Below are 47,493 nucleotides of genomic sequence, written 5' to 3'. Positions count from 1 at the left end.
GCGTTTCACTCGAATGTCGGTGAGAGGCAAAGAAAAAGTAGAAAATGAACTAGGATTTGCATTCATGGTGGTAAACTTGAGAAAGTATACCGCCTCCAAACATCATGGCCCCCTGAATAATAATCAAAAAAGATTCCGATTATCAAAAAACGATAATCGGAATCTTTTTTACTATTTCGGGCTAGTTATGTCCCAGCCCCTATTTGATATTGAAATGGGAAGAAAGGTAGAGATCGATGAATACAAACAATCTTTATGATGTAATTGGAGTTGGAATTGGTCCCTTTAATTTGGGATTAGCCGCTTTACTAGATAGGGTTGAGAATATAAACGGTCTATTTTTTGAACAAAATAGTACGTTTGAATGGCATCCTGGAATGCTGCTTGAGGGTACCGTGCTAAATTCGCCTTTCCTTGCTGATCTTGTCACTTTTGCAGATCCCACCAGCCCCTACACAATAATAAATTACCTACATAAACATAATCGATTATACCAATTTTATTTTAACAAAGATTTAAAAATTCCGAGAAAAGAATATAATTCATATGCAAAATGGGTTGCTAATAAGCTCACCGCCTGTCATTTCGGATATCGGGTAACCGATGTAGAAGAAATTCCGGAAAAAGAATGTTATAAAATTCAAGTAATACATGTTAACAACGGAGAAAAGCATACCTATTTCACCCGCCACGTGGTAGTGGGTACTGGGAGCACTCCGCTTTTCCCTCCAGGATTAGATGACAAAATTGATGAAGACATCTATCACAGCAGTTTATATGGACTCAAAAAAGAACGAATAAAAAATGGAGATAAGATTATGATTGTCGGATCAGGACAAAGTGCAGCTGAAATATTTTATGATCTGCTCGTGGACCAAAAACACTATGATTATGACCTTACTTGGTTTACTCGCTCAGCAGGTTTCTATCAATCAGAAGCAGCAAAGCTGGCTAGGGAAGTGTTTTCACCAGATTTTATTAATTATTTTCGTTCGTTAGGGTTTGACGCTAGATTGGAAGCATTGCCTGAACTGGATAAAGGTAGAAAAGGAATCGAACAAGAAACGCTGATGAAAATTTATGAACTGCTCTATCACCGTTCTATTGAAAGAAAAGATCCTTCTGTTACCTTACAGCCTATGACAGAAATAAAAGATATTAAACGAAAGAATAAAGAATATAACATATACTGCGAACAGTGGCAAAAGGGCGAAAGGTTTAAAAAAACAGCAGATAAAGTAATTTTAGCGACGGGATACAAACCAAATATTCCTAAGTGGATAACAAAAATGGCTGAGTTAGTTTGGGAAGATAATAAAAGATATAAAGTCGATGATTACTACCGTCTTGTTTTTAATGATAAGAGATCTCATAATATTTATACGTTAACTAATTTAGATCATTCACATGGGACAGCTGCAACAAATCTAGCTTTATCGGTATTAAGAAACCAAACGATTATAAACGATATGTGTGGTTTTGAAATCTATCCACTTCAATATGACACAATTTTTCAGCAATTTTCGCTTAAAAAATAAAAATGCATATTTTTTGGTAAAAAGGCACAAACTTTTATCACTAACTTATTTTTCCTATTGTGCTTAGTTGAAAAGATGTAATAATGTGTAAAATCCACTTCGCACGTTTGGGAAATGTTTGTGATGGAAATCAAAATACCGTCAGTAAAAACAACAGAAGGAGGAATTTTAATGAATAAGAAGTTACTTTATGCTGCATTGTCCGGTGTGTTAGCTGTTGGTGTAATGGCTGCTTGCGGGGGAGTAGAAGAAGAAGATCCAGCAATGGAAGGTGACAATGGTGGAGGAGAAGAGGATGTAGAAATTGAAGATGACGCAGAAAATGGCGGCGGCATGGAAGACGAAGACAATGAAGATGGTGCTATGGAAGAAGAAGAGGAAGAATAATAATAGCTATCTTATAAAAAGAGCCCTTAAATTAAAGAGGGGCTCTTTTTTGTGTGAAAAAAATTTACTTTGCTAATAGGTATGTTTTCTTTTGTTATACTTTAGGAAAGTTGAACTTTTTTTAAGGATTAAAGTATAAGAAAAACTAAGGCTTTAGCCATTAAGGACTTGGAGAACCCAAGTTTTTCTAATTAGGTAAGAAAGTATAAATTTTGGCGTTTTTGATGTCTAGCTTTAGCGCCCAGCCGCTCGGGGTTTCTTCCCTTTCGACTCCGGGTCGCAGGCGACCCTGCGCGAAAGCTCCAGAACCTGTCGCGGCTGACCAGGGCGCTTGCGCTTTTCTTAAAATTTAAGATTGAAGATAAGTAATGCAGCAGCAATATAAATAATAAGAAATAGTTTATCATTGAAGGGGGAAAACAGAATGTCAGTGAAAGAATTGATATTTATCATCATTCTGCCTTCTACTGCAGCTATTATAACAATGTTCGTAACTCTTGCGATGCAATGGATGCTTGAAAAAGAAGTAAATCATAAACAACCCTTTTTTCTGTTTCATATTGTGAATATAATATTTATTGTGATGATGTGCGCAACGAGTTCTATTGTATTTCATGGTTTAATACTGAAAGGATTGGAGATAAAAGGGTGGTTGATTACATTTTTATATGCTTACGTGTATCCTCTCCCTTTGATAATTCTCCTTTATGTTTTAACGGTACCGTTTTTCCGTTCTTACATGCAGCCTTATCGCATAAAAAGAGACACTAATATTGTCCACTTAAAAAAACAACGGTAATTAATGAAAACTTTTACAGGAGTGTTTAATAATGGCAAAAAAGAAATTCTATGTTGTTTGGAAAGGAAGAAAACCAGGTATATATAGCAGCTGGCCGGAATGTGAAAAACAAGTTAAAGGATTTTCAGGGGCGTCCTTTCGTTCTTTCTTATCAAAAGAGGAAGCAGAACGTGCATTTAATGATGAAAATAAGGATGTTACTCACGTTAATAAGGAAAGCAATCAACCATACATAGAAGAAAGCATTTCAGTGGACGCAGGTTCTCATGGCAACCCTGGTTTTGTAGAATATAAAGGCGTTTGTACAAAAACTGGAGAAGAAATATTTTCTCATCCTGGAGTAGATATGGGAACTAATAATATGGGCGAATTTTTAGCAATCGTCCATGCCCTTTCATATTGCCAAAAGAATAGTAGTAAAAAACCAATATATACAGATTCGGGCACAGCAATGAACTGGGTGAAAAAAAAGAAAGCAAATTCAAGCTTAAAACGTTCGAAAGAAACAGAGGAAATTTGGAGCTTAGTTGAACGAGCGGAAAACTGGCTGAAACATAATGAGTGGGACAACCCTATTTTAAAGTGGAACACAAAGGAATGGGGAGAAATAAAAGCAGACTATGGAAGAAAATGATGTTTAAAGGAAAATGTGAAGGGTATAAATACCAACGTGGCTATGAGAGAAACACGAAGGAGTGATAAATGATGAGTAAAAAAATCGCAGCAGTCATGACCAATATGTTTGAAGACTCCGAGTACACGAGCCCAAAAGAAGCTTTTGAAAAAGAAGGTCACCAATTAACTGTCATTGAGAAAGAGAAAGGTAAGACAGTGGAAGGGAAAAATGGAGAAGCGAAAGCCACAGTTGATGCTGCAATAGATGATGTGAATCCTGCTGATTTTGATGCTTTATTTATTCCAGGTGGTTTTTCACCGGATATGCTGCGTGCAGATGAACGATTTGTGAAATTTGCTAAGCATTTTGTAGATGAAAATAAACCTGTTTTTGCTATTTGTCACGGACCACAGCTTCTAATAACAGCAAAAGCATTAGAGGGACGAAAAGTGACCGGCTTTACTTCTATACTTGTAGATCTTGAATATGCAAAAGCAGATGTGCATGATGAAGAAGTGGTTGTTTGTCATAATCTTGTAACAAGCCGAACCCCTGATGATTTACCAGCATTTAACCGAGAATCTATAAAACAGCTTCAATAAACCATCAAGAAAAGGGCAGCCGTCTGGAGGCTGTCCTTTTCTTATACTTTAATAAAATTAACTTTGCTAAAGTTTAAAAAAACTAGGGCTTCCGTCATCAGGACTTGGCGGTATGTTTTTCTAAAGCAGATTTTCAGTATATAAATGAACTTAATGATATAATTTAAGATAAGGTAAAAGCAGGAAGGAGGAGGAGCGTGGCTGATAAAACGAAATTAGCTACATTTGCTGGAGGTTGTTTCTGGTGCATGGTCGGCCCTTTTGAGCAATTTGAGGGAGTTTTATCCATTACCTCAGGATATACTGGCGGTTCCACTGAAAATCCAACTTACGAAGAAGTGTGCTCGAATAAAACAGGGCATGTAGAAGCAGTTCAAATAGAATATAATTCGGAAAAAGTATCTTATAGAGAGCTATTAAATACGTTTTGGAAGCAAATTGATCCTACAGACCACGGCGGTCAATTTAATGACAGAGGAGAATCCTACCAAACTGCTATATTTTACCATGATGAGCCGCAAAAATTGGAGGCCGAACAATCGAGAAAAGAGCTTGATAAAGAAGGCCCATTTAATAAACCTATTGTGACACCGATAATACCTGCCAAGACTTTTTATCCAGCTGAGGAATATCACCAGGATTATCACAAAAAAAACCAATTCCATTATTTAATGTATCGTAAAGGTTCAGGAAGAGAAGGGTTTATAAAAGAATATTGGGGTGAATGAAAATGGCACATAATAAAGAAGAACTGAAAAAAAAGCTTACACCTATTCAATTTGAAGTCACTCAAAACAACGGAACTGAACGTCCGTTTGATAATGAATACTGGAATTTGATGGATGAAGGGTTATACGTCGATATTATTTCTGGAGAACCTTTATTTAGTTCAGACCATAAATTTGAATCGAATTGCGGCTGGCCTAGTTTCACAAAACCCCTTTACCCGGAGAGCGTTGTGGAAAAATTAGATACTTCGTTTGGTATGAGAAGAACAGAAGTAAGAACGAAACAATCCAATTCGCATCTTGGTCATGTTTTCCCTGATGGCCCGCCGCCTGATGGATTAAGATATTGCATTAACTCTGCAGCATTAAAATTTATTCCTAAAGATAATTTAGAAGAAGAGGGGTATGGAGAATATCGAAAACTGTTTCAAAAATAGAGTTTAGTTACATTCATGTCATATCCCAATACGCAAAATGCTAGAGAAGATATTCTGCTAAAAGTATGGACCTCTGAACATTTTCGGAAATCCTAAACCTTTGAGGTGAATGTGGAATTTTCCATTTTCCATAAATGAGATGTTTGTCTTTTTAAAAAAGGTAAGTAAGTAAATTTTTGGCGATTTACATGTCTAGCGCAAGCGCCTACTCGCTCGAGATTCCTTCGGTTCGTCAATGGAAAGCCAAGATCAGCTTTCCATATGCCGACCCTCCAGGACTTGTCGCTCGTGAGCAAGGCGCTTTTGCTTTTCTTATGTTTAACCGTTTCTGTAAAAGGGTACTATTTATAATGGAAAACATGTTTTTGACAGAATAAAGAATAGCACAGCAAATATCTAAAATCTTTGTAGTTATTGAAGGAGGAGTCTTAAATGGATGCAAAAATGAAAGAACTAATCGATGGCTTAAATGAAGACTTAGCAAATGAATATGCAGCCGTAATTATGTACAATAACAATGCTGCGGTAGTTTCTGGATTATACCGCCAGGTTTTAAAGCCTTTCTTTGAAGGAGAAATAGCTGATGAGCAGGGACATGCTCTTTATTTAGCGGAAAAAATTAAGACACTTGGCGGAACTCCTACGACCCGGCCAGCTGACGTAAAACAAACGGAAGATGTTAAAGAAATGCTTCAAAATGCTCTTCAATCAGAAAAAGATACCATTGAACGATACAAAACACGGGCAAAGCAAGCTGATGAATTAGGTTTAATTGAACTTCAAATTAAATTAGAAGATTTAATCGCTGATGAAACGGGTCACATGGAAGAAATGGAACGTTTATTGGCGGATCCTCGTATGCAATAAAAAGGTAGTAAAAAGACTGTTCTCTCCTAAAAGATGAGAGAACAGTTTTTTATTTTCACTTTTAGTATATGGCATTAAACATAAGGAATTGTCGACAAACTGAGTTTTTTCTAACGTTATATAATAAGCTGATAAATAACATAAGATATAAAGATATAATACTTGCTAAAAAGACTCGGGTTATTAAAAAGAAGGGAATAAAGCGGGATGAATACGGAATCTAAAACAATTAAAAAATACGTGGACAAATACAATTTGCCTCATGAAAATGTGAAATATGAATGGGTGAAATATGACGACAGCTCATTATTTTTTCAATTGTTTTCACCTACTCATCCTTTGGAGAGAAAAAAAACTGTTCTGTTTCTCCATGGTTTTTTCGACCATACGGGAACAAATGCCGCGTTAATTTGGCATCTCCTTAACCAAGGATATAGTGTGGCGGCTTTTGATTTGCCTGGTCACGGCCTCTCAGGAGGGGAGCGCTTTAAAGTAGATTCTTTTCAGCAGTATCAAAATGCGCTGGAATCCATATTAAAAACATTAAGGAAGCGCGGTATTACAGAACTACATGGTGTGGGACACAGCACAGGGGGGGCTATATTAGCAGATTATCTGTTAACGAGCGGTCCTGCTCCATTTAAAAAAGTTTGTTTAATTTCACCACTGATTCGTTCAAACCAATGGTGGGTGAGCAAACTTTCTACCCCATTGGTGTCTCTTTTTCGGGACGAATTGCCGAGAAGGTTTCGTATGAACTCAGGAAACACTGCATTTATGAAAAAGTTAAAAGCTGATCCACTTCAAGGAAAAATTATTTCGTTAAAATGGGTTGATGCTATGTTTGAATGGGAAAAGCAATTGAAAGCAAAAGCTCCCATCAATCATAATATTCTTATTCTTCAAGGGACAGAAGATCAGACGGTAGACTGGAAACATAATTTGGAGGCTTATCTTAAGTTGTTTCCAAGAGCAAAAAGGATGTTAGTAGATGAGGGAAGCCATCATTTAATAAACGAAAGAAAAGAACAAAGAACGGTGGTTTACGATTTGATTATAAAGTATTTGACCGATTAAAAGTTATCTTGATAAAGCTTATTAAGATGTGGAGGGAAAATGAGTAAAACCCCACTATTGCTTATCAGACTACCTCGGTTTATGAAAAAAAGAGCCATCCCCACTATGACCAGGGGACGGCCTTTTTATCATTTTGCGTACTTCATTTCTTTTTCTTTATATTCTTCTAATTCTTCAACATAAACCTCTTTAGCTTTTCGTTCATCCAGCTTTTTCTCTATTTTGTTTATTGCTGCTGGATCCCTTAAAAGCTCTTCTTTGTTTTCGTTGATTAGTTCTTCTAAGGTGGAGCGCATTGGTTTTCTCATTATCCAAACCTTCCTTTATAATATTTTCTCGTCCATCCATTACCCATTATAACGTTTTAAATAACATAATAGACAAGAAAAATGTTAATATTTTTTAAAAAATTGCAATATAAAAACAAAATCAACTTCATAAAAATTCGTTTTTGTTTTGTAAGCGTTTACTAAAAAGAACGGTTATTTACAAATTATCAAACAAGTGTTAGAATATTTATAAATTTATTTCAATTTAAATACGGTACTCTTGTATTAACTTAATGTTACACTAGTCAGAATATTCAATTTAAAGGGGAGGGTGGGAAATGACTGTATCTCAAAAAAAGTCAATTGTTAGTATAGAAAAACAAATTGAGGAGTTAAATACAAAGTTAAATAATCTTAAGCATAATAGTGAGGAGAGGTTTGAACAGCTTGAAACAGATGATTTCATTTTAGAAGTTTATAACTAATTACTATTTTAGTGAATGTTTAGCTAAAGAGAGGTTAAACATTCTTTTTTTCACTGTTAACCATGTGAAATTTAAATGACACAGTTTAGCAGTATAGAAAGGAGGTAACACATGTCACCAACGTTCCTAAAAACCCATCACATTCATCAAATCACCTTGCCAACCCCCTTTTTGGTGGGACCAGTCCATGTTTATTTAATTGAAGGGGATGCTTTAACTCTGGTTGATACAGGTCCTAATACGACAGAAGCATGGGAAGTATTGACGAAATCATTAAAAGTTCGAGGATATCAGCCTGAAGATATTGATCAAATTATATTAACTCATCATCACCCTGATCATGCCGGGTTAACATACTGTTTTGCTGAAACAGCAGAAATAAAAGGGAATTGGAAAAATAATTATTGGCTCGAGGCTGACTCAGAATTTTTTTCTAACATAATTGCTTTTTTTAGTACCTTATATGACCGGTTAAATGTACCCTTGCGTTTGAAGAACAAAATATTAAAAGAGAATAAAAACTATATGCGAATGATGAAAACAACAACACTTAGTTCATCTCTTAAAAATGAAGATTTGATAGATGGATTAAGTGGATGGAAAATAATTGAAACACCAGGTCACGCACAAACCCACGTATCTATGCTGAGAGAAGAAGATGGATGTTTTATTGGAGGAGATCACATTCTGGGTCACATTTCTTCTAACGCTATTATTGAGGCCCCGTACCCTGGAGAAAAGAATAGGAGCAGATCATTACTTCAATACCGTAAAGCTTTAGAAAAATGTGCGCATTTACCGATTGATAAAGTGCATCCCGGTCACGGTGAGACGGTAATAAATGTTAATGATTTAATAAATACTCGTTTAAAGGATCAGGAAGCGCGAGCGGAACAACTATTGAATTTATTGAAAAAACACGGTTCGAAGGATTGCTATCAAATATGTGCTTTGTTTTTTAAGGAAGTAGTCGATATACAGCCGGATTTAACGATGTCTGAAATATTAGGTCACTTAGATTTATTAGAAGAGAAAAATTTACTATCTGTCACAGTACAAAAAAATAAGCTTTATTATTCTGCTTACAAAGGATGAAATGTTTACGTTAAACTGTATAAAATAAACTAGCTTTTTGTTATTAAGACTTGTTTTTAAAACAAGTTTTTATATCATTTAATTTAATGAATGATCATTCACTCAAATTAAGATTGTAAATAAAAGAATAATCTTGCTTCATTGGTGGTATGAAAATACTATATAATGAATGTAGAAGATAAAAAAGAAGGAAGGTGGATGGAAGGAATGGAAAATAAAGAAGAGAAACAATCACGATCACAACTAGGGCTGAAAATTGGTTTAGCGGTAGGAAGCGCTTCTGCTGTTGTATTATTTGGGAATCGTCGTACGAGAGAAAAAATAATAAACGGAACAAAACAAACAGCTGCTGCGATCAATGAAGCAAGTAAATTCTTGTCTGAAAATAGAGAAGAAATCATTTCACAGGTTAAAACAGCTTCTAATGAATTATCGGACTTATTAAAATCAGCGAATGAAGACATTCAACAAATTTCCCAAAGGGCTAGCCATTTAAAAGATACTACTTTAAATGTAAAAGAAAGAACCCAAAAAACGGCTGAAGAACTAAAAGAATTAAAAGAGAAGGAATCAGAAGAACAAGTGAAACAAATAGATCAAGCTGACAATGTAGAAAGACTTCCCACCGGCCATAATGTTTCAAAAGAAATGTAAGTAAAAAGAGTTGTCTAAAATGGCAGCTCTTATTTTTAGGATAATCAAATGCCGCCTTTAATACTAAACAAGCGAACTTTTTCTAAATATTAAGTTTATGTTCATTTTTAAAAGGAAATAAGAAAAATGTAGTGTTGTTAAGTTCGTAAAAGGAGGCATTGGTTATGGGATTATTAGAAGAGCTCAAGAATTACTCTCAACAGCAAGATGAAACGGGCATATTGACTATTTATTTAAATACAGATTTTGGTGATGGCAGCCAGCATAGTGGAGAATGGAAAATACGATTAAAAAATGGATTGAAAAAATTAAAAGAGTATGTGGACACAAGCGGCACGGCTGATGAAAAAAAGGCATTTAAAAAGGTAGCGGACCAAGCAGATCAACACATATACGATCGGCAGATGAACTTGCAAAAAAGTTACGTTTTTATAGCTTCTGCTGACGGTAATATTCTCATGGAAAAAATTCTTCAGGTTCCAGTTGAGACTGCTTTTCATTGGGAAAAAAAACCAGAGCTTGGCCAATTAGAAGAATTGCAGTCAAATTATCCGGCTGCTGGAATAGTTATGGTACAAAAAAGCGATGTTCATTTTATAGATACTGCACTTGGAGAGATTCGAGAGGAAAAGCATTTTAGCTGGGAAGTTGAATCAGAGGATTGGAAGCAATATGAAGGAAATTCAGCAACAGAAAGAATTTCTTCTGGTTCCACTCAAGTAGATGAAGTACAGCAGCGCTTTGAGGAAAATCGGCAGCGCTGGTATAAAAACCTTGCTCCGGTTATAGATAAAGAAGTGAAAAATAGAAACCAGCAAGGTGTTTACCTTGTTGGAAATAAAGAATCCATTCGTGATCTTGAAAAGCACCTTGGTGCAAAAGTTATTGATAGCATCCCTAAAAATTTAACTTCAAAGGCTTCTCATGAAGTATTAAACAAAGTATACGGCGAAAAAGTGAGATAAAATTAAAACCGGGCCATGGCCGCCCGGTTTTATTTTATACTTTAAGAAAGTTTAACTTTGTTAAAGGAACAAAGTATAACTAAAACTACGACTTCCGCCATAAGGACTCGGCGGTAAGCCGATTATTTCTAATGATGTTAGTTACATAAGGATATTGCTGATTTTTAAATAAACGATCTAAAGCATAATGCAATGAAAACTACGATGATTCTGTTAATATATATAAAGAATCCTTGAAATTTTCATAGTCCCTTGACGTATCTGATTTATTTTTTTAAAAATAAGGGGAGTTATTATAAACAGAGGAGAGAAAACATACATGGAATTTTGGATGCAAGAAAACAGTTTTACTACAGAAACAGAGTTTGGAGACTTACAAATTTCTGGCAATGCAGACCATGGCTTTAGACCGTATCAATTGCTTGTTTCTTCGGTTGCTGTTTGCAGCGGCGGGGTACTAAGAAAAATTATGGAAAAACGCAGGCAGACTATTAAAGATATTTATATAAAAGCGGACGTTAAAAGAAGTGAGCAAGGAGCAAATGAAGTACAAGAAATTCATTTGCATTTTATCGTTTATGCTGAGAATGTAACAGAAACACAAATGAAGAAAAATTTGGAATGGACACGAAAAAATTGTTCGATGGTGCAGTCTGTTAAGGATAGTATTCATATTACGGAAACGTTTGAATTAAAAAAATGATAGCTGACCTGAAAGGTTGTTAGAGAAACATACCAATAGAAACGATCGAGCTAGAACAGGAGAGAAAAAGATGGGTATCGAAAATAAACAAATGGATTTTACAGAAGGCAGCATCATGAAAAAAATGATTTTTTTTGCTACTCCCATCTTTTTAGGAAACCTTCTTCAAAGTTCCTATCAAATTATTGACAGTTTATGGGTAGGTAACTTGATTGGAGCAGATGCTCTAGGAGCTGTATCTATTTCCGCGACTATTATATTCACTATATTATCATTTATTATTGGTATCAATAGTGCGACATTGACTGTGCTTTCACAAAGAACAGGGGCAAAAGACAATGAAGGGCTGCGTGTTTCATTAAATGCTTTTGTATTTGTATTAGGAACACTATCGATTTTTTTAGGCGCGGCAGGTTATTTTTTATCTCCGTTTATTCTTAAATGGATGGGAACACCAGAAAGTATCATGCCCATGGCTTTAAATTACTTACGTATTAATTTCATTGGGATCATATTTTTGTTTGGCTATAATTTTATTGGAACGGTGCTGCGTGCGGTTGGGGATAGTAAAACACCTTTGCGTTTTATTTTTTTAGCAGTAATTTTAAATACGGTATTAGATCCCGTATTCATATCTGTGCTTAATTATGGAATGGAAGGAGCCGCTTATGCCACAGTCCTTTCCCAAGGCAGCGCATTTCTTTTCGGAATTGTTTATTCTATAAAGAAAAGAGGTCTGCCGTTTACTATTCCATCACCTCCGCCGTGGCCGGAATTTAAGAGAATTTTTAAACTAGGACTTCCATCTGGTTTTTCAATGATGGCCATTTCAGGTGGTGTGCTTGCTATTATGACTGTTGTAACGTCTTTTGGGGAAACAGTCATAGCAGGTTATGGTGCAGCACAACGTATAGACAGTGTTATTATGCTTCCTGCTATAACGCTGGGTTCTGCTATTACGAGTATGGCTGGGCAAAATATAGGGGCTGATAAATGGCACCGAGTTAATGACATAGCAAAGAGTGGTTTGCTTTTAATTGTTAGTGTTTCTTTAACGATCAGCTTGTTTGTATTTCTATCTGCCGGGCTATTGATGGGGATGTTTGTGGAAGATCAAGCAACCATTGATTTTGGTGCGTCTTACCTTAAAATTATAGCCTTCTTTTATCCGTTTTTAGGCATTAATTTTGTATTAAATGGAATTGTTCGGTCTTCAGGGGCCATGTTTCAAGTGCTCGTTCTTAACATTATTTCTTTCTGGGTGCTGCGTTTTCCGCTTGCTTGGGCCTTCTCCTCTATCTTTTCTGAAATCGGCATTGCTATAGGTATTGGATTGAGTTTTGTTGTTAGTAGTGTGATAGCTGCTTCCTATTATCGATTTGGGAAATGGAGAAATATTAATATTTTTCACGAAGAACAAAAAGATAACTAAAAGAGAAGAGGGGGAAGTTATGAGCAGCCCAGTTCATAATAAAAAGCGTCAATTAAAGTATTTGAGGCAGCGAGTGATATTGATACAGGAAATGGTAGAACAGATGGAAGAAACAGACGACGTCAAGTCATCTGATTTAGAACGACTTGATCATATGTTTGATCAAATAAAAGTTAAAATAAAACAATTTAAACAAGATTGGGATTGAGAGGACAGGGTAGGATGGAGATTTATTTAATAAGGCATGGTGAATCAGAAGGCAATCGCGAAGCTAAATTGCAAGGCTGTGAAGATTTTGACTTAACTACGAAAGGAAAAAAACAAGCGGTTAAGCTGGGGAAATATTTTTCAACAGTTAAACTTGACTACCTTTACAGCAGTGATCTGGCTAGAGCATATGAAACAGCAAAAGCTTTAGAAAAGTATCAATCTGTTCAAACCATCGCTTCAAAAGAGTTTCGAGAAATACATTTAGGACCGCTCGAAGGCAAAACAAGAGAACAAATATATGAGGAATACCCTGAAGTGAAAAATAAAAATTTACTTCAGTCAGGACTTGCTGGAACGGAGACAGATGAACAAATAACAGCAAGATGCCGTCATTTTTATAAAACGTTAATGAACATAAAAGAAAATGAAAAAGCTGCTGTCGTTTCTCACGGCGGCTTCCTCACTATTTTCCTAATGTATCTGCTCGCTGGAGAACAATGGAATACACTGCACCGTCCATTTCAGATAAACAATACAGGAGTGACCAAACTAAGCTGGAGAGGCGATAAACTTTCTATTCATTATATAAATCAGTATCATCATTTAGAATCAATCGAGTAAAACTCCGGTATTAAAAAAGACGCTGCAGTTCAGGTGCTGATGCAGCGTCTTTCTCTAAGATTAACCGTTATATTCAATAGGGGCGCCTGGTCCAAGATCAATCCCGAAAGCCATCCAGACAATTAACATAATGGTCCATGTAATCATGAATATAATAGAGTAAGGCAGCATGACAGAGATTAAGGATCCAATCCCCATTTTTTTGTCATATTTTTGAGCAAACGCAATAATGATTGCAAAATAAGTCATTAATGGAGTAATAATGTTGGTAGTAGAATCAGCTACACGATAAGCCATTTGGGTAAGCTCAGGTGAATAACCTTGCAGCATCATTATTGGAACAAAAACTGGTGCCATAATTGCCCACTTAGCAGACGCACTTCCGATAAATAAGTTAATAAAACCTGTTATAATAACAAAGGCGATAATTAAAGGAATCCCGCTTAAATTAATAGTGTCTAAAAATTCAGCTCCGTATACTCCTAACAAAAGCCCCATATTCGTTTCATTGAAATAAGCGACAAATTGACCGGCTGTAAACGCAAGGACGATAAACATTCCCATCGATGCCATTGTTTCTGAAAGCTGATTTGCAACGTCTTTGTCGTTTTTTATGGATCTTGTCACTATTCCATATACTAAGCCAGGTACAAAGAAAATGATGAGTATGACAACAACTAATGAACTCATAAATGGAGATTGGACAATAGCCCCGTCTTCTCCACGTAATGGAGCGCCAGGAGGGACAATTAACAATGCGAGTAAAAAGGCGGTAACAAGAGTGGAAATTCCTGCCCAAAGCATACCTTTTTTCTCTTGAGAAGTAATGTCCTGCAGTTCTTCGGTATTCACTTCTTTATAAGTTCCCAAACGCGGTTCTACGATTTTTTCACTTACCAACGTACCAACAATAGTTAAAAAGAACGTAGATGCTATGATAAAGTAATAGTTCATTGCATTGTTCATACCCTCTGCGTATGCAGCATCAATAGTAGCTGCTGCTTGTATTGTTAATTCCCCGAGCATCGGATCTGTAGCAGAAAGTAATAAATTAGCACTAAAGCCGGCTGACACTCCGGCGAATGCTGCAGCCAGCCCAGCGAGAGGGTGTCTCCCTAAAGCGGCAAAAAGCATGGCACCAAGAGGCGGAAGAACGACATAGCCTGCATCGGAAGCTACGCTTGACATGATACCTGCAAAAACTAATCCTCCTGTAAGAAGAAATTTAGGTACAGATAAAACAAAACTGCGCAAAAGGACACCAATAAGTCCAGTCCGCTCGGCAATCCCGATGCCGATCATTGTTGCAAGAACAACACCGAGCGGTGCGAAATTAATAAAATTCTCAACCATGCTTGTGAACATGTATTCAATGCCATCACTAGAAAGAAGATTGGTGATAGTAATGATCTCTCCTTCTTCTGCCGGATCTTCAATCTGTAATCCAGCGTTAGAAAGAACAGCGGATGCAATAACGACAAATATAGCTAAAATAGCAAATAAAGTAATCGGGTGCGGCAGTTTGTTGCCTACCTTTTCTATAACGTCCAGTGAACGCTGGACAATCCCTTGTTTTTTGGCATCCTCCGCCATAATGTATTTCCCCCTTTTAAATATATAAACAATAATATAGTATTCTAAAATAATATACAAAAACATTACAAATAAAATACAATTCGTTTACATTTTAAGCTTATAAGTTACTATTTAGTAACAATTACTTGTTATGAACATAAACATACCACCCTTCAAAAAATGAAAACGCTTACTTATTATTATTTATATCATTTTTCTTAGATGGATAAAACCCTTTTTATAATGAAAATTATTTTATTCATATAAAGTATTAAAGTGCCTCATATGAACTAAGTGCTCTTTTGAATAAAGAACGAGGAAAAGTAGAACCTATAAAGTAAAAATCGGAGGAATGCCAAATGAAATATATTATTGTTACTTTTTTATTCCTCTTCCTAAGTCTTTCTTCTTCAATTGACACTGCACTTGGTGAAGAAATATATAGATGGAATTTTAAGCCTGCTAAAAATAATGAGCCATCTGATACGGAAGAAATGTATAAAGATTTACTCGACAAATACGGTGGTTTTTTTATAGGGGACCCCAATCACAAAACATTATATTTGACCTTTGACAATGGGTACGAAAATGGCTATACAGCTGATATTTTGGACGTATTGAAAGAAAAGGATGTTCCAGCCGCTTTTTTTGTAACCGGTCATTATTTGAAATCGGCTCCCGATCTGGTTAAAAGAATGAAGGAAGAAGGCCACATTGTTGGCAATCATTCATGGCATCACCCAAGTTTGCCTGAAATAAGCGAAAAGCGGATGAAAAAAGAATTGTCAAAAGTGAAGGAAGAATACGAACAAATTACTGGTGAAAAAGATATGATTTACTTAAGACCTCCGCAAGGAACCTTTAATGAAAGGTCGCTTGCTCAAACTCAAAAAATGGGGTATATCAATGTTTTTTGGTCGTTTGCTTACGTAGATTGGGAAACAAATGGTCAGAAAGGACCAGATCATGCTTATAAAAGTATTATGAGAAGAGTTCACCCGGGAGCAGTAATGCTTTTACACTCTGTTTCAGAAGATAACGCGGAAGCTTTAGAAAAAGTAATTGATGAATGTGAAAAACAAGGATATACCTTTAAAAGTTTGGATGACTTATTGTTTAAAACCCCTTAAACAATTGGAAAAGGACGGAAGTTCATGGGAGCTTCCGTCCTAAGTGTGTAAATATGTATTTATGTACAAAGATCACCTAATTCAGAAGCTACCGTTTCAAGAGTAGAAACATCTGTTACATCAAATACAATCCATTGTTTGCTTTTTACTACTAATACACCAATTTCTTTGTTACGGTTTTTAATTGGAAAAGCTAGTTGACTTTGCATGTTTTCTCCGTCGTCAGCAAAAGCATGAAGGCGGGTTTCTTCATTTTCATGCAAGTATATCCCTGCCCAATTAATATAATCCACTTTTTCACACAATGTATTAACAGTTTTTGAGAAAGTTTCAGAAATGTTGTTAGATTGATAGACTGAAGACAAAATATGGATAGAAGCTAGGTCTGTAGATATAGTCAATGATATCCTCCTTTTTTTGTTGGAATTGCTTCTATTTTACCAAATAATAAAGTCTTCACGGGCTAGTAAGTTTAGGAAATGAAGGAGGACATGGTATAATACAGAAAAAAGATTTTTGAAGCAAGGGGGGAGTCATGTGTGGAAAATAGAAAAGGAACTGACGAATTTGTATAATTACAAACTGCTTCTCAAACGAATGAAAGCAGATCCATTATTAAGCATTAATAAATCATTGCATTCTATTCGAATACCTGTGGAAGATGGAGGTATAAAAGAAGGTGTATTGCTGCAATTTAGTGATACTTCTTCTGGAGTAAAAGCTGAACTATTTGGAGAAAGGGTCAGTAAAGAAGCAGCTTTTTATCAAGTGAATAGAATATTTTTATGGGAACGTCCCTTGTCCAAAATATATGATCATTTTTTAACAACAGATTTAGCTCCCCTTTTCAAGTGTTTTGCAGGCGTCCCGCTTGCTCTTGATTTTGAGTTATATGGCTGTTTAATGAAAACTATTATTCACCAACAGCTGAATATGAAATTTGCTTATACGCTAACTACCCGTTTTGTTCAAACATATGGGGAACAAGTAGATGGTGCTTGGTTTTATCCTGCCCCTGAAAAAATTGCTGGCCTTTCACCATTTGATTTACAACAACTCCAATTTAGTAAAAGAAAAGCAGAATACGTTATCGATACATCAAAGCTAATTGAAAAAAACAGCCTTAATCTAAAGAATTTGACCTACAAAAGAGATGAAGAAATAATTCAAGATTTAACATCGATTCGTGGTATTGGCCCTTGGACAGCTCAATGCTTTTTATTGTTTGGATTAGGAAGAGAGAATCTTTTGCCAGCAGGTGATATTGGAATTCAAAATGGTTTAAAGAAACTTTGGGGAAAAGATCACAAACCTTCTGTAGAAGAGATAAAAGAACGTGGGAAGCAGTGGTCCCCTTATGCAAGTTATGCCGCTTTATATATATGGTTGAGTACAGAATTCCCAGATTATTGTTTATTTTAGTACATATTGGGGGAGTCAAGATGGTCGAACAGTTTTTGAGAAAATTTCAACGTCGGTTTTATTCATTAGAAGAATTTGCTGATTATATTAGTGAACTTCTTGACGGTCCGGTGACTATTGAGGATTCCAATCACAGGCTGCTTGCATATAGTACCCATAAAGAACACACGGATTCCGCCAGGGTTTCTACTATAATTGGAAGACGAGTACCTGAAAAAGTGATAAATACACTTTGGAAAGAAAGGATTATTCCTGCTCTTCACCACCAAAATGAGGCAATGTATATTCGTGAAATAAAAGAAATTGGTTTAGGTAATCGCATGGCCGTTTCAATAAAAAAAAGTAACGAGATATTAGGATATATATGGGTCCTAGAAGTAAACCGCTCTTTTGGGGAGCGGGAGGCATCGTTGCTGCAAGCAGCTGCAGCAAAAGCAGTTACTCAATTACAACAAGTTCATTATCTGAAAAAAGAACAAGAGAAAAACAGTCAAGAATTATTCTGGAGATTACTAACAGGCGAGGTTATGGAAGAGGAAGGTATTCAAAATGATCTTCAAAATTGGTTTTCTAAAATGCCGCAGCATTTTTCTGTTGTTGTGTTTGAAACAAATGAAGAAATGGTTGAGCACGTTCACAAAAATATTGTGTATATAACAAACACATCTCAAAAGATAAAAAAATTATTTTATACAACTGATAGAAATATGTTAATTATGCTTGTGGAACCAGTGCACAATAGAGAAGAAAAAAGTCTTCGTCTGTTTATAAAACAGTGTATACAGTTGTTAAAAGAGAGGATTGGTGTGAACCAGGTACTTGCTGGAAGCGGTGAGTTGTGTTCACATTTTTCAGAAGTGAAAGATAGCTATGAGAAAGCTCTAGATGTCATTACAATAAATAAACAGCTGCTACCAGATAAAGAAAAATTTGTGTTTTATCACGAATTAGGATTTTACAGATATGCGAAGGTTTTATTGGAGCAAAAGAAACGAGAAAGTTATACAGAACCTGTATTAGAATTACTAAAAGAATATGATCATAAAAATAATACGGATTTATGCAAAAGTTTGGCCGTTTATCTTCAGCATGATGCAAATATGAAAGAAGCTTCTAAAAAATTGCATATTCATGTGAATACATTGGCTTATAGAATGAAACGAGTGGAGGAGCTGACCAATATAGATATAGGGAATGCCCATCAAAAATCATCTTTGCTTTTAGAAATTAGTTTAACCGAATTAAGTGATTAAGAGCAGTCATTTGTGAATTTTCACAAACGGCTGCTCTCATTTTTTGGAATATTAACGATGAAGCAGCATATTACCTTCCTCTATAATGTCAGTAAGACAAAAACATAGGGGGACGAACAATGATTATCGGAGTTCCAAAAGAATTAAAAAATAATGAAAACCGTGTAGCATTAACACCGGCAGGCGTAGTATCTCTAATAAAAGCAGGACATGATGTTTTCATAGAGGCAGCAGCAGGAGAGGGGAGCGGTTTTTCGAATGAAGAGTATAAAACAGCAGGTGCGATAATTAAATCAAATCCGGAAGATGTTTGGAAACAAGCGGATATGGTCATGAAAGTTAAAGAACCACTAGAGAAAGAATTTATATATTTCAGAGAAGATCTTATTTTATTTACCTATCTTCATTTAGCAGCAGAACCCAAACTTGTTAAAGCTTTAACGGAATCAGGTATGACGGCAGTTGCTTATGAAACCGTAGAAAAGGATGGAGTTTTGCCATTATTGACTCCAATGAGTGAAGTGGCTGGCAGGATGGCTGCTCAAATTGGCGCCCAGTTTCTTGAAAAACCAAAAGAAGGAAAAGGGATTTTACTTTCTGGTGTTCCGGGAGTTAAGCGTGGAAAAGTTACTATCATTGGGGGAGGAGTTGTTGGAACCAATGCAGCGATCATTGCTTCTGGTTTAGGGGCTGAGGTAACGATTATCGACTTAAATCCACAAAGACTCCGTGAAATAGATAATACGTATAACGGTAAAATACAAACTCTAATGTCTAATCCTATGAATCTCTATGAAGAAGTTAAACAATCAGATCTTGTAATTGGTGCAGTGTTAATACCTGGAGCAAGGGCACCGAAACTCGTAACAGAAGAAATGATTGCTTCTATGTCTGCTGGTTCCGTAGTTGTTGATGTGGCCATTGATCAAGGCGGGATTATAGAAACAGCTGACCGGATTACAACGCATGATAATCCTACGTATATAAAGCATGATGTGGTGCATTATGCAGTGGCTAATATGCCTGGTGCCGTCCCTAGGACTTCTACGATTGCATTAACAAATGTTACAGTGCCTTATGCTCTTGAGATTGCGAACAAAGGAATCGTTCAATCCGCTAAAGAGAACGAAGCTCTTAGAAAAGGGATAAATGTAGCGAATGGTAATATAACATATGAAGCAATAGCAAAAGATTTGGGTTATACTTCACAAACGCCACTAGCCGTTTTATCATGAAACTTAAAGTAACCAGGGGGGCTTTCCTAAGGGATAAGCTCCTTTTTTGCGTTATAAAGAATATGGAATTCATAATTTTGAGTAAGACTAAGACCTCCGTAATTAATTTGACGACAAGTCAAGGTTTCTAATCTTTCATTATAAGTGTTTTATTTTAAAATACTTGAAAAATACTTAAAAAAACTTATAATGGAAGATAGGGGAGAAGAGAGGTATGTTTCATGTATCAAGAAGAACGAATGGCAGCTATCATTGATTATTTAAAACGTCACCAACGCATGAGCATTCAAGATATGTGCCAGGAATTTCACGTCTCACGAGACACTGCGAGGAGAGATGTCGTAAAGCTAAAGGAACAGGGACTTGTTATTAGAACCCATGGCGGTGTAATGCTTCCTCGAGTAAAAGAATCACTAAAAGACTACGCAGAACGCTTAGAACGATCTGCAGAAGAGAAAAATAAAATTGCAAAACATGCCTCGCAGTTAATTGAATCAGAAGAAGTGATCATGCTAGATGCATCTACTACCGTGCAGTTCACAGCTGAAAAGATTCACAGCAGCAGGTTAACTGTTATAACTAATTCAATTGTTAATGCCGAAAGTGTTTCTACTAAGAACGATACAGAAATATATTTACTAGGGGGCCGCTTAAATCCAGAGCACCGTTTTTTATTCGGACCAAATACTCTTAGTAAATTAGACCAGTACTATGCTGATAAAGCGTTTATGGGTGTAGTAGGAATAAGCGAAGATGGTTTTTATTACGCTCATGAAGAAGATGCTGCTGTGAAAAAGAAAATGTCTGAAAGGGCGGACAAAGTATATGTACTAGCCGATCATTCTAAATTTCATAAAAAGCATTTTTATAAAGGAATGGATTTGAGCTTAGCTGATGTTATTATTACAGATCGTCTTCCATCAGACGACTTCATTACTTTATTCAATGATAACGGCATTGATATGATCATTGCCGAATCATAAAAAGCGTATATCGGCGTTATCTTCTTTAAGAAGAGCGTAACGATAGAATAAAAAAGGTCTGCACCCAAGTTTTTTGGGTACAGGCCTTTTTTCTTTGTACACTACTTAGAAATATTATAGGTTAGCAGTTTCAGGACTACGTACAGGAACTGAGTTTTTCTACCCAGAATCGATGAAGCCCCGCGTTAGCCTTGCCGTTCTAAAGACTGCAGCAATATGATAAAGTAGCTGACTTGGAATAAAAAACCCTTCATTTGGATTTTATCCTTTGAAGCAGGAGGGTAAAACGCATGGCTTACTATGTATATAAAGGGAAAGTGAACCATCCGGCTTATGAACTTCCATTTATAATATATTTTGATCCATATGAAGAGTCCGTTTGTATAACAACTTCATATATGAGTGCACAAAAACCATCCATTTGCAACTATCAATACCCTGCCAGGTCGTTAAATGATGTCCGCACACTCATAAATAAGATGGGAGCTAATGGTGATAATGTAATATTTAAATATTATTATTTACACTAATGAATGTTAATTGTTCCTAATAATTAAATAAACAATTAAACCAATTACTGGAAAAAAGAGAGTGCCTATCAAAACAATTAATGCAAATTCTTTACTGTTGCCTTTTCGGATAGAATCACGGTAGGCCCAAACACTTGTAAAAATATTTAATAAAAAAAGACCTAAAATAAACATGAGAATGAATCCAAAGAAACCCAATACTTCCAATTATTAACACCCTTTCCTTTCAAAATTGCTCTATACCATAATCATACGGAAGTGCTAAAAAAATGTTTCATTTCTTCTTTAAAAGGTAAGAAAAAGGTAAGAAATTATAAATATTTGGCGTTTTACATGTCTAGCTCCAGCGCCTACTCACTCGTGAGCAAGGCGCTTGCGCTTTTCTTATTTAATATAAAAAAGCAAATAAAAAACCTCCAGCTGTTATAAGCAGCTGAAGGAATGTTTTTAGTCAACGTCTGCAGGATAAACACCGTTTTCGTCGTGTACTTCACGACCACTGACCGGTGGGTTAAATACACACACCATACGCATATCTGTTTTTGCGCGGAGCATATGTTCATCATGCTCATCAAGTGCATAAAGTGTATCAGCTTTAATTGGATGTACTTTATTGTCGCTAAGTGTTTCTACTTCTCCTTCACCTTCAATGCAATATACAGATTCAAGATGGTTTTGATACCAAATATGTGTTTCTGTGCCGGCTCTTATGATTGTGTCATGGACCGAATACCCCATGTTGTCCTTTTTTAAAATTAAACGTCTGCTGACCCAGTTGCCGTCATCCACTTCTTGTTCAGTCCCTAAAACATCTTCTAGTTTAACTACTTTCATGTTGTTTCCTCCTAATTTTTTTGAATAGAGTTTGTCATAAAAGAAAAGCCTGATCAAAAGGTTGTTCTAATAGACCAGGCCTTTCTTATGATTAACAAAATTGTATGGTTTCATTATGATGTAACGAGATCTTTTTCTTCTGCAACGACATCTTCAATAGCTTTTTGAAGAATAGCAAGTCCTTTTTCTAATCCTTCATCATCAATGGTAATTGGAGGGAAAAGCTTGAATACTTCATCGTCTGGACCAGCTGTTTCCATAATTAATCCGTGTTCAAAACATTTACCTGCAACTTTATCTGCCAGACCGTCCACTTCACTGGCAATTCCTTGCATAAATCCTCTGCCGCGGTGAGTCCCTTTTAATTGAGGATATTTTTCAATCATGTCATTTAGGAATTGTTGAATTCGTTGTGATTTCTTTTGCACACTCTTTTCTAATTGGTCATCCTTCCAATAGTTAAGTGCTTCTGTTGCTGTTACAAACGCCATATTGTTCCCACGGAATGTTCCATTATGTTCACCTGGGGCAAATTTATCGTAATCCGGGTGAATAAGAGTAAGAGCAAGCGGAGAACCATAACCGCCAATTGATTTAGAAAGACAAACGATATCCGGTTTTATACCTGCAGGTTCGAAACTGAAAAAGGTTCCTGTACGGCCCACACCAGCTTGCACATCATCAATAATTAGCAGGATGTCGCGCTCACGGCAAATTTTTTCAACAGCTTGAAGCCATTCCATACGAGCTGCATTTAGACCGCCTTCACCTTGAACAGTTTCCAGAATAATAGCTGCTGGAGTATCAACACCGCTGCCATTATCATCTAATAAACGTTCCATATATTCAATTTCCTGATTTGTATTTTGAATATAATTGTCAAATGGCATGGTTACAGCATTTTGAAGCGGAATGCCGGCACCCTTTCGTTTGAAAGCGTTTCCTGTTACAGATAGAGCACCGATTGTCATTCCGTGAAATCCATTTGTAAAACTAATAACATTTGTGCGTCCTGTTACTTTACGAGCAAGTTTCAAAGCACTTTCTACTGTATTTGTACCGGTAGGCCCAGGAAACATCACTTTATAATTTAGATCACGGGGTTTTAAAATAACTTCGTGAAACTTTTCAAGAAATTCACCTTTTGCTTTAGATGCCATATCAAGAGAATGAGTAATACCATCTTCCTGAATATATTCAATTAATTTCTTTTTCATGTTGTCATCGTTATGACCGTAATTCAAGGCACCTGCTCCAGAAAAGAAATCAATGTATTCTTTTTTATCTAAATCCCATAATTTGTAGCCTTTTGCTTCATGAAATACAGTTGGAAATCCACGCACATAGCTGCGGACCTCAGATTCATGCTCGTTGAAAATGCTCAAGTCATTTTGATTCATGCTATTTGTAGATCCTCCTTAGTGGTCTATCAGCGATTATTGTAATTTTTTAGGGTTCAAAGTTATTTATCAAATGGACCGATACGGAATGTTAATTCAGCTTCATGTCCTTCTCCTGGAAAAAGTTCTTCTGCGAAACATTCGGAAACCTCACAATTAGTGTTATGGGTACGGGCCAGTTTTTTAAACAGAGCCTGTGACGCCTCATTGGAAGGTGTGACAGTAGCTTCCAAATATTTCACATCATCGCAACCTGTACGTTCTACGAGTTCATTTAATAGCCGGGATGCCAGTCCTTTTCCACGCTGGGAAGTGTCTACACCGACTTGCCACACAAAAACTGTGTCTTGTTTTTCCGGAGGGATGAATGCTGTGACAAAGCCGACTAATTCACCTTTTTCTTTTGCCACTACGCAAGTTTCTGCAAAAAACTCACACATCATAATGTATTTGTAGGAAGAATTCAAATCTAATGTTGAATTTTTTACAAGTTCCCACATGTCAGCTCCGTCTTCAACTGTTGGCTTTTCAAATGTTAGTGAATCAACAGTGCTTACAGTACCAGTCATCTTCGTTTCCATCCTATTATCACCTTCGTTTTGATTAATAAGGACCTTAATAACCTATTCCTCCTGACTATGAAACTTAAACACTCTATACTTCTCCTTTGTGGAGAAGCAATGTGTTTCTCAATTGTTCATGAATTAATAATAGGATGGACAGAATAAAAGTTCAAATGCTCTTGATAAGGATTAATAGTGCTTAGTTAGGTTTAATGGTGATGGCTGCCAGTAATACTTGCCGCGCTTACATAATGCTAGCGTATAGTTGGTTATACACCGTTTTTGTCGAAGTTATTGATTTTTGGTTATGGTAAAAGATTGACAAAAGCACTGATGTATCAGCTTTCATTGGGGTTTCAGATTTTTTAAGAAAAAATCTGAAATTTTTGGATGAACAGTTTTATCAATGCATTACATATTTTTTGTTTTTAAAGGGTAAGAAATTATAAATAGTTGGCGTTTTTGATGTCTTCCGCACCTACTAGATCGAGATTCCTTCGGTTCGTCAATGGAAAGCAAAGATCAGCTTTCCATATGCCGACTCTCCAGGACTTGTCGTTCGTGAGCAAGGCGCTTGCGCTTTTCTTATTTTCTACTTTTAGGAAAGTTTGTATTGGCTGGCTCAAGATACAAGAAAAAGAACTGTACTTTTCAACGCATGGACGTAGTGATGCCGCCCTTGTTACAGTACGTGGCGCTTTTATATCATGAGATGAATAGATATTTGGGAGATAGAATAAGGGCACTGTTTCATCTGTTATCGCATTATAATAGTAAAATTTTTGCCGGCAGCTTCTTTTAATTTATGGCAAGCCGAGCTTTTCTAAAGTAAAAAGGATTTAGGAAAGATTTATTGAAGCTAACAAGGGTTTCAAAAAATGATGATTAGGTAATGAGGGGAGTATGCCTGCAATAAGTCAAAAGGAGGAGAAATAATGGAAAGATCCCAAACAAAAAAATTAATCGAAGAAGTGGTTGCCGAATTAAAAGATCAGGATTTTTTAAAAATGGATATAACGGACAAAAAGGAACGTGAAACGGTTTTGAATTCCGCTGGAGAAATTTTAAAAACAACAGATAAAATAATAAAAAGCTACATACGGGTTTCTAGAGAAGGAGGAATGATTGAACGTATTCCTGCTTATCGAGTTCAGCATAATAATATTAGTGGTTTTTATAAAGGCGGTATACGCTTTAGCGAAGAAGTTAGTGAGTCAGAAGTTGAAAACTTAGCTATTTTAATGACATTAAAAAATGCTTTGCATGGTCTTCCCTTTGGGGGAGCAAAAGGTGGAGTACATGTAAACCCTCGAAACTATACGGAAAGAGAGCTTAATTTAATAAGTAAAAAATATGTTCAGCGTTTTGCATTAAATTTAGGACCCACTCAAGATATCCCTGCTCCCGACTTAGGAACGAATGATAAGATCATTGATTGGATGGTTGGTGAATATAAGACAATCAATCCAGGCCAAGCTTATACCGGATCATTCACAGGAAAAAGTGTAGAAAATAACGGTGCAACAGGACGGAGAGAATCTACTGGTATCGGGACGTTTTTAAGTTATATTTATTTGTTAAATGCTTGGTTTTTGGATAAAAAAGAAAATACAAGCATGGAATATAAAGAAAGAAGCAAACAATGGAATACACTTGAAAAACTTTATAATAAATTCAAAGAAGCAGATCCAATAGAAGTGGCTGTCCAAGGTTTTGGTAACGTAGGAAGCATAGCTGCACTTGAAGCGTATAACTGTTCAGAAGTCAAACATCGAGTTACCGCTGTATCAGACCAATTTGTGACTTTAATTAATAAAGAAGGTTTAAATATTGAAAAATTAGTTGTATATACCGACAAACATAAAAGACTGCCACAAACATCTCAGCAATTAAAAGAAGCAAATCTGGAAGCAGAAATTAATAAACCGCAAGACATATTAACACTTCACACAGATGTATTAATATTTGCAGCTATTGAAGATCAAGTGACAAAAGAAAACATGAAAGATATAAAGGCTGATGTTCTTGTAGAAGGTGCAAATGCTCCTGTTTCGGTTGAAGCAGATTTATTTTTGCAAGAAAAAGGCAAAATCATTGTGCCTGATATTCTGGCTAATGCTGGCGGGGTGCATGTATCCTATTTAGAGTGGAAACAAAGCCGAGTAACCGAAAGCTATTCGAAAGATGAAATATTACAGGAAATGAGCAGTCAAATGAAGGAAACTTTTAAAAAAGTTTATGATGAATACTTTACAACTAGAGAACATACGATGAGATTTACTTGTTATTCGATTGCATTAAGACGATTAATCACCTTGTTACATCGGCATGGAAAGTTGTTTTAACAGAAGCCATCTAATATTAGCATGTTAACACCTGTTTTATACGAAAAAAGAAGCCGCTCTCAATTTATTTGGGCGGCTTTTATCATCAAATGTTTATCTTGTCGGACTGCATTACGTATCTAAATAGATCTTTATGTTAGCAAATCTTCAAGAGCATCTTCTAAATACGGAAATGAAAAAGAATATCCCCAAGTTAATGGTTGTTCAGGAATCACTTTTTGTCCTTCCAGTATGAGGATGCTCATCTCACCGAGCAAACTTTTTACAGCAAAGGATGGAGCGGGGAGCCAATGAGGTCTATTCATCCTTTTTGCTAATTTTTGACCAAAATGTTTCATCTGTTCTGGGTGTGGAGATGTAACGTTTATTGGTCCGCTTGCTTTGTTATGTTCTATAGCGAAGACAATCATTTCGACCACATCTTTTAAATGGACCCACGAATACCATTGATTTCCTGAACCAACTGGTCCGCCGGTAAAAAATGAGTATGGAAGCATCATTTTTGGAAGTGCTCCTGCTTTATCGTCTAGTATAAGTCCAAACCTTGCGTAAACCGTTCTTATCCCAAATTCCTCTGCTTTTGAAGCCTCGTACTCCCATTTTTCACAAACATCCTGCAGAAAATTAAGGCCTTCTGGACCGCTTTCTTCTGTAAATACTTCTGTTTTAGAAATACCATAGTATCCGACAGCCGAGGCATTAATTAGAACGTTTGGCTTTATTTTTAGTGCTTGTATGATGCGTATAACTTCTCGAGTTGCATCTATGCGGCTGTCACGAATTAGTTTTTTCTGGGCTTTTGTCCAGCGGCTGCTTATAGGTGCTCCAGCTAAATTAACAATGGCGTCTAAAGGAGGTAGATGATTTTCAGGAGCGCTTTTTTCATGAAGCCATTCAACAAACGTAATATTTTCTTTGTTTTGTTTGTTCTTACTGTTTCTTGTTAAGATGTAAACATGATGACCATTTTTCGTAAGATATCCAGTTAAAGCGGAACCGACCATTCCAGTACCGCCTGTCACAGCAATATTCAATACGCTTCGCTCCTTTTTTGCACTGTTAAAAAGTATAGTTTTTATTGGTAAGCGGTACAAGTGAATTATGGCATTCAACGACAGGATGTACTAATGCAGCTGAAGTTTCCTTAGACCTGTCACCGAATCCCGTGGGGCGATGGTACTTAGTAGCAACTCCTTTGTTTGTAGGCGGTTTCCTTTTGTTTGGCGAAAAGCAGAGTTTTTCTTATTTTCTATGCTACCTTTACCCGATATAAATAAAGTATAATCTCATATATTCCAGCTGAGTAATAAAGGGGAAACCAATGAAAATATCGAAGATAACTACTCAAAAAAATAGAAAAGATCGTTTTAATATTTTTACCGATGAAAATGGTTATGAAGAATACGCGTTTAGTGTTGATGAAAATGTACTTGTGAAGTTTCAATTGAAAAAGGGAAGTACTATAACGAAAGCTGAAAAAGTTGAGATTTTGCAAGCAGATCAGCAAAGAAAAGCCTTTAACGATGCGATTTATTATCTCACTCATTCAATGAGAACAGAATACCAAATAAAACAGTACCTTATAAAAAAAGAATATAACGAAGGTGTCATAGAAGAGGCAATTAGAAAAATGAAAGAGTATCAATATATTGATGACAAAGAATTTGCCATGGCTTTTGTCCGGACAAAAATAAAAACAACTGATAAAGGTCCAGCCATAATAAAGGAAGAACTTTTTCAAAAAGGCATTTCTTCTGAAACAGCCGAGAAAGCGCTTCTTCAATTTACTTTAAAAGCTCAACTTGAAGCTGCTCAAACATTTCTTCAAAAGAAAGGGAAACAAAAACAAAATGAATCGGCTTCAAGTATGAAAAAACGTCTTCTTGATCGTTTACTTCAAAAAGGGTTTTCCTTAGAAATAGCGTTGCAAGCATGGGAAAACGAACACTTAGAAGTTTCTCAAGAAGAGGAGCTTAAAGCTTTACGGCTGCAAGGAGAAAAAGCAAAGAAAAAGTTTAAAAACAAGTATTCCGGCAAAAATTTGGAGATGAAAATCAAGGAATTTTTGTACCGTAAAGGTTTTCCGATACCTTTAATTGATAACTACTTACAAGGAACAGAATTATTGGAGGATGAAGATGATGGAAAAAAGATATAGTCAAATGAACGAAAAAGAATTAAGAGATGAAATAGCACATTTAAACGAAAAAGCAAAAAAAGCAGAGCAAATGGGGATGGTAAATGAATTTGCTGTCTTGGAGAGAAAACGAGTGATGGCAGAAGCTTATTTAATAGACCCGGACGATTTTATGACCGGGCAGCGTTATGCAATAAAGCAGGAGGGCGGCACTTTTTTCATCAAGTATTTTAATGGAGTATTTGCCTGGGGATTTCGGAATGGATCTGAAGAGCTTGAAGCATTACCTATTTCTTTATTAGAAGATTAAACAAGGGGGGGGGGAACTAAAGTGGAAGACGTGTTTCAACGGCTAACAAAAAAGTTATTAGATAACAATTCAAATTTATCAGCGGGACAAGCCAGAACATGGATTGAACATCTTTGGGAAGATTTTGAAGTGACAAGAGCAAGATCTGGCAGAGAGTACAAGGGAAGTAATGTAACAGAAACAATTGTTACCAAATGGATTGAACAATACGGAGCTCATCTGCACAAGTATGAAGCGACAAATATGAAATTTGACAAACTAAATAAAGAAGATCATTTCAAGCATTAAAAAAGGGAAAATACTATTTTACTTAAATAGCTTTTCCCCCTGCTTTAATTTCTTTTCTAACGTTTCATCACTGTAAATCCAGCCCGTATAGGAGGTATATATACTTAAATCCTTATTCAGCCTAACAACAGCAACAAAAGGATAATAGCCTTTACTTCGATAACGCAGGTCAATAAATTTGACTTCCCAGCCATTATCTATTTGGGATACTATCCAACGGTAAGTAGGTGAAAAGGATAGGAAAGCCTCCAGGTTCCGATCGTTTCGAGCTGCGTTAATAATCCTATCGTTAGGAATGGGTTCAAATGGATAACTTTCAAAGTATTGAAGTTTTCCGTTTCGAGATTCCGTTACATGGAGCCGTTCTTTTGTTCGAATGACCAAGTGCCATTTATTCCAGTTAAAAGTTGGGGAAATAAAAAAATGAGTAGCCCCTGGATGGAACTGAGCTGCACGTTTAAGCACTTTATTACGTGCCTTAAATCTCCACACATAATAAAGAAACAGGCAAAAGTAGAGCAATAGAAACGTCATTCCTGGCGGCGCCCCGTAACGCCAAAGGATAAAACCAAAAATATGGACAAGAAAGATTAACGGATCGAAAATATTAATAACGCCTAATGCAATCCAGCGTCTGGTAAACGGTGATAATGCCTGAGTTCCATAGGCATTAAAAATATCGACAAATACATGTAGAAAAACGGCAATAAAAGTCCATATCCACAAATGAAATAAGGAGATTTCAGGAGATACGGCATAAACACTTCCGGAAACAATTAGCGGCCACAGGAGGACGGCTGGAACCGAATGAGTGGGACCGCGATGATATTTAATGTAAACTGCGTTGTTTCTTAGTTTAAGTATCGTGTCAAAGTCGGGGGCTTGCGATCCGATAATGGTTGCAGCCATTACCGTCTGCAAGGCTGCAGGATTTTCAGCAACTATGGGGTCGAGAACAGCTAGACCTCCAAGTCCAATACCCATCACTGCATGTGTTGCGGTATCCATTGCCATAGTCCTCCTTTCTCTTATGTAGAAACCGTTCTTTAGGATGACCTTATTTTAGTTATACCCTATTATAAAGGTTGTAAAAAGGGGTTGAGATGAATGGATGAAAAACTTCATATTTTTATGGAATATAAAATAATACCGGAACAAGAACAGAATTACACTAGAATCATGAAAGAGATAGCTCAAGTACTTCCAAATTATGAAGTTGAAAAATTCCAGTGGTTTTCCGCTGCTGACCAACAATGTTTATTTGTCGAAATATTTGAAGTGCCGACACTGTCTCACTATCATACCTTAAGAAAGTGGCGCTGTTCAAAGTCTCATCATATATTTGGAAAATTAGATGATTGTATAGAAGGCGGAGTCCAGAAAATACATTGCTGGGCCTTTCAAGCGAAAACAGACGAGCTTAAATTACGTTAATGGAGGGACATCATGGAACAGCATCTTCAGAAAATAGATATAAATGAATTTCAACACAACTTAATAGACTGGTATAACCACCACAAGCGAGAGCTTCCGTGGAGAAAAAATCAGGATCCCTATCGTGTTTGGGTCTCAGAGATTATGTTACAGCAGACAAAAGTAGATACAGTCATTCCGTATTTTAATCGGTTTATGGAATGGTTCCCTACACCAGAAGCGTTAGCAGAGGCCAAAGAAGAGAAGGTGATGAAAGCTTGGGAAGGGTTAGGATATTATTCTAGAGTGCGTAATTTGCAAACAGCCGTAAAAGAAGTAGTCCAAGAATACGGAGGTGATGTTCCATCTTCTAAAAAAGAATTTTCGTCTTTAAAAGGTGTAGGTCCTTATACGGCTGGAGCTGTCTTAAGTATTGCTTATGAAAAGCCAGAGCCAGCAGTAGACGGGAACGTCATGAGAGTTTTTTCGAGAATTCTTCTTATAAAAGAAGACATCGGCAAAGCAAAAACAAGAAGGGTGTTTGAATCCTTTATTCCTGAATTCCTAAAAGGTGTTAAACCATCAGAATTTAACCAAGCACTCATGGAGCTAGGAGCTTTAGTTTGCACACCCAAGTCACCTGGATGTTTACTATGTCCAGTACAAAAGCACTGTGCTGCACGGGCAGAAGGAATGCAAGATGAACTGCCTGTCAAAGAAAAAAAGAAAGCACCAGCAGCAAAAGAAATGGCAGCGGTTGTATTGAAAAATAAAAAAGGCCAGACCTTATTTCATCAACGTGGAGAAAAAGGTTTATTAGCTCGATTATGGGAATATCCAAATGTAGAGATCCCTGCTGGTGTTTCTCCAGAGGAAACAGTACAGACATATTTAAAAGATAGCTTTAGTATAGAAGCTGACATAGGACCGAAAGTACAAAAAGTTCAGCATGTATTTTCACACTTGGTTTGGAACATTACTGTATATGAAGCTGAAGTTCTAGAATTTCCTGAGAACATACAAGATTGTAAGTGGCTTGATCCATTAGAGACAGAAGGGCTTGCCTTTCCGGTTTCTCATCAAAAAATATTAAAAGCACAAAAAGAAAGAGGGAATCAATAATGGAGCTAGGTTTAAAAAATAAGAAAGTTCTAGTTACTGGCGGATCAAAAGGCATTGGTAAAGGTATTGCTGCTTCTTTTATTCAAGAAGGAGCAGCAGTAGGTATTGTGGCCCGTTCGGAAGAAGGGTTAAAGGAGGCAAAGGATAATTTAAAGGATGTTTATACAATAAAAGCTGATTTACTGTATGAAGAGGAGAGAAAAAGAGCGTTTAAAGAATTTGTAGATAAATTTTCAGCGGTAGACATTCTTGTTAACAATGTAGGGGGAAGCAGCGGGGGAAAAGTAGAAGATACAACTATGGCAGATTTTGAAAAAGCAATGAATTTAAACTACTTTTCTGCTGTACATTTTAGCAAGATGGCTTTTTCCGTTATGAAAAAAAACCAGGCAGGAAGCATCATTAATATTACTTCTATCTTTGGAAGAGAATCAGGTGGAAAGCCTACATACAACAATTCTAAAGCTGCATTAATTAGTTTTACGAAAGCGTTTGCTGACGAAGCTGTCAAAGAAGGTATAAGAGTAAACTCTGTAGCACCAGGTGCCATTTTGCATCCTAGTGGCAATTGGCAGAAACGTTTCGAGGATGACCCAAAAAAGATTAATGAATTTGTTCAACGAGAAATTCCAGCTGGACGGTTTGGGACAGTAGAAGAAGTGGCTAATGTCGTAACATTTCTTGCATCAGCCAAAGCTTCATGGGTAACCGGTGCAAGTGTAAATGTAGACGGCGGTCAATCTAAGATGAATATGTAGTAGAGTTATCATTTTTTCATATACGTGTGTGTATGCCCCTATGTACTGCCCATACTGAATAATGGTCAAACCAGTATTATTGCTAAACGCTGGCTGTTCTTATGCAATGTTTCAATGATTGAGAAGCAAAAGAATATTTCCTTATTTGGCAGCACCGCAGATTATATAAAAGCATAAGGGTAACAAAAGACAATTTATTGGTTATTGTTTTCTCATATTCTTTTTTTGTTCATGGTTTTGCAGATGGAGTTCCTTGATTTGTTTTTTTGTTTCTGGCGTGCCAAGTTCGTATAACATATCAAAAATTTTATCCATGCCACGCTGGTATTCATGTTGATCCGTTTCTGTCATGGATTCATCAAAATGCCGAAATGAAAAAAGATTTCGAATTTCCATATCATGGTCTTGTGTTTCATTTAAGAGATTATCTAATTGCTCTAACTCTTCTGGAGTAGCTTCAATTTCGTATTGGATAAGGGTGCTGTCTGGAATTTTTACTTTGCTCACATCATCCATGCTGATAGGGTTTAAATTTACGTAATACTTTTGTTTATTCATTGGGATTGCCTCCTTATCAGTTATTTAATATTTTGCGTTTCCTTACATTTTTTATACATTATAAAAGGAGGCGTCCCATAGTCAGTTTTTGGCAAGAGCACTGGAATATACTTGTTTTCACTTTCTAGGCACACGTGCGACGGTTTCGTCTCCTTGTGAGCAAATCCTTTACTTCAGGGTCTTTATATTGCCCTAATTCCTTTAGAATTCTCGCATATTCCAGTTGCTAGTGAAAAACCCTTAAAACTAATCTTTTGAATGTACTGTTAAAAAGCAAAAGGGCTTGGTGTCCAGCCAATTTTTTTAATGTTTTACAAGGAATCAATTCCTAGTTCTTCAAATAATTCTCTAGTTGCTGGCGTTCCAAGCTCATAGATCTTTTGATAAAGTTCTTTCATTTCTGTTTGCATTTCATTTTTTGCATGATCTGCTTTGGATTCATCATGCACACGAGCTAATATTTGACCCCCGCTTAAATCTTCTTTTTGTACAGCATTCATTTTTTTCTCTAATGTTTGTTTTTCTTTTGGTGTAGCCTTTATCTCATATTGAATTGTATTTTCACTCGTTTTGACATCAGAAATCCCCATAATAGAGGGTTCTAATTGTACATAATAGGTATTGCGCTCCATTGAAATCTCTCCTTTTTCTTTTTAGAGACGCTATACCCTCTATAGGAATAAATTACACTGAATAAAAATTAACCAATTTGTAAAACAATGTTTCCATTAAATGTATTAGCTTCAAGCGCTTTATGAGCCTTTTCAGCTTCTTCTAATTTGAAAGATTTCGCAAGGTGAGGCCTAAGACTTCCACTTGCCAGAGAATCATTTATTTCGGCAGCTGCATGTTGCAGGACATCAACCGGGGCAGTGAATAATAATACACCTAATAACGACGCGTGTTTTTGATTTAGTAAACGCCAAGGAAGCTCAGGTGCATTATTCTTGGGAGAGCCTATTGCTACAATCCTTCCACCGGTTTTCAACAAGTTAAAATCACTTTCCATGTTTTCACTTAAAGACATATCTAAAATGACATCGATACCTTCATTGTGTGTTGCATCCACTACTTTTTCTTCAAGACTTTCGTTTTTGTAATTAATAACGTGGTGAGCTCCTGCTTTCTTCGCTATATTTTCTTTTACCTTCGAGCTGGCTGTAGCGATTACTGTTGCGCCAGTTTCAACAGCTAATTGTACTGCTGCGTTTCCAACTGCACCTGAAGCACCATAAATTAATACATTTTCTCTTGGTTTTAATTGAGCTCTATTATATAAAGATAAATGTGCGGTAAGTACTGGAATTCCTAAAGTGGCTCCTTCTTCAAAGCTTATATTGTCAGGTAATCGATAGACATAATCAACAGAAGCTGTTACAAATTCAGCCGCTGTACCTTTTATGTTTGTCGCCCAAACTCTGTCTCCTATTTGCAAGGACTCAACATTAGCCCCAACTTCTACTACAACTCCCGCTAAATCAAAATGGGGAATATGAGGAAAGGACGGAACTTCCCTTATTCCTTTCCGAAAATAAGTATCAACAGGGTTAATTCCACTAGCTTTTACTTTTACTAATATTTCATCAGGTTTTGGTAAAGGATTTTCAACAGATGCAGTTTCTAACACTTCTGGACCTCCGTATTGATTAAAAACAACAGCTTTCATTGTTTCAGCCTCCTTAGCGAATATATGATCTTAGTACTTATTTATAAGGGCAGCCAATCTTTCGCCTGCTTTTTTTAGTAAATCTTCTTCTTGTACAAGAGCGATACGAACATACCCTTCACCGCCAGCTCCAAAAGCATTTCCAGGGGTTACAACTACACCGTATTCTAAAGCTTCCAATGAAAAAGACAAAGATGTATACGGAGCAGGGACTTTTGCCCAGATAAACATCCCTCCATCAGGAATGCGTACTTTCCAGCCTTTTTCATGCAATACGCTGATAAAGACATCACGCCTTTTTTTATACACACTGCGGTGATGTTTTAAATAAGCAAGTTCATTGGTTAAAGCATAGGCAGCTGCTTTTTGAACAGGCTGAAAAACACCGTAATCTATATTAGATTTAATATCAGCCAGAGGTTTTAAATAAGACGGAAAGCCTATTAAGTAACCAATTCGTGTCCCGGCCATGTTGAAACTTTTAGATAAAGAATTAAATTCAACTGCTATTTTTTTTGCCTCAGGAATATGAAATATACTTAAAGGGTTTTGATTGGAAAAAACGAGTTCTGCATACGCAAAATCGTGGACAATTAAAATGTTATGTTCTAATCCGAAAGATACCGCTTGTTTAAAATAGTTTAAATCGGCCATGGCTGCAGTCGGGTTACCAGGATAATTTAGAATCATCATTTTTGCTTTTTTTATTATCTCTATAGGAATATGTTCAAAGTCGGGCATGAAATGATTTTCTTCATGCACGGGAACAGTATACAATTGGGCATCTGCCAGGGAAGCGCAAGCAGAATAAATAGGATAACCTGGGTCAGGAGTTATAATGTAATCATCAGGGTCTAAATAAGCCAGTGCTAAATGGGCAAGCCCATCTTGAGACCCCATAAGCTGCAATACTTCTTCTGGATTTAAAGCAATATCAAATTGCTGATTATAGTAGTAAACAACGGCTTCCTGAAATTCCTTTGTTCCCTTAAGAGAATACCCGTACTGATCTTCTTTTCTTACTTCTTTGGAAAGAATAGACCTTACAGATTCCGGTGGTGGAAGATCTGGACTCCCAATACTTAAATCGATCATATTTTCGCCGGCTTGTATTTTTTTATTTTTTTTCTCTGCCAACTCTGTGAAAACACTTGAAGAAAGCGCGTTCATTCGTTGTGCTGGTTGTATCATGAATAGACCATCCTTTCTACACTTATTATAAAGGATAAAAGGTGTTTTATGGGTACATGAGATAATAATTATTAACATGAAATAACCGATCTAACTCTTATTGCCATAATGAACAAGGCAGCTGCGCGGAATGCTGTCAAACAAAAAACTGTCCCTCCAAGTTTTGGGACAGTTCTGCATAGGATTATTTATTCGGGATGAATGGTTGAACCACGTTCCCAGCTTGCTTCATTAAGATAAAAAGAATGTCTGTTTTTTATTTCTTCCATTATTTCTCGATAAATCATGCCGCCTTCAGAGTTTAGATATGGCAGTATTTGCTGAAAGCTTTCATGAAAATGAGCAAGTTCTTTATCAGTCCAGTTCTTTTTGGAAGTCATTACTAATTCAGAGAAATCACGCCCAACATACATGCAGCCTCACCTCTTTTTAACATTATTTTATCTGTGAGGAGGAAACCTTATACGTTATAATATTTGAAGATTGTCTAAAGGTATAGGAGGAAAAGAATGGAGAATAAAGTAGCACTTGTCACTGGCAGCAGCAGAGGAATAGGAAAACAAATCGCTTTAAAGTTAGCTGAAAAAGGATATAATATCGTCATTAACTATGCTCGAAGTAAAACAAAAGCAATGGAAACTGCTGATGAAGTTGAATCATTAGGAGTAAAAGCAGCCATCGTGAAAGCGAATGTAGGAAAAACGGAAAAAATCAAAGAATTGTTTTCGACAGTGAATGAAACATTTGGTCGTTTGGATGTGTTTGTAAATAATGCAGCTTCTGGAGTTCTAAGACCAGCTATGGAATTAGAAGAAAATCATTGGGATTGGACGATGAATATTAATAGTAAAGCATTATTGTTCTGTGCTCAGGAAGCGGCTAAATTAATGGAAAAAAATAATGGCGGTAAAATTGTAAGTTTGAGTTCCTTAGGTTCTCAGCGCTATTTAAAAAATTATACAGCCGTTGGGGTTTCAAAAGCAGCTGTTGAAGCACTGACACGATATTTGGCTGTAGAACTTTCTGAGAAAGGTATTGTGGTTAATGCTGTATCTGGCGGAGCTGTTGATACTGAAGCATTAACGCATTTTCCTAACCGCGAAGAGTTATTAGAAGAAGCAAAGAAAAAGACACCTGCCGGCCGAATGGTAGACATGACGGATTTAGTAAACGGGGTTATGTTTTTGATTTCAGATGAAGCATCGATGATTCGGGGGCAGACGATCGTTATTGATGGAGGCATTTCTCTTTTAACCTAAAAAATTTTTCATTTCTTTATGGATAAATTCTGTCTTTCAGGGGCAAGTTAATCCATGTGGAGGTGAATAAGATGGATAGAAATCAAAACCAACAACAAAACGCTTCACAAACTAACGCACAAAAAGTTCGCCAGCAAAACGCAGCAGCTGCTAGAAATCAAAGCCAGCAGACTGAATTTGCAAGCGAAACTGATGCACAGCAAGTAAGACAACAAAATCAACAGTCTCAACAAAAGAAACAACAGAATCAGCAACAGCCGAACCAACGTCAGCAATAACTAGGACAAAAAAGGGCTCTTTGGAAGGGTTGCTTCCGAGGAGCCCTTTTTTTTAAAAGGTAAATATTTGGGGTTTTACATGGTCTAGCGCAAGCGCCTACTAGCTTGAGATTCCTTCGGTTCGTCAATGGAAAGCAAAGATCAGCTTTCCATATGCCGCCCCTCCAGGACTTGTCGCTCGTGAGCAAGGCGCTTGCGCTTTACTTAGCTACTCTGTTTTATTAAAACATAGGGAAAACATAGTTTACTAAAAACCATAAAAATCCAAAAAAGATAAGGACGTATGCAAAATATTTTATAAAGGTGGCTGCTACATTAGATTTATCTTCTTTTTTCTCTATATGTCTTTCTTCATATTCATGATCCGGAGTTCTTCTTGCCATAACACTTCCTCCCTATTTTAATTTACTGAACTTTTCCCTCCCTTCCTTTTTCATAAACATGTTCAAACTGGCAGCAGAAAAACTGATAATATTTATAAAGAAGAAGCAATTTTTTAGTTTAGTTTTCTTTATAGTAAACAAGATGTATAATACATAAGATAGAGAATAGAAAAGAGGAAGGAGAAGGGCATGGAATTCCCGGAAACCGGAAGAATAATAGAAATTCAAAGCTATAAGCATGACGGAACTCTTCACCGTATCTGGGAGGAAACCCTGATCTTACAAGGTACATCCAAAGAAGTGATTGGCGGAAACGATCGAATCCTAGTTCATGAATCCGATGGAAGGACATGGAGAACTAGAGAACCAGCAATTTGTTATTTTCATAGAGAAAAGTGGTTTAACGTTATTGGGATGGTTCGAGCCGATGGAATTCATTATTATTGTAACTTAGGTACTCCTTTTGTATGGGATGAAGAAGCTTTGAAATATATAGATTATGACTTAGATATAAAAGTTTTTCCTGACATGACATATCATTTACTAGATGAAGATGAATTCAAAAAACATAAAGAAGAAATGAATTATCCAGAAAAAATTAATCTGCAAATTTCTAAGTCCGTAGAGGAACTTCAGAGCTGGATTTATCAAAGAAAGGGGCCATTTGATCCCCAGTTTGTGGAACAATGGTATGAACGTTATTTGTTTTTTCGTTGATAGAGGTGAATCATGGGTAGTATTAAAAGGTATTTTCAATTTGTAAAGCCGTATAAAAAAATTATTTTTATTACAATTATTATTGGTGTATTAAAATTTGGAATTCCACTTTTAACTCCACTGATCTTAGCTTATGTCATAGACGACATAATTCTAGCAGAAACGATAGCAACCGATGAAAAATTAAATACGTTATTTTGGCTTGTTGGAGGGGCAATTCTAGCTTTTCTTGTATTAAGACCCCCGATTGAATATTATCGGCAATATTTTGCTCAATGGACGGGCAGTAAGGTTTTATACGACATTAGAGATCAATTATTTGCTCATATTCAAAAGTTAAGCTTGCGGTTTTATTCAAATCGAAAAGCTGGCGAAATCATTTCCCGGGTAATACATGATGTCGAACAAACGAAAAATTTTGTTATTACGGGGTTAATGAATATTTGGCTCGACATGGTAACGATTGTTATTGCAGTGATTATCATGTTAACGATGAATAGCTGGTTAACATTAGTTGCTCTTGCGTTATTTCCTTTGTATGTTTTTTCAATCAAATATTTTTACTCAAGACTGCGTGATTTAACTAAAATCCGCTCACAAGCATTAGCAGATGTACAAGGCCACTTACATGAACGGGTGCAAGGGATGAATGTAATCAGAAGCTTTGCGCTAGAAGATTATGAGCAAGAGCAATTTGGAAAGAGAAACCGTCATTTTCTTAATAAAGCGATAGATCATACAAAATGGAATGCAAAGACATTCGCCGTCGTAAATACGATTACAGACATCGCTCCATTAATTGTTATACTAGCTGCGGGTTACTTTGTGCTAACATCAGGGCTTGAGGTCGGTGAGATGGTAGCATTTGTTTCATACATGGAGCGTTTGTATAACCCATTAAGGAGGTTGGTCAATTCTTCTACAACATTAACGCAATCCATAGCTTCGATGGATCGTGTTTTTGAATTTGTAGATGAAAAATACGATATTGAAGATAAGAGTACTGCTGTACCACTTGAGCACACGAGCGGAGCTATAGAATTTAACAATGTTATATTTCAATATGAAGAAAATAGTGAAATCGTATTAGATAATATTAATTTATCCGTAAAAGCTGGAGAAACAATTGCTTTGGTTGGAATGAGCGGTGGAGGGAAAAGTACATTAGTCAGTCTTATTCCAAGGTTTTATGATGTCAGTTCCGGTGCGATAAAACTAGATGGAATAGATATTCGCGATTATGAAGTACGAACCCTTAGAGACAAAATTGGGATGGTTCTCCAAGACAATATTTTATTTAGTGATTCTGTAAAAATGAATATATTAATGGGCAATCCTCATGCAACCCATCAAGAAGTAGTGGAAGCAGCCAAAGCAGCAAACGCAGACGGTTTTATCAATCAACTTCCAAATGGTTATGACACTCCGGTAGGAGAGCGCGGGGTGAAATTATCTGGAGGTCAAAAACAAAGAATTGCAATTGCGAGGGTATTTTTAAAAAATCCGCCGATTTTGATTTTTGACGAAGCTACCTCGGCTCTCGATTTGGAAAGTGAGCATCTTATCCAAGAAGCAATGCAAAACCTGGCTAAAAATAGAACAACATTTATTGTGGCTCACCGACTTTCAACGATCACGCATGCTGACCGGATTATTGTAATAGAAGATGGTACAGTCGTTGAATCAGGTAATCACTCTCAATTAATGCAGCATGAAGGTTCTTATCGAAAGTTGTTTGAAGTACAAAACGTTTAGGGTGAAAAAGGAGGCAGCGCGAATATAATCGACTGCCTCCTTTATATATAAAGTAAGAGTTGATTACTCTGTTCTTTTTTCAATATCTACGTTATTATCAGATTTATGATAGCTAAAAAAGCTTTCTACCAGAGTGTCTAAATGTTCTAGCTGCTCATTGTATTCAATAATGTGAGATACGACAGGAAGAATGTGAAGCCATTCTTCACGATCAATTGCTTTATGATCATATAAATCCATAAATAAATCTGTTAAAGACTCTCTTCCTTCATCCACTTCTTCGGCCATTTCTTCAGTTAAGTGTATATTTACTTTTCCTACATATCGAAGCAAAATTCTATCGTGGTAATCTGTCAGGTAATCTAGCTGTTGTTTAATTAATTTCTGCATACGGTCTGGCATATGTTGAATTTCATTTTCATAACGATCAAATGTTTTAAGAATGACAAATGATTTATTTAACGTTACAATCATTTGTTTAAATACAACAAGTTTGCGTCCTTTGCTTAATTTGTTTTTAAGAAAATAATTACGTTCCTCTTTATAAAGCAGGTACAAATTGTCTAATTTAATGATCGATTCATTTATTAACGGGATATCTTTTTTTAGTGATTGCTGGTTTGTCTCATGTCTAGTAATAAGTCTGATCCAGCGGATAACTTCTTCTGTTAGATCAGAAATTTTATAATATAATTTTGTTTCGTGTTTAGGGGGTAAAAAAATTAGGTTAACAATAAATGCTGCAAAAACCCCAAGCATTATTAATGAAAATCGTTCAAATGCAAAGAATAAAAATCCTTCTTGCGGATTGCCCATAATAATTATTATCGTAACGAGAGCTAGCGATATAGCAGATGATTCAAGCTTTAATTTTAAAATAATTACAATAGCAAGTATAACTGCTGTTCCTATGATAACTGGATCGTGACCGAATGTTATTGCAAATAAAATAGCGATAGCTGCACCGATAACATTTGCTTGAATTTGTTCAAGTATCGTTTGATACGTTTTATAAATAGAGGGTTGGATTGCAAAAGTAGCTGAAATTGCTGCGAAAAACGAGGGCTCAAGGCCTGCCCACGCAGCAGCATACATAGCTAAAACAATGGAAAGGCCAGTTTTGAAAATTCTTGCCCCGAGTTTCATGAAAGCGTTCGATTCCTTTCTTTCCCATCGGCAGAATCCGACAGGTTTTTGATGTCATTTACGTGCAAGGTCGATTACTGTTTCTTTATATTTCCACGAAAGGAAATGAGTATCCATAAAAAAGCAACTTCACTGTTCTTTTTCTATTTCATCAAACGTTTTTTCTGCTGCTTTTAGCGTTTCTTCAATGTCTTTTTCCTCATGAGCTGTAGTGATAAACCATGCTTCGTATTTTGAAGGAGCTAAATTGATTCCCTGGTTAAGCATTTTTCTAAAAAACTTACTAAAAAGTAAATCGTTACTGTTGTCAGCATCATCATAGTTTTGTACTTTTTCTGAAGTGAAATAAAGAGTTAATGCGCCTTTTAAGCGATTGACAGTAGCTGGTACCGTGTGAGTTTTAATAATGTTATTTAAACCGTCTTCTAAACGAGAACCTAAGTAATCTAATTTTTCATATACTCCCTTTTCTTGAAGGACTTCTAAGCAAGCGATCCCAGCGCTGATGGAAGCTGGGTTCCCTGACATCGTACCTGCTTGATAAGCTGGTCCGAGAGGAGCCACGTTTTCCATAATATCGACTCTTCCTCCATAAGCTCCAATAGGCAGGCCGCCTCCGATGATTTTTCCCATAGCTGTCATATCAGGGTTTACACCTAGCAAATTTTGCGCTCCCCCATACATAAATCGAAAAGCTGTAATCACTTCATCGTAAATGACAAGTGCTCCTGCATCATGAGCCAGTTGATTAACAGCCTCTAAAAATCCAGGAGCTGGTTCAACAATTCCAAAATTGCCTACAATCGGCTCAACTAAAACGGCTGCAACTTCATTACCCCATTTTTCTAAGGCTTTTTTTAAGTTGTCGGGATCATTAAATGGAACGGTGATAACTTCCTCGGCAATATTTTTTGTCACCCCGGCAGAATCAGGAGATCCAAGCGTTGATGGACCTGAGCCAGCAGCTACTAAAACAAGATCAGAGTGGCCATGGTAACAGCCTGCAAATTTAATCACTTTATTACGGCCCGTGTAAGCCCTCGCCACACGGATCGTTGTCATAACTGCTTCTGTACCTGAATTAACAAAACGCACTTTTTCTAAAGAAGGAATCGAGTTCTTTAACATCATAGCAAATTTGTTCTCAAGTTTTGTAGGGGTTCCATATAAAGTTCCATTCTGAGCTGCATTCGTAATTGCACGGGTGATGTGGGGATGAGCATGACCGGTTATAATGGGGCCGTAAGCTCCTAAGTAATCTATGTATTTGTTCCCGTCAACATCGTAAAAATATGCTCCCTCTCCTTTTTCCATAAATATAGGTGTTCCGCCGCCCACACCTTTAAAAGAGCGCGAAGGGCTGTTTACTCCTCCAACAATATGTTCACACGCTTCTTTATATAATGTTTCTGAATGAGTTTTTTCCAATCTAAGCTCCTCCTTTGAAAATCCTTATTCATTGTACCATTTAAGCATAAATTTGATAGGAGATAAAAGATCTATTCAGTTTATTTGTTAAATAGATGAAATGAAGGTACGCTTATATATACAAATAAAATAGAAAGGATGAAAAAAATGTCTGTACCAGTTGGAAACAAAGCACCAGATTTTACTCTGCCGGCAAGTAATGGGGAGAAAGTTAGTCTGTCTGATTATAGAGGACAAAACATTGTTCTTTATTTTTATCCAAAAGACATGACCCCTGGATGTACTACAGAAGCTTGTGACTTTCGGGATAATGCTGAAGAATTTGAGGGGACGAATACAGTTATCCTTGGTGTAAGCCCTGACCCAATCAAAAAACATCAAAAATTTATTGATAAACACGGGTTACCGTTTTTGCTGCTTGCCGATGAAGATAAAAAAGCCGCAGCAGCATATGATGTATGGCAGTTAAAGAAAAATTTCGGTAAAGAATATATGGGAATCGTGCGATCTACCTTTATTATTGATAAAGATGGAAAGCTGGTTAAAGAATGGAGGAAAGTAAAAGTAAAGGGTCATGTGAAAGAAGCGCTGAATTACATCAAAGAAAATTTATAAAAAAAGGGGCAGACTGATAGTGTCCATACTCTCTACTTCAATGCTGACAGCTGAATTACGTAAGGAATTAAAAACTAATTTTACAAATGAAAGCTTTAGGTTTTGCTCAAATATAGATGAAGCAAAACCTCACTTAAAAGATGCAGAAATTTTAATTACACTCGGTGAGGATTTAACCGTACAGGACATTGAAGAAGCAAAAATGCTAAAATGGATAATGGTTATATCGGCTGGGATGGATTTAATGCCCTTTGAGGCTATTTATGACAAAGGAATCTTAGTAACGAATGCTAAAGGAATTCATAAAAAACCAATGGCTGAATATACCATGTCTATGATCCTTCAATATGCTAGAAAATCAGATGTTTTAAAAGAACAGGAGAAAAGGAAACATTGGAATCGAAAAGTAGAGATGACAGAAATTAATCAGCAGTCGATTGGAATTTTGGGAGCCGGAGCAATCGGACAAGAGATAGCCAGGCTATCAAAAGCTTTCGGCCTCCAAACAATCGGTTTAAATAAGAATGGATCACAGGTTGAATATATAGATGAAACTGTGACGAGAAATAATTTAGAGGTTCTATTAGAAGAAGCTGATTATGTCGTTTCTGTCCTTCCTGCTACTCGAGAAACACACCATTTTATTGGCAAAAAGGCATTTAAAACAATGAAAAAAGAGGCTGTTTTTATAAATATAGGAAGGGGACAAACCCTTGATGAAGAAGCACTCATAAATGCCTTACATAATGGTGAAATTGCCCATGCTATATTAGATGTGTTTGATCAGGAACCATTACCAGAAGATCATCCTTTTTGGGAGATGGATAACGTAACCGTCACTCCTCATATTTCAGGCATTTCAAGTTATTACCTTCCGCGTGCTATGGATATTTTTAAGCAAAATTTAAAGGTTTATCGGAAAGGAGAGAATCGATTTATAAATGAGGTAGATGTAAAACGCGGCTATTAATATGGGGAAATAAATCTATTGCCAAATGAAAAAAGCATGAGGGGGAATCTAAAGTGAATTTAATGGTCTGTATCGTCAACGATTTTTATACAGCAGAAGTCGAAAAGCAAATGCAGAAAAAAGGATATCAAATGACGGAGCTGTCAAGCAGCGGCGGTTTTTTAAAAAAAGGAAACACCACTTTCTTATTTGGTGTTCATAGTGAGAAAATTGAACAATTAAAGCAAGATTTAAAAGAAATCTGCATATCATATGAAAAGAAGAAGCGTAAACGATCTGAAACCTCAAACCGGTATACTTCTTTTATCTTAGCTGCAGAAGATGCTATGCTGTTTGCTAAATCATCTTCATAACATTCTAATGGCAACGCCTTTATTGACAACGTTCATTCTAATCAGATAAAATAAATTATAAGAATTATAATGTAAGAATTGTTTTATAAGGAAAGAGAGGTGCATGACGATGGCGAACGAACAACTTCAAGAAGCAGTTGATGCTTTAAAGAAAACGAAGGTTCGCATGACTCCGCAACGTCATGCCATTTTGGAATTTTTGTTTGATTCGATGAGCCATCCGACGGCAGATGAAATATACAAGGCCCTCGAAGGGAAATTCCCAAATATGAGCGTTGCAACAGTTTATAATAATCTTCGTGTTTTTAAAGAAGTCGGGATTGTAAAAGAACTAACTTATGGAGATTCTTCCAGTCGTTTCGATTGTGTGACTACGGACCATTATCATGTGATTTGTTCTGATTGCGGTAAGATTGTCGACTTTCACTATCCTGGATTAGACGAAGTGGAAACTCTTGCAGAGCATGTAACAGGTTTTCAAGTGAACAACCATCGAATGGAAGTGTACGGCAGGTGCCCGGAGTGTAAAAATATTTCAAAGCATTAATTCTAAATCATCTAATCAATATAGAAAAGGCTGTCTCCAAAAATGTATTGGGGACAGCCTTTTCTATATTGTTAAAAAGCATAGGGGTTTATCGGTAATCAGTATAAGAACATTCAACGAATAGGACGTATTGTTTGTCGGGTCCTTTCCTTTAGGTGGTAAGGTCAGTTTTTCTAATGTTCTTTGATTTTGCGGTTATATTTTTGGTCAAATTCTTTCCCCTCAAGATTTTTATCCATTGTTAACGGTTCATCACAGTACATACATGCATCCACTCGTCCGAGTATTTTTGTCACTTTGCCGCAATTCGGACACTCAACTTTCACAGTGTTCGTTGAGATCATGCCAATCCAGAAATATACTGCACTGCTTGAAAGTACAAAAATAAAACCAAGCAGCATAGTTATAGTCATGATTACAGGAGAAGAACGAAAAAAGATGCCAACATACATAACGAAAATTCCAATGAACACCAAAGACAAAGCAAATGTTCTTATCCGATTTATTTTGTTGGTTGCTTTTGCAGTCATTTATTACCCTCCTGACTCAAAAGTATAGCAAAAAATTTCTAATTACGCACCATGCACTTCCATTAAGAAATGATTTAAAAGAAAAAGGGTTTTTAATAGGTTTGTCGAACATATTTTCCATAAATAGCAAAAATAATTGTTATACTCTGTACGCGGCAAAGGCGAGAATCATTAAATATGAAAGGGGAGAAAGGAATGGAAGGGCTGTTACGTCATTTGTACCAAGAGCGTGCTAGTGATCCGTTAACCAAAGGTGTTTTATTAGTCGAAAAAGTATTTGGACAAGAACCTTTTACTGATTTTTTTGACGCTGTTATTATAATTATCAGTGAAGAAGCGAGTGCTGCGAAAGTAAAACATTATAATTGTTCTGGGGTAGAAGCAGCGTTACACGTTGTAACAGAAGAGGAACTATTTTACTGGATCCTGTCTGGTACGAATAGAAAAATGATAGACTGGCTGTTTAGAGGTAAAATCCTTTTTAATAAAAATGAATATATCACTAATTTGAAATTACGTTTGAGTGAGTTTCCGGCAGAAGATCGTCTGCGAAAAACCGGAAATGAGTTTGCAAAATTAATTCGAAGGTTCGAAGATGGAAAAGCTTTATTTCACCTTCATCATTACTTAGATGCGTTTAATCATATATTACATGCACTTCATCACTTGGCAAGGTTGTCTGTTATTGAAAAAGGTTTATATCCGGAAGTCACTGTATGGAGACAAGTTAGAGAAGTAGATCCAGAAACTTATAAGCTTTATCATGAATTAATTGTAGGTGACGAAGGAATAGAAAAAAGACTTGAACTTTTAATGATTGCAATAGAATTTGCTATACGTTCAAAAATACATATAGGAAAAGCTCATCTTGCTTCGGTCATGGAAAAAAAGAATGAAGGATGGAGCTATACTGAATTGGAAAAGTCCCCTGAAGTAAATGACTATGTCATTGATCTTGAAATTTTACTCCAATATTTAGTGGAAAATGGCCAGGTCAAAAAAGTAGAAGAACCGTCAAAGACATCAGGAGTATTTCATTATAAATATGTTTTATAAAAATTTATGATAAAAAATTAGAATAAAGTGTTGACTGTTTTCTTTTTAGGTGATAAATTATTTATTGTCGCTGTTCACACAAAGCGCATTACACATCAAATCAAAACGTCTTAACAAAATGTTTAAAAAAAGTTGTTGACACGATTTGAGGGAAATGTTAAATTATAAAAGTCGCCAATTGAGGCGGGGAAAGTTGTCCTTTGAAAATTGAATGAAAGTCAAGCGTCTGTTAATTTCTTTAATGATTATGTAAGATAC

At 36.3% G+C, this 47,493-nt stretch carries 57 protein-coding genes and 2 pseudogenes; 41 read left to right on the top strand and 18 right to left on the bottom strand.

The window, feature by feature from the left end:
• The 11 genes and pseudogenes from FZF09_RS22890 to FZF09_RS20580 form a co-directional block, all read left to right on the top strand.
• Positions 1-259 (top strand): annotated as a pseudogene (locus FZF09_RS22890) (hypothetical protein); the annotation flags it as partial.
• Positions 237-1,538, top strand: coding sequence for a lysine N(6)-hydroxylase/L-ornithine N(5)-oxygenase family protein (locus FZF09_RS20625; RefSeq protein WP_158738448.1), 1,302 nt, complete (start codon positions 237-239; stop codon positions 1,536-1,538). The pseudogene FZF09_RS22890 and the gene FZF09_RS20625, both read left to right, overlap by 23 nt.
• 171 nt (positions 1,539-1,709) lie before the next feature.
• Positions 1,710-1,925, top strand: coding sequence for a DNA primase (locus FZF09_RS20620; protein WP_158738447.1), 216 nt, complete (start codon positions 1,710-1,712; stop codon positions 1,923-1,925).
• Positions 1,926-2,349: 424 nt separating this feature from the next.
• The gene (locus tag FZF09_RS20615; protein ID WP_158738446.1) at positions 2,350-2,724 is read left to right on the top strand and encodes a hypothetical protein; all 375 of its coding nucleotides are present in this window, start codon (positions 2,350-2,352) and stop codon (positions 2,722-2,724) included.
• Between the two features lie 31 nt (positions 2,725-2,755).
• The gene (gene rnhA / locus FZF09_RS20610) at positions 2,756-3,358 is read left to right on the top strand and encodes a ribonuclease H (RefSeq protein ID WP_158738445.1); all 603 of its coding nucleotides are present in this window, start codon (positions 2,756-2,758) and stop codon (positions 3,356-3,358) included.
• A 71-nt stretch (positions 3,359-3,429) separates the two neighbouring features.
• Positions 3,430-3,942: a type 1 glutamine amidotransferase domain-containing protein gene (locus FZF09_RS20605; RefSeq protein WP_158738451.1), complete on the top strand. Its 513-nt coding sequence runs from the start codon at positions 3,430-3,432 to the stop codon at positions 3,940-3,942.
• Between the two features lie 197 nt (positions 3,943-4,139).
• A complete protein-coding gene (msrA, locus tag FZF09_RS20600) occupies positions 4,140-4,670 on the top strand; it encodes a peptide-methionine (S)-S-oxide reductase MsrA (protein ID WP_158738444.1) in 531 nt (176 codons plus the stop codon).
• Positions 4,671-4,672: 2 nt separating this feature from the next.
• Complete coding sequence (gene msrB / locus FZF09_RS20595) at positions 4,673-5,107, top strand: peptide-methionine (R)-S-oxide reductase MsrB (RefSeq protein WP_158738443.1); 435 nt, start codon at positions 4,673-4,675, stop codon at positions 5,105-5,107.
• 188 nt (positions 5,108-5,295) lie between these two features.
• On the top strand, positions 5,296-5,484 hold the full coding sequence (locus tag FZF09_RS20590; RefSeq protein WP_158738442.1) for a hypothetical protein: 189 nt from the start codon (positions 5,296-5,298) through the stop codon (positions 5,482-5,484).
• Between the two features lie 55 nt (positions 5,485-5,539).
• Complete coding sequence (locus tag FZF09_RS20585; protein WP_158738441.1) at positions 5,540-5,974, top strand: ferritin-like domain-containing protein; 435 nt, start codon at positions 5,540-5,542, stop codon at positions 5,972-5,974.
• Positions 5,975-6,181: 207 nt separating this feature from the next.
• The gene (locus FZF09_RS20580; protein WP_158738440.1) at positions 6,182-7,051 is read left to right on the top strand and encodes an alpha/beta hydrolase; all 870 of its coding nucleotides are present in this window, start codon (positions 6,182-6,184) and stop codon (positions 7,049-7,051) included.
• 128 nt (positions 7,052-7,179) lie between these two features.
• Here the strand turns inward: FZF09_RS20580 and FZF09_RS20575 are convergent, their stop codons facing one another.
• Entirely contained in the window at positions 7,180-7,359 is a 180-nt protein-coding gene (locus FZF09_RS20575; RefSeq protein WP_158738439.1) for an FbpB family small basic protein, read from the bottom strand.
• 299 nt (positions 7,360-7,658) lie between these two features.
• Here FZF09_RS20575 and FZF09_RS20570 point away from each other — a divergent pair, with 299 nt between their 5' ends.
• From FZF09_RS20570 to FZF09_RS20535, 8 genes are all read left to right on the top strand, one after another.
• The gene (locus tag FZF09_RS20570) at positions 7,659-7,805 is read left to right on the top strand and encodes a hypothetical protein (protein WP_158738438.1); all 147 of its coding nucleotides are present in this window, start codon (positions 7,659-7,661) and stop codon (positions 7,803-7,805) included.
• A 111-nt stretch (positions 7,806-7,916) separates the two neighbouring features.
• Entirely contained in the window at positions 7,917-8,900 is a 984-nt protein-coding gene (locus tag FZF09_RS20565) for an MBL fold metallo-hydrolase (protein WP_158738437.1), read from the top strand.
• A 207-nt stretch (positions 8,901-9,107) separates the two neighbouring features.
• Positions 9,108-9,554: a YtxH domain-containing protein gene (locus FZF09_RS20560; RefSeq protein ID WP_233269580.1), complete on the top strand. Its 447-nt coding sequence runs from the start codon at positions 9,108-9,110 to the stop codon at positions 9,552-9,554.
• 164 nt (positions 9,555-9,718) lie between these two features.
• On the top strand, positions 9,719-10,519 hold the full coding sequence (locus FZF09_RS20555) for a VLRF1 family aeRF1-type release factor (RefSeq protein WP_158738435.1): 801 nt from the start codon (positions 9,719-9,721) through the stop codon (positions 10,517-10,519).
• Between the two features lie 319 nt (positions 10,520-10,838).
• Positions 10,839-11,222 (top strand): OsmC family protein, encoded by a 384-nt coding sequence (locus FZF09_RS20550; RefSeq protein ID WP_158738434.1) that lies wholly within the window; start codon positions 10,839-10,841, stop codon positions 11,220-11,222.
• Between the two features lie 70 nt (positions 11,223-11,292).
• Positions 11,293-12,654, top strand: a complete 1,362-nt coding sequence (locus FZF09_RS20545) for an MATE family efflux transporter (RefSeq protein WP_158738433.1) — start codon at positions 11,293-11,295, stop codon at positions 12,652-12,654.
• Between the two features lie 19 nt (positions 12,655-12,673).
• Positions 12,674-12,862 carry an SE1561 family protein gene (locus FZF09_RS20540; RefSeq protein ID WP_158738432.1) on the top strand — a complete coding sequence of 63 codons (189 nt, stop codon included), beginning with the start codon at positions 12,674-12,676 and terminating at the stop codon, positions 12,860-12,862.
• Between the two features lie 14 nt (positions 12,863-12,876).
• Positions 12,877-13,485: a histidine phosphatase family protein gene (locus FZF09_RS20535; protein WP_158738431.1), complete on the top strand. Its 609-nt coding sequence runs from the start codon at positions 12,877-12,879 to the stop codon at positions 13,483-13,485.
• Positions 13,486-13,545: 60 nt separating this feature from the next.
• Here FZF09_RS20535 and FZF09_RS20530 read toward each other — a convergent pair whose 3' ends face one another.
• Positions 13,546-15,078: an AbgT family transporter gene (locus tag FZF09_RS20530; protein WP_158738430.1), complete on the bottom strand. Its 1,533-nt coding sequence runs from the start codon at positions 15,076-15,078 to the stop codon at positions 13,546-13,548.
• Between the two features lie 341 nt (positions 15,079-15,419).
• Between FZF09_RS20530 and pdaA the strand changes: the two genes are divergently transcribed.
• Positions 15,420-16,190 (top strand): delta-lactam-biosynthetic de-N-acetylase, encoded by a 771-nt coding sequence (pdaA, locus tag FZF09_RS20525; protein ID WP_158738429.1) that lies wholly within the window; start codon positions 15,420-15,422, stop codon positions 16,188-16,190.
• A 59-nt stretch (positions 16,191-16,249) separates the two neighbouring features.
• Here pdaA and FZF09_RS20520 read toward each other — a convergent pair whose 3' ends face one another.
• Entirely contained in the window at positions 16,250-16,591 is a 342-nt protein-coding gene (locus FZF09_RS20520) for a GAF domain-containing protein (RefSeq protein WP_158738428.1), read from the bottom strand.
• A 136-nt stretch (positions 16,592-16,727) separates the two neighbouring features.
• On the opposite strand from FZF09_RS20520, the gene FZF09_RS20515 reads away from it, so the two are divergent.
• The 5 genes from FZF09_RS20515 (at position 16,728) to FZF09_RS20495 (ending at position 21,613) form a co-directional block, all read left to right on the top strand.
• Positions 16,728-17,612 (top strand): DNA-3-methyladenine glycosylase family protein, encoded by an 885-nt coding sequence (locus FZF09_RS20515; protein WP_233269579.1) that lies wholly within the window; start codon positions 16,728-16,730, stop codon positions 17,610-17,612.
• 20 nt (positions 17,613-17,632) lie between these two features.
• Positions 17,633-18,865: a PucR family transcriptional regulator gene (locus FZF09_RS20510; RefSeq protein ID WP_158738427.1), complete on the top strand. Its 1,233-nt coding sequence runs from the start codon at positions 17,633-17,635 to the stop codon at positions 18,863-18,865.
• Positions 18,866-18,984: 119 nt separating this feature from the next.
• Positions 18,985-20,100 carry an alanine dehydrogenase gene (ald, locus tag FZF09_RS20505; RefSeq protein ID WP_158738426.1) on the top strand — a complete coding sequence of 372 codons (1,116 nt, stop codon included), beginning with the start codon at positions 18,985-18,987 and terminating at the stop codon, positions 20,098-20,100.
• Between the two features lie 221 nt (positions 20,101-20,321).
• Entirely contained in the window at positions 20,322-21,083 is a 762-nt protein-coding gene (locus tag FZF09_RS20500) for a DeoR/GlpR family DNA-binding transcription regulator (RefSeq protein WP_158738425.1), read from the top strand.
• A 290-nt stretch (positions 21,084-21,373) separates the two neighbouring features.
• Positions 21,374-21,613 carry a hypothetical protein gene (locus FZF09_RS20495; RefSeq protein WP_158738424.1) on the top strand — a complete coding sequence of 80 codons (240 nt, stop codon included), beginning with the start codon at positions 21,374-21,376 and terminating at the stop codon, positions 21,611-21,613.
• A 6-nt stretch (positions 21,614-21,619) separates the two neighbouring features.
• Here the strand turns inward: FZF09_RS20495 and FZF09_RS20490 are convergent, their stop codons facing one another.
• The 4 genes from FZF09_RS20490 to ectA form a co-directional block, all read right to left on the bottom strand.
• On the bottom strand, positions 21,620-21,787 hold the full coding sequence (locus FZF09_RS20490) for a PLDc N-terminal domain-containing protein (RefSeq protein WP_091586280.1): 168 nt from the start codon (positions 21,785-21,787) through the stop codon (positions 21,620-21,622).
• Positions 21,788-22,060: 273 nt separating this feature from the next.
• Positions 22,061-22,447, bottom strand: coding sequence for an ectoine synthase (locus FZF09_RS20485; RefSeq protein WP_091586176.1), 387 nt, complete (start codon positions 22,445-22,447; stop codon positions 22,061-22,063).
• A 113-nt stretch (positions 22,448-22,560) separates the two neighbouring features.
• On the bottom strand, positions 22,561-23,847 hold the full coding sequence (ectB, locus tag FZF09_RS20480) for a diaminobutyrate--2-oxoglutarate transaminase (protein WP_158738423.1): 1,287 nt from the start codon (positions 23,845-23,847) through the stop codon (positions 22,561-22,563).
• 62 nt (positions 23,848-23,909) lie between these two features.
• Positions 23,910-24,428 carry a diaminobutyrate acetyltransferase gene (gene ectA, locus FZF09_RS20475; protein ID WP_255450614.1) on the bottom strand — a complete coding sequence of 173 codons (519 nt, stop codon included), beginning with the start codon at positions 24,426-24,428 and terminating at the stop codon, positions 23,910-23,912.
• Positions 24,429-25,345: 917 nt separating this feature from the next.
• Here ectA and FZF09_RS20470 point away from each other — a divergent pair.
• Positions 25,346-26,755 (top strand): Glu/Leu/Phe/Val family dehydrogenase, encoded by a 1,410-nt coding sequence (locus FZF09_RS20470; RefSeq protein ID WP_158738422.1) that lies wholly within the window; start codon positions 25,346-25,348, stop codon positions 26,753-26,755.
• Positions 26,756-26,886: 131 nt separating this feature from the next.
• On the opposite strand, the gene FZF09_RS20465 is transcribed toward FZF09_RS20470, so the two are convergent.
• Complete coding sequence (locus FZF09_RS20465) at positions 26,887-27,789, bottom strand: TIGR01777 family oxidoreductase (RefSeq protein WP_158738421.1); 903 nt, start codon at positions 27,787-27,789, stop codon at positions 26,887-26,889.
• A gap of 287 nt (positions 27,790-28,076) precedes the next feature.
• Between FZF09_RS20465 and recX the strand changes: the two genes are divergently transcribed.
• The 3 genes from recX to FZF09_RS20450 are packed head-to-tail and all read left to right on the top strand — an operon-like array spanning position 28,077 to position 29,490.
• Positions 28,077-28,913: a recombination regulator RecX gene (gene recX, locus FZF09_RS20460; RefSeq protein ID WP_158738420.1), complete on the top strand. Its 837-nt coding sequence runs from the start codon at positions 28,077-28,079 to the stop codon at positions 28,911-28,913.
• Positions 28,894-29,202, top strand: coding sequence for a YfhH family protein (locus FZF09_RS20455; RefSeq protein ID WP_158738419.1), 309 nt, complete (start codon positions 28,894-28,896; stop codon positions 29,200-29,202). The genes recX and FZF09_RS20455 overlap by 20 nt, the downstream gene beginning before the upstream one ends.
• A 21-nt stretch (positions 29,203-29,223) precedes the next feature.
• A complete protein-coding gene (locus FZF09_RS20450) occupies positions 29,224-29,490 on the top strand; it encodes a YfhJ family protein (protein WP_158738418.1) in 267 nt (88 codons plus the stop codon).
• An 18-nt stretch (positions 29,491-29,508) separates the two neighbouring features.
• Here FZF09_RS20450 and FZF09_RS20445 read toward each other — a convergent pair whose 3' ends face one another.
• On the bottom strand, positions 29,509-30,498 hold the full coding sequence (locus FZF09_RS20445) for a metal-dependent hydrolase (protein WP_158738417.1): 990 nt from the start codon (positions 30,496-30,498) through the stop codon (positions 29,509-29,511).
• A gap of 99 nt (positions 30,499-30,597) precedes the next feature.
• Between FZF09_RS20445 and FZF09_RS20440 the strand changes: the two genes are divergently transcribed.
• From FZF09_RS20440 to FZF09_RS20430, 3 genes are read left to right on the top strand one after another with little or no spacing between them, the layout of a single operon-like run.
• A complete protein-coding gene (locus tag FZF09_RS20440) occupies positions 30,598-30,924 on the top strand; it encodes a hypothetical protein (RefSeq protein WP_158738416.1) in 327 nt (108 codons plus the stop codon).
• Positions 30,925-30,936: 12 nt separating this feature from the next.
• On the top strand, positions 30,937-32,025 hold the full coding sequence (gene mutY, locus FZF09_RS20435; protein ID WP_158738415.1) for an A/G-specific adenine glycosylase: 1,089 nt from the start codon (positions 30,937-30,939) through the stop codon (positions 32,023-32,025).
• On the top strand, positions 32,025-32,783 hold the full coding sequence (locus FZF09_RS20430) for an SDR family NAD(P)-dependent oxidoreductase (protein ID WP_158738414.1): 759 nt from the start codon (positions 32,025-32,027) through the stop codon (positions 32,781-32,783). The genes mutY and FZF09_RS20430 overlap by 1 nt, the downstream gene beginning before the upstream one ends.
• A gap of 201 nt (positions 32,784-32,984) precedes the next feature.
• Here the strand turns inward: FZF09_RS20430 and FZF09_RS20425 are convergent, their stop codons facing one another.
• From FZF09_RS20425 to FZF09_RS20405, 5 genes are all read right to left on the bottom strand, one after another.
• Positions 32,985-33,341: a hypothetical protein gene (locus FZF09_RS20425; protein ID WP_158738413.1), complete on the bottom strand. Its 357-nt coding sequence runs from the start codon at positions 33,339-33,341 to the stop codon at positions 32,985-32,987.
• A gap of 311 nt (positions 33,342-33,652) precedes the next feature.
• Complete coding sequence (locus FZF09_RS20420) at positions 33,653-33,973, bottom strand: hypothetical protein (protein WP_158738412.1); 321 nt, start codon at positions 33,971-33,973, stop codon at positions 33,653-33,655.
• 68 nt (positions 33,974-34,041) lie between these two features.
• Complete coding sequence (locus FZF09_RS20415; RefSeq protein ID WP_158738411.1) at positions 34,042-35,007, bottom strand: NADPH:quinone reductase; 966 nt, start codon at positions 35,005-35,007, stop codon at positions 34,042-34,044.
• Between the two features lie 30 nt (positions 35,008-35,037).
• Positions 35,038-36,198 carry an LL-diaminopimelate aminotransferase gene (locus FZF09_RS20410; protein WP_158738410.1) on the bottom strand — a complete coding sequence of 387 codons (1,161 nt, stop codon included), beginning with the start codon at positions 36,196-36,198 and terminating at the stop codon, positions 35,038-35,040.
• 188 nt (positions 36,199-36,386) lie between these two features.
• Positions 36,387-36,611 carry a cytosolic protein gene (locus FZF09_RS20405; RefSeq protein ID WP_158738409.1) on the bottom strand — a complete coding sequence of 75 codons (225 nt, stop codon included), beginning with the start codon at positions 36,609-36,611 and terminating at the stop codon, positions 36,387-36,389.
• Positions 36,612-36,707: 96 nt separating this feature from the next.
• On the opposite strand from FZF09_RS20405, the gene fabL reads away from it, so the two are divergent.
• Together fabL and FZF09_RS20395 are read left to right on the top strand one after the other, a co-directional pair.
• On the top strand, positions 36,708-37,457 hold the full coding sequence (gene fabL, locus FZF09_RS20400) for an enoyl-[acyl-carrier-protein] reductase FabL (RefSeq protein WP_158738408.1): 750 nt from the start codon (positions 36,708-36,710) through the stop codon (positions 37,455-37,457).
• A 71-nt stretch (positions 37,458-37,528) separates the two neighbouring features.
• The gene (locus FZF09_RS20395; RefSeq protein ID WP_091586211.1) at positions 37,529-37,735 is read left to right on the top strand and encodes a gamma-type small acid-soluble spore protein; all 207 of its coding nucleotides are present in this window, start codon (positions 37,529-37,531) and stop codon (positions 37,733-37,735) included.
• Positions 37,736-37,956: 221 nt separating this feature from the next.
• On the opposite strand, the gene FZF09_RS22700 is transcribed toward FZF09_RS20395, so the two are convergent.
• A complete protein-coding gene (locus tag FZF09_RS22700) occupies positions 37,957-38,118 on the bottom strand; it encodes a hypothetical protein (protein WP_199256836.1) in 162 nt (53 codons plus the stop codon).
• Between the two features lie 189 nt (positions 38,119-38,307).
• On the opposite strand from FZF09_RS22700, the gene ntdP reads away from it, so the two are divergent.
• Both ntdP and FZF09_RS20385 read left to right on the top strand, forming a co-directional pair.
• Positions 38,308-38,835, top strand: a complete 528-nt coding sequence (gene ntdP / locus FZF09_RS20390) for a nucleoside tri-diphosphate phosphatase (RefSeq protein ID WP_158738407.1) — start codon at positions 38,308-38,310, stop codon at positions 38,833-38,835.
• 12 nt (positions 38,836-38,847) lie between these two features.
• Complete coding sequence (locus tag FZF09_RS20385) at positions 38,848-40,590, top strand: ABC transporter ATP-binding protein (protein WP_158738406.1); 1,743 nt, start codon at positions 38,848-38,850, stop codon at positions 40,588-40,590.
• A gap of 63 nt (positions 40,591-40,653) precedes the next feature.
• Here the strand turns inward: FZF09_RS20385 and FZF09_RS20380 are convergent, their stop codons facing one another.
• Together FZF09_RS20380 and FZF09_RS20375 are read right to left on the bottom strand one after the other, a co-directional pair.
• A complete protein-coding gene (locus tag FZF09_RS20380) occupies positions 40,654-41,736 on the bottom strand; it encodes an FUSC family protein (RefSeq protein WP_158738405.1) in 1,083 nt (360 codons plus the stop codon).
• Between the two features lie 129 nt (positions 41,737-41,865).
• On the bottom strand, positions 41,866-43,164 hold the full coding sequence (locus FZF09_RS20375; protein WP_158738404.1) for a glutamate-1-semialdehyde 2,1-aminomutase: 1,299 nt from the start codon (positions 43,162-43,164) through the stop codon (positions 41,866-41,868).
• A gap of 147 nt (positions 43,165-43,311) precedes the next feature.
• On the opposite strand from FZF09_RS20375, the gene bcp reads away from it, so the two are divergent.
• The 4 genes and pseudogenes from bcp to perR all read left to right on the top strand — a co-directional run bounded on the left by bcp (position 43,312) and on the right by perR (position 45,649).
• A complete protein-coding gene (bcp, locus tag FZF09_RS20370; protein ID WP_158738403.1) occupies positions 43,312-43,779 on the top strand; it encodes a thioredoxin-dependent thiol peroxidase in 468 nt (155 codons plus the stop codon).
• A 19-nt stretch (positions 43,780-43,798) separates the two neighbouring features.
• On the top strand, positions 43,799-44,749 hold the full coding sequence (locus FZF09_RS20365) for a D-2-hydroxyacid dehydrogenase (RefSeq protein WP_158738402.1): 951 nt from the start codon (positions 43,799-43,801) through the stop codon (positions 44,747-44,749).
• A 50-nt stretch (positions 44,750-44,799) separates the two neighbouring features.
• Positions 44,800-45,102, top strand: a pseudogene (locus FZF09_RS20360) (cyclic-di-AMP receptor); the annotation flags it as partial.
• A gap of 109 nt (positions 45,103-45,211) precedes the next feature.
• Positions 45,212-45,649, top strand: coding sequence for a peroxide-responsive transcriptional repressor PerR (gene perR / locus FZF09_RS20355; RefSeq protein ID WP_158738400.1), 438 nt, complete (start codon positions 45,212-45,214; stop codon positions 45,647-45,649).
• A gap of 173 nt (positions 45,650-45,822) precedes the next feature.
• Here the strand turns inward: perR and FZF09_RS20350 are convergent, their stop codons facing one another.
• Entirely contained in the window at positions 45,823-46,179 is a 357-nt protein-coding gene (locus tag FZF09_RS20350) for a YgzB family protein (RefSeq protein WP_091586239.1), read from the bottom strand.
• A gap of 195 nt (positions 46,180-46,374) precedes the next feature.
• Between FZF09_RS20350 and FZF09_RS20345 the strand changes: the two genes are divergently transcribed.
• Positions 46,375-47,235, top strand: a complete 861-nt coding sequence (locus FZF09_RS20345) for a nucleotidyltransferase-like protein (protein ID WP_158738399.1) — start codon at positions 46,375-46,377, stop codon at positions 47,233-47,235.
• Positions 47,236-47,493: the final 258 nt, after the last annotated feature.

Origin of the sequence: Alteribacillus sp. YIM 98480, from assembly GCF_009765375.1 — a bacterium.
Taxonomy (GTDB): Bacteria; Bacillota; Bacilli; order Bacillales; family Marinococcaceae; genus Alteribacillus.
The sequence above is the reverse complement of the archived record's forward strand: the minus strand, read 5'-3'. Positions and strand labels throughout refer to the sequence as shown.

Bases quoted from the DNA above. Each gene is read 5' to 3' on its own strand.
- FZF09_RS20430 (WP_158738414.1), top strand. From the start codon at position 32,025: ATGGAGCTAGGTTTAAAAAATAAGAAAGTTCTAGTTACTGGCGGATCA.
- FZF09_RS20445 (WP_158738417.1), bottom strand. From the start codon at position 30,498: ATGGATACCGCAACACATGCAGTGATGGGTATTGGACTTGGAGGTCTA.
- FZF09_RS20620 (WP_158738447.1), top strand. From the start codon at position 1,710: ATGAATAAGAAGTTACTTTATGCTGCATTGTCCGGTGTGTTAGCTGTT.
- FZF09_RS20350 (WP_091586239.1), bottom strand. From the start codon at position 46,179: ATGACTGCAAAAGCAACCAACAAAATAAATCGGATAAGAACATTTGCT.
- ectB (WP_158738423.1), bottom strand. From the start codon at position 23,847: ATGAATCAAAATGACTTGAGCATTTTCAACGAGCATGAATCTGAGGTC.
- pdaA (WP_158738429.1), top strand. From the start codon at position 15,420: ATGAAATATATTATTGTTACTTTTTTATTCCTCTTCCTAAGTCTTTCT.
- FZF09_RS20590 (WP_158738442.1), top strand. From the start codon at position 5,296: ATGTCTAGCGCAAGCGCCTACTCGCTCGAGATTCCTTCGGTTCGTCAA.
- FZF09_RS20615 (WP_158738446.1), top strand. From the start codon at position 2,350: ATGTCAGTGAAAGAATTGATATTTATCATCATTCTGCCTTCTACTGCA.
- fabL (WP_158738408.1), top strand. From the start codon at position 36,708: ATGGAGAATAAAGTAGCACTTGTCACTGGCAGCAGCAGAGGAATAGGA.
- FZF09_RS20580 (WP_158738440.1), top strand. From the start codon at position 6,182: ATGAATACGGAATCTAAAACAATTAAAAAATACGTGGACAAATACAAT.
- FZF09_RS20570 (WP_158738438.1), top strand. From the start codon at position 7,659: ATGACTGTATCTCAAAAAAAGTCAATTGTTAGTATAGAAAAACAAATT.
- FZF09_RS20500 (WP_158738425.1), top strand. From the start codon at position 20,322: ATGTATCAAGAAGAACGAATGGCAGCTATCATTGATTATTTAAAACGT.
- perR (WP_158738400.1), top strand. From the start codon at position 45,212: ATGGCGAACGAACAACTTCAAGAAGCAGTTGATGCTTTAAAGAAAACG.
- FZF09_RS20555 (WP_158738435.1), top strand. From the start codon at position 9,719: ATGGGATTATTAGAAGAGCTCAAGAATTACTCTCAACAGCAAGATGAA.
- FZF09_RS20625 (WP_158738448.1), top strand. From the start codon at position 237: ATGAATACAAACAATCTTTATGATGTAATTGGAGTTGGAATTGGTCCC.
- FZF09_RS20510 (WP_158738427.1), top strand. From the start codon at position 17,633: ATGGTCGAACAGTTTTTGAGAAAATTTCAACGTCGGTTTTATTCATTA.
- ntdP (WP_158738407.1), top strand. From the start codon at position 38,308: ATGGAATTCCCGGAAACCGGAAGAATAATAGAAATTCAAAGCTATAAG.
- FZF09_RS20345 (WP_158738399.1), top strand. From the start codon at position 46,375: ATGGAAGGGCTGTTACGTCATTTGTACCAAGAGCGTGCTAGTGATCCG.
- FZF09_RS20575 (WP_158738439.1), bottom strand. From the start codon at position 7,359: ATGAGAAAACCAATGCGCTCCACCTTAGAAGAACTAATCAACGAAAAC.
- FZF09_RS20470 (WP_158738422.1), top strand. From the start codon at position 25,346: ATGGAAAGATCCCAAACAAAAAAATTAATCGAAGAAGTGGTTGCCGAA.
- FZF09_RS20605 (WP_158738451.1), top strand. From the start codon at position 3,430: ATGAGTAAAAAAATCGCAGCAGTCATGACCAATATGTTTGAAGACTCC.
- FZF09_RS20455 (WP_158738419.1), top strand. From the start codon at position 28,894: ATGATGGAAAAAAGATATAGTCAAATGAACGAAAAAGAATTAAGAGAT.
- FZF09_RS20420 (WP_158738412.1), bottom strand. From the start codon at position 33,973: ATGGAGCGCAATACCTATTATGTACAATTAGAACCCTCTATTATGGGG.
- FZF09_RS20425 (WP_158738413.1), bottom strand. From the start codon at position 33,341: ATGAATAAACAAAAGTATTACGTAAATTTAAACCCTATCAGCATGGAT.
- FZF09_RS20490 (WP_091586280.1), bottom strand. From the start codon at position 21,787: ATGTTTATTTTAGGTCTTTTTTTATTAAATATTTTTACAAGTGTTTGG.
- ectA (WP_255450614.1), bottom strand. From the start codon at position 24,428: ATGGAAACGAAGATGACTGGTACTGTAAGCACTGTTGATTCACTAACA.
- recX (WP_158738420.1), top strand. From the start codon at position 28,077: ATGAAAATATCGAAGATAACTACTCAAAAAAATAGAAAAGATCGTTTT.
- FZF09_RS20565 (WP_158738437.1), top strand. From the start codon at position 7,917: ATGTCACCAACGTTCCTAAAAACCCATCACATTCATCAAATCACCTTG.
- FZF09_RS20540 (WP_158738432.1), top strand. From the start codon at position 12,674: ATGAGCAGCCCAGTTCATAATAAAAAGCGTCAATTAAAGTATTTGAGG.
- FZF09_RS20530 (WP_158738430.1), bottom strand. From the start codon at position 15,078: ATGGCGGAGGATGCCAAAAAACAAGGGATTGTCCAGCGTTCACTGGAC.
- FZF09_RS20535 (WP_158738431.1), top strand. From the start codon at position 12,877: ATGGAGATTTATTTAATAAGGCATGGTGAATCAGAAGGCAATCGCGAA.
- FZF09_RS22700 (WP_199256836.1), bottom strand. From the start codon at position 38,118: ATGGCAAGAAGAACTCCGGATCATGAATATGAAGAAAGACATATAGAG.
- bcp (WP_158738403.1), top strand. From the start codon at position 43,312: ATGTCTGTACCAGTTGGAAACAAAGCACCAGATTTTACTCTGCCGGCA.
- FZF09_RS20395 (WP_091586211.1), top strand. From the start codon at position 37,529: ATGGATAGAAATCAAAACCAACAACAAAACGCTTCACAAACTAACGCA.
- FZF09_RS20495 (WP_158738424.1), top strand. From the start codon at position 21,374: ATGGCTTACTATGTATATAAAGGGAAAGTGAACCATCCGGCTTATGAA.
- rnhA (WP_158738445.1), top strand. From the start codon at position 2,756: ATGGCAAAAAAGAAATTCTATGTTGTTTGGAAAGGAAGAAAACCAGGT.
- FZF09_RS20485 (WP_091586176.1), bottom strand. From the start codon at position 22,447: ATGAAAGTAGTTAAACTAGAAGATGTTTTAGGGACTGAACAAGAAGTG.
- FZF09_RS20550 (WP_158738434.1), top strand. From the start codon at position 10,839: ATGGAATTTTGGATGCAAGAAAACAGTTTTACTACAGAAACAGAGTTT.
- ald (WP_158738426.1), top strand. From the start codon at position 18,985: ATGATTATCGGAGTTCCAAAAGAATTAAAAAATAATGAAAACCGTGTA.
- FZF09_RS20585 (WP_158738441.1), top strand. From the start codon at position 5,540: ATGGATGCAAAAATGAAAGAACTAATCGATGGCTTAAATGAAGACTTA.
- FZF09_RS20405 (WP_158738409.1), bottom strand. From the start codon at position 36,611: ATGTATGTTGGGCGTGATTTCTCTGAATTAGTAATGACTTCCAAAAAG.
- FZF09_RS20385 (WP_158738406.1), top strand. From the start codon at position 38,848: ATGGGTAGTATTAAAAGGTATTTTCAATTTGTAAAGCCGTATAAAAAA.
- FZF09_RS20560 (WP_233269580.1), top strand. From the start codon at position 9,108: ATGGAAAATAAAGAAGAGAAACAATCACGATCACAACTAGGGCTGAAA.
- mutY (WP_158738415.1), top strand. From the start codon at position 30,937: ATGGAACAGCATCTTCAGAAAATAGATATAAATGAATTTCAACACAAC.
- FZF09_RS20545 (WP_158738433.1), top strand. From the start codon at position 11,293: ATGGGTATCGAAAATAAACAAATGGATTTTACAGAAGGCAGCATCATG.
- msrB (WP_158738443.1), top strand. From the start codon at position 4,673: ATGGCACATAATAAAGAAGAACTGAAAAAAAAGCTTACACCTATTCAA.
- FZF09_RS20410 (WP_158738410.1), bottom strand. From the start codon at position 36,198: ATGATACAACCAGCACAACGAATGAACGCGCTTTCTTCAAGTGTTTTC.
- FZF09_RS20440 (WP_158738416.1), top strand. From the start codon at position 30,598: ATGGATGAAAAACTTCATATTTTTATGGAATATAAAATAATACCGGAA.
- FZF09_RS20415 (WP_158738411.1), bottom strand. From the start codon at position 35,007: ATGAAAGCTGTTGTTTTTAATCAATACGGAGGTCCAGAAGTGTTAGAA.
- FZF09_RS20380 (WP_158738405.1), bottom strand. From the start codon at position 41,736: ATGAAACTCGGGGCAAGAATTTTCAAAACTGGCCTTTCCATTGTTTTA.